The following is a 57671-nucleotide window of genomic DNA, read 5'->3' as shown; positions in this document are numbered from 1 at the left end:
TGGAATCAGGCGTTTTCTTGCAATAACTTCATGATGCAGATTGAACTTCATGATGCAGATTGTGCCAGAGTAATATATGATATTGGTTATCATTATCACTTGGGTGGGCGACATTATGACTACAGCCAGATTTGCAGTTTACCGTTCATGGGGGATAAGCGGTTTATTGAGTCGTGGGATGTCCAGTGGCTGGGGGATGTTACTGCCTTTTGCTTTGTTACCGGTGCTGGGGTGGGCGGATATCACAGTGGATCAGTTGCGGGTTTTGATTATAGTCGCCATGCTGGCGACGGTGAGCATGTTGTATCACGCACGGTTACGGCATTTTCTATTATTGCCATCTTGTCTGGCGCTTTTGGCGGGTATGGTCGCAGTATTGATGCACAATTAATTTTACGTGGCGGTGTTAGCACGTATTGACAAAATATTGCTATAGGAAAAGGGGAAGTTAAGCGGTGCTGAGATTAGAAATCATCGTGGTGCGAAGGGAGGGACTTGAACCCTCACGTCCGTAAGAACACTAACACCTGAAGCTAGCGCGTCTACCAATTCCGCCACCATCGCATGTGCTGTGCAATATAAATCTGTACTACGGAGGCGAATTCTAGAGATTTTCGCGTTCAGGTCAATACTTATTTCCCCTCATTGGGGTGTTTGCTGTAAAAAGCATCATATGTTGAGCAATTGATTTGATTACTGAAGTCTTTCTTATTTACGTTTTGTTCCCAAAGTCATCTGATTTGGGCGGATAATGGGTGAATAGTTCAATTAGCCAGTCAATTAGCACCCTAACTCTGGGTGCTAAAAAACGGCCCGGAGGGTACATGATAAACAGCGGCATGACCGGCGGGGGTAAATGGGAAAGTACTTCAATCAATGCGCCTTGTGCTAATTGATGCTGAATTCCCGCCGTTGGCGCTTGAATCAACCCCAAACCTGCAACTCCCGCCGCAATATAAGCATCTGCGCCACTGACACTTAAAATACTGGGCAAAACACGGTTTTCAACTTTCCCCTGATAAACAAACTCCAGCGGGTAATCGCGGTTATTTAACGGCGAGAAATAGCCCACGGCTTGATGACCCGTTAAGTCATCCAGTGACATTGGAATACCGTATTTTTCTAAATAAGCCGGGGACGCACAGGTAATTTGTGGTTGCTGACCAATATTACGTGCAGCTAATTGTTCATCGCGGGGCAACCAGGCCCGCAATACACAATCTACTCCTTCGCGCAGCAGGTCGATGGTGCTGTCATTTGCACCAAGAATCAGTGTGATATGAGGATAGCGCTGATAAAAATCACTCAAAGCCGGGATGACCACATTGCGCGCCAGTGAGTGTGGCATATCAATGCGAACTTTCCCCTCCGGTTGCAACCGCTGGTGGCTGAACAGCGAGTTTGCCTCTTCAAATGCCGACAATAATTGCAGACAACGGTGATAATACAGTGTGCCCTCGGCGGTGATATTCACTTGCCGGGTGGTGCGCACCAGTAAGCGAACCCCTAACCGCTGCTCTAATCGCTTTAAGGTGTGGCTGACCGTGGCTCGCGGCAATTGCAGTTTTTCTGCTGCGCGACTGAAATTGCCCAACTCAACAATTCGCACAAAAATCTGCATGGCTTGTATTTGGTCCATAACTGCGCTCGCCTATTGTTGGTGTTTTTTGAACAGTGATGAGTGATCTGCATTATTTATCTTTCCTCACGAAACAACCACACTTTCTTCCGACATCACCAATGGGGAGTATCGCAATGCAACAACGTCAATTAGGTTCAAATGGCCCGCTGGTTTCTGCTTTGGGCCTTGGCTGCATGGGAATGAGTGATTATTACTCTACTAATCAGGATGTTAATGAGTCCATTGCGACTCTGCACCGGTCACTGGAGTTGGGCGTCACTCTGCTGGACACCGCTGACATATATGGCCCCTTTACTAATGAAGAGCTGGTGGGGCGGGCGATTAAGGGCAAGCGGGATCAGGTCTTTTTAGCCACCAAGTTTGGCATTGTGCGCGACCCAGCAAATCCGGCTGCCCGTAGCGTCAGTGGCCGTCCAGATTATATCCGCCAATCTGTTGACGGCAGCCTCAAGCGCTTAGGCGTTGATGTTATTGATCTATATTATCAGCATCGGGGCGATCCGACGGTTCCTGTCGAAGAGGTCGTTGGGACTTTGGCTGATTTGGTCACCGCCGGTAAAATTCGCTACATCGGCCTGAGTGAAGTCTCGGCAGCAACATTAGAAAAAGCCCATCAGGTACACCCGATTACTGCGGTGCAGAGTGAATACTCACTGTGGACACGGGATGTGGAAACTTCCGTCTTGGCGACCTGCGAAAGATTAGGGGTAGGATTTGTGGCTTATAGCCCATTAGGCCGTGGTTTTTTGACCGGTGCAATACGCAGCCCGAATGATTTAGCCGCTGATGATTTTCGCCGTAATAACCCACGTTTTCAAGGCGATAACTTTTTTCTGAATCTGGCATTGGCCGATACAGTAACAAAAATGGCGCAAGATAAGGGAGTTAAGCCGTCACAATTAGCATTAGCCTGGGTGCTGGCGCAGGGGAAATACATCGTGCCAATCCCTGGAACCAAGCGGCGCACTTATCTGGAGGAGAATTTGGGCGCATTGGATGTGGTGCTCAGTGAGCAAGAGTTGGCGGCTTTGGATGCCGTATTCCCCTTCCAAGCCGCAGCAGGGGAACGCTACGGCGCGGAAGGGATGGTTTATCTTAATGCTTAATATTACTTATTGATAATATTAACGTTTTTTCTTAGGATCGCGTGGCGGCCGCCCGACAGTTGCCTGATAGACCTTAAAACGGCCATTCTGCGCCAGCACTTCATGGCTGCCAAATGCGGCATCCAGTAGAGCAGGGTACGGCAAGAAGGAGTTCGCCACGATACGCAATTTACCGCCTACATGCAGGTGCGCGGTTGCCCCGCGAATTAGCAACTCAGCCGCAGTCAGGCTAGTTTGAATCCCATCATGGAAAGGCGGGTTTGAAATAATCATCTCGAAGCGGCCTTTAATGTCAGAATAGACATTGCTGGCAATCACTTGCGCGTCGATATTATTGGCCGCCAATGTTGCCCGGCTGGATTCAATCGCAGCTGCGGATACATCACTCAAAGTCCATTTGATTTTTGGCATTTTTGGGGCCAGCACCGAGGCCAACACGCCGGCACCACAACCCACATCCAGTATGTTGCCTTTAAACGACTCACTGAATGTAGATAGCAGCAAATGACTGCCAGAATCCAGCGAATCACGGCTGAAGACCCCAGGTAAGGTTTTTACGATGACATCGCCAATCTGATAGCTTTCCCACCAGGCATCGGCATCAAATTCTGGCTGTTTATCCAAACGACCATGGTAGAGGCCACAACGGCGGGCGCTATCAATTTTGGTCAATTGTGCGAAATCTGACAGCATTTCTTCTGCACTGCGCACGCCGCTGCGGTTCTCACCCACCACAAAAATATCGGTGCCGACGGGCAGTAAAGACAGTAAATTCGCCAGTTGGAACTGGGCTTCCTGTTTGCTTTTTGGCCAGTAATACACCAGCGTATCGCAGGTTGCTACTGTTTCAGGGGTCGCCACAAGACCGAATTGAACATTCTCTTCCAGCGTATTGCTCAGTAATTGCCAGTGGTGATATTGATTGGTGTGAACCCGTATCCCGGCTGCATCAAATTGCGCTGGCAGCGCATCTTGTAAATCACCGGCAAACAACACGTGGCGGGCTATAAATTCATCACTATGGCGCAGTATCACTTCACTGGCTGGGGTTAATGCAGACATCAGTCTTTGGCTCCTTAAGAATATAATCGGCGATTATAGAGGTTTGTTGGCTCAACCTCTATTTTTGTATTTTTTGAACAGAAGTAGAGATGCATATCAGTGCGACAATTTGTTGCATTTGGCGCTCTTATGCCACATTATGATGCTGTGTGTAATCTGTACGTGAAAGGGTGCGTTTTACACAACGAAAGTGCAGCTACGCACGTTAAAAATTGCGCAAAGAGGAGTAAAACAATGGCAATCAGTATTCGTTTGGATGAGGATTTTGTCACTGACGTTAAAATTCACGCAGAAGCATCAAGCCGCAGCGTGCCAAAGCAGATCGAACACTGGGCAAAAATTGGTCGTATCGCTGAGGATAATCCTGATCTGCCTTACAACTTTATTTTGGAAACCTTACTGGCAAAAAGCGAAATAGAGCATAAGAAGGTGTCACGTTATGTCAGAAGAACCAAGCGAGCTGAAGATTGATATTTATGAAAGTAGCCGTTTCTCTAAAGCATTAGGTAGGCTTTCTGAACAACAACTTATGGTTGTCGAAGATCAAATCGAGTTAATCATGACTAACCCAGAAATGGGTGAATTAAAGAAAGGTGACCTAAGTTATCTTCGGGTACATAAGTTTCAACTCAATAATCAACTGGCGCTGTTGGGTTACAGTTGGGTCGAACAGAAAATTGAATTATATCTTTTGAGTCTTAGCGCCCATGAGAATTTTTATCAGGGGCAAAAGCGCTTACGCAAAGCGGATTTGAAACTGATTAGCTAAATATATTTAGCACGAACATACCTAACGCGCGTTTGATAAGCAGAGGTTTGTTGGCGCATGTTCGATGGGTTTGTTAGCATAGCGCTGAAATTCGGGTCGCTTTGACAGGAAAGGGCATGGCATCAAGACGAGACTTGCTGTTACAACAGCTTGGAATTACGCAGTGGACATTGCGCCGCCCGGCCGTTTTACAGGGCGAAATCGCCATACGTTTGCCCGACGATACCCGCCTGTTGATTGTAGCAGACCCGCTTCCTGATCAGGATGATCCGTTGTTGTGCGATGTGCTGCGCAGCCTCGGGCTTACTTCCCGTCAAGTTTATGCGCTGACGCCGGAAAGGGTGGCGATGCTACCCGAAGAGACACAATGCAACAGTTGGCGATTGGGCATCAGTGAACCGCTTGCGGTCGCGGGTGCGCAGTTACACAGCCCGGCATTGACCGGGCTTTATCAAGACGCGAGCGCTAAGCGCACACTTTGGCAGCAGATTTGTCATCATGAAGCAGATTTCTATCCTGACGCCAGCCGATCTGGCCACCGCGTACCAAATTGAGCAAGCCAGCCATGCTTTCCCGTGGACGGCAAAAACCTTAGCCAGCAATCAAGGCGAGCGCTACCTCAATTTCAAGCTGAGTATTGGCGAGCAAATGGCGGGTTTTGCTATCACCCAAATTGTATTGGATGAAGCAACTTTATTTAACATTGCTATTGATCCGCAGTATCAGCGCCAAGGCTGTGGCCGTTTGCTGCTTGAGCATGTCATTGCACAGTTGGAAACGCGTAATATTGTCACGCTTTGGCTCGAAGTCCGGGCTTCAAATACACGTGCAATAGCTTTGTATGAAAGCCTCGGATTTAACGAGGTTTCCGTGCGCCGCAACTATTATCCCAGTGCGGATGGCCGTGAAGACGCCATTATGATGGCCTTACCGATGGGGTAGTGCCTTTTTGCCGATTTTCTGTCTTGAATAATGACTGTTTGTCTTGAAAAAATTGTCTATCCCACATAAATCAGGGAAAATACCGCGCTATAACCACTTATACCCAAAAGTGATAGGAATCGCTGCTTATAACGCGGTTTTTCACGTAAAGGGGTATAGCGCCATAATCAATGCCTTGCTTTGCTTGGGCCGCGTATCAATAAGATGTGTGGCCTGGAGCAGGGCGGCCTAAAAGTAGAATTTCAAACTATGTCTCCAAGTGAATACGCACTGGAAGTTGCGAAAAGACGTACTTTCGCCATCATTTCCCACCCCGATGCCGGTAAAACCACCATTACTGAAAAAGTGTTGTTGTTCGGGAATGCCATTCAGACCGCCGGTACAGTAAAAGGCCGTGGCTCAAGCCATCATGCTAAATCTGACTGGATGGAAATGGAAAAGCAACGCGGTATCTCCATCACCACTTCTGTGATGCAGTTTCCTTATGGCGGTTGCCTGGTTAACTTGCTTGATACCCCTGGGCATGAAGACTTCTCCGAAGACACTTACCGTACTCTGACCGCCGTTGACTGCTGTTTGATGGTGATTGATGCGGCTAAAGGGGTCGAAGACCGCACCCGCAAGCTAATGGAAGTTACCCGCTTGCGCGATACGCCGATCCTGACCTTTATGAACAAACTGGACCGCGATATTCGCGACCCGATGGAAGTGCTGGATGAAGTGGAACGCGAGCTGAAAATTGCTTGTTCACCCATCACTTGGCCGATTGGTTGCGGTAAGTTGTTTAAAGGGGTTTACCACCTTTATAAAGACGAAACTTATCTGTACCAGACCGGTAAAGGCCACACCATTCAGGAAGTACGCATTGTTAAAGGGCTGAATAACCCGGATCTGGATGTTGCCGTAGGTGAAGACTTGGCTAAACAGTTCCGCCAAGAGCTGGAGCTGGTTCAGGGGGCATCTCATGAGTTTGATCATGAAGCTTTCCTCTCGGGCGATTTAACCCCGGTATTCTTTGGTACAGCATTAGGTAACTTTGGCGTCGACCATATGTTGGATGGCCTGGTTGAGTGGGCACCGGCGCCCATGCCACGTAAAACTGACACCCGCGAAGTGGTGGCTGCTGAAGAGAAATTCACCGGTTTTGTCTTTAAAATTCAAGCCAATATGGATCCTAAACATCGCGACCGAGTGGCTTTCCTGCGGGTGGTTTCTGGCCGCTTTAACAAAGGCATGAAACTGCGCCAGGTGCGCACCAAGAAAGATGTGGTGATTTCAGATGCATTGACCTTTATGGCCGGTGACCGTTCCCACCTTGAAGAAGCCTATGCAGGAGATATTATCGGCCTGCATAACCACGGTACCATTCAGATTGGTGATACTTTCACTCAAGGTGAAGAGATGAAGTTCACCGGTATTCCGAACTTTGCCCCTGAATTGTTCCGCCGTATTCGTCTGCGTGACCCATTGAAGCAGAAGCAGTTGCTCAAAGGATTGGTTCAGTTGTCAGAAGAGGGCGCGGTGCAAGTGTTCCGTCCTCTGACCAACAATGATCTGATTGTTGGTGCTGTTGGTGTTCTACAGTTTGAAGTGGTTTCTTCACGGCTGAAAAGTGAATACAACGTGGAAGCGGTGTATGAATCCGTTAACGTATCAACCGCGCGTTGGGTTGAATGTGACGATGTGAAGAAATTCGAAGAGTTTAAACGTAAGAATGAGGTTAACCTGGCATTGGATGGTGGTGATAATTTGAGCTATATCGCGCCAACCATGGTTAATCTTAATATTACGCAAGAGCGCTATCCGGAAATTCGTTTCCGTAAAACGCGCGAGCATTAATCAAGCCGCAAGCTGCATTCTATCGGGGTACTTCGTGCCCCGATTCATAAATTTTCCTCATTAATATCCCTCTAAGATAACTCCTACTTAATAGCAATATTCTGATTTTAGGGCGATTCCGACAGTAATTCTCTTGGGATGCTCTATCTTTATAGGTACCGGCAGGACAGGCTTGCATTAAATTCGGGTCAGTTAACCTGCAATAATCGTAAAGTATTCATCAAATGCCCACCCATATAAGGTGGCGTAAGAATCCAAAAGCTGGGGAGTTATGCTGGTTTTGGATTCCAAACAAAAAAGGAAGAAATCGATGACAAACACAAAATTTGCTCGTTCAATGATGGCTGTTGTTTTAGGTACCGCACTGATAAGTGGTAGCGTGTTCGCTGAAGAAACGATGCTTAATAAGACTGACAACGTTGTGGACAGCGCCGGTGCGAAACTCGATAGCTCGATGAAGAAAGTCGATAATTACATGGGTGACAGCGCCGCAACGGCTAAAGTAAAAAGCGCATTGCTGGAAGAGAAAACCCTTAAAAGCACTGATATTTCAGTTGAAACCAACCATGGTGTGGTGACGCTGACTGGTTTTGTCACTTCTCAAGCTGAAGCTGAAACCGCCGTTGATATCGCCAAAAATGTTGAAGGCGTTAAATCTGTCAGTGACAAGTTACATGTGAAAGATCAGAAAACCCAATCAGTTAGCGAATATGCCGGTGATGCGGCAACCACCAGTTCAATTAAAGCCAAATTACTGGCAGATGACATCGTACCGTCGCGTAAAATTAAAGTAGAAACGACTGATGGCGTGGTGCAATTGTCCGGTACTGTTGAGAATAAAGCCCAGGCCGAACGTGCCGAAAGTATTGCTAAAGCCGTTGATGGCGTAAAAAGCGTTAAAAACGACCTCAGCATCAAGCCTTAATTATTACCTGGCTGATGGGTATTTCGTGGGGCAACAATATAGCCCGCGAAATACCCGTTAATAAGTCAGGCAGCCAAATAACTTATCCAAGAAATCCAAATAATACGACTTCTGTCAAATACGCTACTGTTAAATAGACAGAAGAGTTAAAGAGTGATTTTTCAAACGGGAAGGAGAGGCTTATGTTTCGCTGGGGCATTATATTTCTGGTTATTGCGTTAATCGCAGCGGCATTAGGTTTTGGTGGGCTAGCCGGTACGGCAGCTTGGGCCGCAAAACTTGTTTTCGTCGTCGGTATTATTCTATTCCTTATCAGTCTGTTTACAGGACGTAAGCGTCTTTAGACCGGCGCGAGGGTTACAGCACAGGTAAGAAGAGGTATTCTCAACATCTGTTGTAACGGAATTAAGGATGGATGGTGGGATACAGAATACCTATCACGCTCGGCAATATAGAGCCACTCGCCTATAAACCATACCAACCCGGTAAAATGGCGTTGGTTTGCGAGGGTGGCGGGCAGCGGGGAATTTTTACAGCCGGTGTGCTGGATGAATTCCAGCGCGCCCGCTTTAACCCTTTTGATCTCATGATTGGCACCTCCGCTGGCGCACAAAATCTTTCTGCTTTTATCTGCGGTCAACCCGGCTACGCGCGCCGCGTGATTACCCGTTACACCACTACCGCTAACTTCTTCAATCCACTGCGTTTTGTTCGTGGTGGGCACCTCATTGATCTCGATTGGCTGGTGGATATCACCTCCCAACAATTACCGCTGGCGATGGATCAAGCCGAACAGCATCTACGTGAGGGCCGTGAGTTTCTTATGTGCGCTTGCCGCAGTGATGATTTCGAACCCACCTATATATCCCCCACCCGAGAAAGTTGGTTACCGGCAATTAAAGCCTCCAGTGCTATTCCGGGTTTATATCGTCAAGGGGTTGATTTAGATGGCGTTAGTTATCAGGATGGCGGTATTAGTGATGCTATCCCGGTTGAAGAAGCTTATCGCCGTGGGGCCGATACCATTGTGGTCATCCGCACTGTACCTTCGCAGGCTTATTATACGCCGCAATGGATGAAGCGGATGGAACATTGGCTGAGTGAAAGTAGCTTGCAGCAATTGGTGCGCATTATGCAACAGCATGAGCAAAGTTATCATCGTATTCAGCAATTCATTGAAAAACCGCCGGGTGACTTGCGCATTTTCGAGATTTTCCCGCCTAAACCACTGGCCAGCAGTGCCCTGGGCAGCCGGATTGCGGCTCTGAATCGTGATTATCATTTAGGGCGTCGTTGCGGCCGTTATTTTCTGGCCACTGTCGGGCACTGGTTGCTGCCTCGGGATCAGTTGGCTCAGTCTGAGGCCAAGGGTGAGAAAACCTCGATTTCTCTTTCTCGCCGGATGATCCAGCCACAAGATATTAACCAACCAGATGATATGACCGACTTGATTGATAATGATGATTCTTCATTTGATGTCATTCAATCGCCGGATATCATCGCGTCAGCCGATGCTGCAAAAATCTCACACTATTCCCTTCCGCCGCAGATGACAGTGGCAGACAGTGGGCTGATTATTCCGGCAGCGACACGGAGCAAAAATAAGTCACTGCAAGCGGAAGTTATTTTGCCGCTGGACGATGTGGCGAGAACCAAAGGTGATAGTGCGTAATGGCATGGATTCGCGGGCAAGTGTCTAATGTGATTGATACACATTATGTCATCGATACACATTATTTTATTGATACACATTGTCACTTTGATTTTCCGCCCTTCAGCGGCGCGGAAACAGCCAGCTTAATCAGTGCCGCGCAAGCCAATGTCAGGCAAATTATTGTGCCCGCCGTCAGTGCGAATTATTTCCCGCGTATTCTCAATTTGGCGGCTGACTATCCGCCATTATTTGCCGCACTGGGTCTGCATCCATTATATATTGCGCAGCATCAGGAAGCTGATTTGGTCACTTTGGCCACAGCGTTGGCGGATAAAACAGAAAAACTGGTGGCGGTGGGGGAGATTGGTCTGGATCTCTATATGGATGAGCCGCAGTTGCCCCGCCAATTGGCATTCTTAAACGCCCAGTTGAAGCTCGCCAGGCAGTATGATCTCCCGGTTATTTTGCATTCGCGCCGTTCGCATGATCAACTGGCCTCAGCATTGCGTAAAGCTGCTGTGCCACGCACGGGGGTGATACACGGTTTTGCGGGCAGTTTAGCGCAGGCGCAGGCATTTATTCGCTTGGGTTATTACATTGGTGTGGGCGGCACCATCACTTATGAGCGGGCGCAGAAAACGCGAAATGTCATGGCTGAATTACCGCTGTCTACATTATTACTGGAAACGGACGCGCCGGATATGCCCCTCGCCGGTTTTCAGGGCCAACCTAATCGGCCAGAGCGAGCGGCTAATGTGTTCGCTGCATTGTGCGAGTTACGCCAGGAAGCGCCAGAAGAGATTGCTGCTCACCTTTTGCACAACAGTCAGCGCTTATTTCAATTGCCGCCAGCCGATAAATCCGCACGCTAAATTTTGATTTCACTGAATAAATTGCACTAATAGTTAGCTAGCTATGCTTTGTTTGTTACTTTAACGTGATTTCCATCACGTTAATTACCTTACTGTTACTTTTAGTTGTGTTTATTTGTGACAGAGATTGTTTGAACGCCAGAACATGCCGGTATAATCCACCCCACATTATTTCAATACAAATCATTAATAGGATTATCGGCATGCTCATGAGTTTAGTCGGAATGGCAGTACTGATATTAATAGCCGTGCTTCTTTCAAGTAATTTTAGGGCGATTAATATCCGCACTGTAGTTGGGGCATTTATTCTTCAGGTGGGTATTGGTGCGCTGATCTTATATGTACCAGTAGGCCGTCGTATCCTGGGCGGCATGTCTGAAGGTGTGGCGAATGTTATTGCTTATGGCAATGATGGGATTTCATTTATGTTTGGCGGTTTGGTTTCCGACAAAATGTTTGAAGTCTTCGGCGGCGGTGGTTTTGTATTTGCCCTGCGAGTATTACCCGTCATTGTATTCTTCTCCTCATTAATTGCCGTTTTATATTATATCGGCGTAATGCAGTTGGTGATTAAGGTATTAGGCGGCGGATTACAAAAGCTGTTGGGGACTTCGCGTACTGAATCTCTCTCCGCGACCGCCAATATCTTTGTGGGACAAACTGAAGCTCCATTAGTGGTGCGCCCCTATATCGCCACCATGACCCAATCCGAATTGTTCGCCGTAATGTGTGGTGGTTTGGCTTCGGTTGCCGGTTCGGTGTTAGCCGGTTATGCACAGATGGGCGTGCCGCTGGAATATCTGATTGCCGCCTCCTTTATGGCCGCACCCGGCGGGCTACTTTTTGCCAAACTGATGGTGCCGGAGACTGAGAAAACCCACGATAATGTGGATGCAGCCACTTTGATTGCTGAAGATGACCGCCCGGCTAACATCATTGATGCTGCGGCGTCTGGCGCGGCTTCCGGTCTGCAACTGGCACTGAATGTTGGGGCGATGTTACTGGCCTTTATTGCCTTGATTGCATTGCTAAATGGCATTCTCGGCGGGATTGGCGGCTGGTTCGATTATCCGCAACTCTCTCTGGAACTGATTCTGGGCTGGGTCTTCTCGCCGATTGCGTATCTGATCGGGGTTCCGTGGAGTGAAGCTATGGTCGCTGGCTCCTTTATCGGCCAAAAGATTATCGTGAACGAATTCGTGGCATTTATGAATTTCGGTCAGTATCTACAGGCGGAAGAGCTGGTGCGCGCGGCCGGTTTGCAGGTGCTTTCTGACCATACTAAAGCCATTATCTCCTTTGCATTGTGTGGTTTTGCCAACTTGTCTTCTGTCGCCATTTTGTTGGGGGGATTAGGCAGCATGGCACCTAACCGCCGCCATGATATCGCGCGTTTTGGCTTGAAAGCGGTGGCCGCAGGGACTCTGTCGAATTTGATGAGTGCCACCATTGCCGGCTTCTTCCTGGCCCTGTAATTAGGCTAGCTTGATTTGCCACTTTGAGATTGGGCAGCGCTCATTACCGTCACATACTTCCTGTATGCTCCGGTTCTTGTGCGCTGTCCGTACTCAAACGGCCTGCGCCGCTGACGGCTAATCGGTCTGTCTTTCAGGCGTATTTCTGCCCATAAGCTATCCTTGATGCAAGTGGGCATTGACTATCAGAAGGCCATAAAACAGGTTATTTTGTGATTTTAATCACATATAATCCCAGCTCGTTACAAGTTACTATTGATTAATGTGAATATGAACACATCTCATGTGCTGAGAACGTGTTCAAATAGCGTAATAAGTTAGTGCGGTGAGATGGATCTCAATTGCTTCCCGAATAGGGGCTATCTTCAAGGAACCAAGTCCGCTCGCCAACGTATTGAGCTTAGAACCATGTGGCTCATAAATAAATGCTCAGTTCTGGGCTGAAATAGTGTTGGAGAGTTTTATGACCGATTTAACCGCCTGCGCGAATCTCAACGGCTATGCCAAACGCGCACTGAGTTTGATGGATTTAACCACCCTGAATGACGACGATACCGACGATAAGGTTATTGCTCTGTGTCATCAGGCTAAAAGTCCTGCCGGTAATACCGCGGCAATCTGTATTTATCCTCGCTTTATTCCTATTGCGCGTAAAACATTACGCGAACAGGGAACACCTGAAATTCGCATTGCCACGGTCACCAATTTCCCTCACGGTAATGATGATATTGCCATCGCGCTGGCTGAAACCCAGGCGGCGATTGCCTATGGTGCTGATGAAGTGGATGTGGTTTTCCCTTATCGCGCCTTAATGGCGGGTAATGATAAAGTCGGCTTCGAACTGGTGAAACAGTGCAAAGAAGCTTGTGCAGCGGCCAATGTGCTGCTGAAAGTTATCATTGAAACCGGTGAGTTAAAGCAAGAACATCTGATTCGCCAGGCCTCCGAGATTGCTATCAAAGCCGGGGCAGATTTCATTAAAACCTCCACCGGTAAAGTGCCAGTTAATGCCACGCTGGAAAGTGCCAGCATCATGATGCGCACCATCCGTGACTTGGGAGTGGCGAAAACCGTGGGCTTTAAACCGGCGGGTGGGGTGCGTACTGCGCAAGACGCGGCAGAATTCCTACAGCTGTCTGATCAATTAATGGGTGAAGGTTGGGCTGATGCTCGCCACTTCCGTTTTGGTGCCTCCAGTCTGTTGGGGAGCTTGTTGACGACATTGGGTCATCAGAGCAACAGCAAAACCACCGGCTACTAATCATTATCTCAGTCATTGAACTGAGCAGATGCACTGCGGGCTATTTTGTCCGCTGTGCCGCTTTTATTTCATAAGCAGGGGGATACCTTGTTTCTCGCACAAGAAATTATTCGTAAAAAACGCGACGGTCAGGCACTGAGCGAAGAAGAAATTCGTTTCTTTATCAATGGTATTCGCGATAACGTGGTTTCCGAAGGGCAAATTGCCGCTCTGGCGATGACTATTTATTTCCATGATATGAGCATGCCCGAACGTGTGGCGCTCACCATGGCAATGCGCGATTCGGGCACAGTTCTGAACTGGAAAAGTTTAAATCTTAACGGCCCGATTGTGGACAAACACTCCACCGGCGGCGTGGGTGATGTGACTTCCTTGATGCTCGGCCCCATGGTGGCGGCTTGCGGCGGCTATGTGCCAATGATTTCGGGCCGTGGTTTGGGTCACACCGGCGGGACTTTGGACAAACTGGAAGCTATCCCCGGTTTTGATATTTTCCCCGATGACAGCGCATTCCGCAAAATTATTCAGGATGTCGGCGTCGCCATCATCGGTCAAACCAGTTCACTGGCACCGGCGGATAAACGTTTTTATGCGACGCGCGATATCACCGCCACGGTGGATTCCATCCCGCTGATTACCGCCTCTATTCTGGCTAAAAAACTGGCTGAAGGGTTGGATGCGCTGGTCATGGATGTCAAAGTGGGGTCGGGCGCATTTATGCCGACTTATCAGCTATCTGAGGACTTAGCCAAGGCCATTGTCGGTGTCGCCAATGGGGCGGGGTGTAAAACTACCGCGCTGCTGACCGACATGAATCAAGTTTTGGCTTCCAGCGCCGGTAATGCGGTTGAAGTGCGCGAAGCGGTGCGCTTCCTGACGGGCGAGTATCGCAACCCGCGTCTGCTGGAAGTGACCATGGCGCTGTGTGTCGAGATGTTGCTGTCCGGCGGTTTAGCGCAAGATGATGCCGATGCTCGTGCTAAGCTGCAAACAGTATTGGATAACGGCAAAGCGGCGGAAATCTTTGGGCGCATGGTCGCGGCGCAAAAAGGCCCGAGCGATTTTGTCGAGCGCTATGACAGTTACTTACCCGCTGCTCTGTTGAGCAAGCCAGTATTTGCTGAACGGTCTGGAATCATCACTGCCATGGATACCCGAGCATTAGGTATGGCCGTGGTTTCTCTCGGCGGTGGTCGCCGCCGGGCAACTGACCCGATTGATTACAGTGTGGGCCTTACCGATATGGCCCGTTTGGGCGCGACGGTTGATGATCAGCAGCCATTAGCCGTGATTCATGCCAATAATGAAGATGACTGGCAGCAGGCGGCTGATGCGGTGCGGGCAGCAATCACTCTGGGCGACAAAGCGCCAGAAGAAACCCCGGTGGTTTATCGCCGTATCACTGAATAAATACTCTATTTTAAAGGTGTCGCACAGCGTGCGAACCTATGCAGGAGAAAATAATGAAACGTACATTTATTATGGTATTAGACTCATTTGGTATTGGCGCAAGTGCTGATGCTAAGAAATTTGGCGACGAAGGAGCCGATACACTGGGCCACATCGCCGAGGCCTGCGCCCGCGGTGAAGCTGATGTTGGCCGTAGCGGCCCATTGAAGCTGCCGAACCTGAGCCGCTTAGGGTTAGGTAAAGCCGCCGAAGAATCTACCGGTAAATTCCCGCCAGGGCTGGATAAAAATGCAGATATCATTGGCGCTTATGGCTATGCCAGTGAGTTATCCTCCGGTAAAGATACTCCATCGGGCCACTGGGAAATTGCCGGTGTCCCAGTCTTGTTCGATTGGGGCTATTTCAGTGATGTGGAGAATAGCTTCCCACCAGAATTACTGGAAAAACTGGTCAAACGCGCCAATTTGCCGGGTTATTTGGGTAACTGCCACTCCTCTGGCACGGTGATCCTTGACCAACTAGGCGAAGAGCACATGAAAACCGGGAAGCCGATTTTCTATACCTCCGCAGACTCAGTATTCCAGATTGCTTGTCACGAAGAGACTTTTGGCCTGGATCGTCTGTATGAATTGTGCGAAATCGCCCGCGAAGAGCTGACTGACGGCGGCTACAATATTGGCCGTGTGATTGCGCGCCCATTCCTCGGTGATAAGCCCGGTAACTTCCAGCGCACTGGCAACCGCCATGATCTGGCTGTTGAACCGCCAGCGCCAACGGTGTTGAAAAAACTGGTAGAAGAAAAGAGCGGCGAAGTGGTGTCTATCGGTAAAATTGCCGATATCTACGCCCACGTTGGGATCACGCAGAAAGTGAAAGCTACCGGTCTGGATGCGCTGTTTGATGCCACCATTGAAGAGATGAAAAAAGCCGGTGACAACACCATAGTTTTCACTAACTTTGTTGATTTTGACTCTTCTTATGGTCACCGCCGCGATGTGGCGGGTTATGCCGCCGCGCTGGAATTGTTTGACCGCCGCCTGCCCGAGCTGATGGCGCTGGTGAAAGAAGATGACATTTTGATCCTGACCGCTGACCATGGTTGTGACCCAACCTGGCCGGGCACCGACCATACCCGTGAGCATATTCCGGTCTTGGTTTACGGCCCGAAAGTGAAACCTGGCTCATTGGGGCATCGTGAGACTTTTGCTGATATTGGGCAGACAGTCGCCAAGTATTTTGACCTTTCCCCAATGGATTATGGGAAGAATATGCTGTAAGGCTAAGCTGAGCGTGTCATTTTGGGATTGGGCAGTGCTAAAAATCCTCACGTACTTAGGTTTTATAAGACCAGGTGTAGGCTCCGGGGGGGCGCTGGCCGCACCCAAACTGCCTGTGCTCATCTACGCCTTCTGATTGATAGAATTCTACTGAATTGGGAGTGTATGAAAACACTAACAGTTCAGTAATATAAATTTTAATTCTCTGATTTTTAAGGAAAGTGATTATGGCAACGCCACATATTAATGCTGAAATGGGTGATTTTGCTGACGTTGTACTGATGCCAGGGGACCCGCTGCGTGCGAAGTTTATCGCCGAAACCTTCTTGCAAGATGTGCGCGAAGTGAACAATGTGCGCGGCATGTTGGGTTTCACCGGCACCTATAAAGGGCGCAAAATTTCAGTCATGGGCCACGGCATGGGTATCCCATCTTGCTCCATTTACGCGAAAGAATTGATCACTGATTTCGGCGTGAAGAAAATCATTCGTGTGGGTTCCTGCGGTGCGGTTCGTGCTGACGTTAAACTGCGCGATGTGGTTATCGGCATGGGCGCGTGTACTGATTCCAAAGTGAACCGCATGCGCTTTAAAGACCACGATTATGCGGCGATTGCTGACTTCGAGATGACCCGCAATGCTGTTGATGCGGCCAAAGCGAAAGGTCTGAATGTCCGTGTGGGTAACATTTTCTCCGCTGATTTGTTCTACACGCCAGATCCGCAAATGTTTGATGTAATGGAGAAATACGGCATTCTGGGCGTGGAGATGGAAGCGGCGGGTATCTATGGTGTTGCTGCTGAATTCGGCGCGAAAGCTCTGACTATCTGCACCGTGTCTGACCATATCCGCACCGGTGAGCAAACCACCGCCGCCGAGCGCCAGACCACTTTCAATGACATGATTGAGATTGCATTAGAATCTGTCTTGCTGGGTGATGCAGCGGCATAAAGTCGCCTTACGGAGCCGTACCATTGTGTTACGGCTTCGTTCTCTATTATCTTATTTATTTCTGCGAATCTATTCATAATCCACGTAGTTTGTTTTTACTGCCTTTACATATCATGCTATTAGCGATATAAATCTATTTACGCTTCTATTCATTTTTTTATTCATATTTCTATTCACGGATCGACTCTAATGCTCACTCTGGAAATGTTATTGCGACAAGGCCCGACAACGGCAAGCTCCTTGGCACAAGCTTTAGCAATCAGCCAGCCAACAATTTCCCGTCAATTAACGGCATTTAAAGACCGGGTACTTAAGATAGGGAAGGGGAAATCCACCCGTTATGCTTTACTGCGCTCGGTTGCCGGCGTGAGTGAGTTTCCGCTCTACAGAATTGATCGTGAAGGAAATGCCAGCCATTTTGCTAATTTATATCCGATCTATCCGGCTGAAATGTGTTGCGTACACCAACTGGATGACGATTCATGGCAACAATTCCACAGCCTCCCATGGTATCTGGCTGATATGCGCCCACAGGGGTTTCTTGGGCGGATTTGGGGGAAGTCCGTTGCTGAGCCATTGCAGCTTGATAAAGATATTCGCGGGTGGAATGAAGATCATATCCTTATCGCGCTGTCCCGTTTGGCAGATGATGTAAATGGTAATATTCTGCTCGGGCAGGAAAGCTATCAACACTGGCTGGCCAAACCTGATGCTGTTCCTATTCAACCATCGGATAAGTTGCAACGATATAACGAGCTATCTCTCATGGCGCTGGCGGGTGAGATGGTGGGCTCATCGGCAGGTGGTGAACAGCCGAAATTTACCTGTTATGCCGGATATGAGGGAAAGTCTCCGTCATATGTCATTGTTAAATTTACCGCGGCACAAGATAATCCTAACGCACAACGTTGGGCAGATTTACTGATTGCCGAGTCTCTGGCGTTAAACACGTTAAAGGATGCGGGTTTTTCAGTCGCGGCCAGTCATATACTGCAAAATCCGGATCGGCAAACTTTTCTGGAAGTGGAGCGCTTTGACCGACAGGGGCCGCGTGGCCGCATTGGTATGGTTTCTCTGGAAGCCGTAAATGCTGAGTTTGTTGGTATGCCGGTTGCCAGTTGGCCAAAAGTTTGTCGTGAGCTGGCACTAAAAGGTTTACTGGGCCAGGCAGAACTTGAGCAAGTCCGTTTTATTTGGGCTTTTGGCATATTGATTGCGAATACTGATATGCATCATGGGAATCTATCATTCTTGCATCCCGCCAATCGGCCTTTATCTCTTGCCCCTATTTACGACATGCTGCCGATGGCGTTTGCTCCATCAGGCACGGGGAATATGCGGAAAACGGTGCCTGATATTACATTATCGGCGGATGTAGGCCGTGAACATTGGCAGCAGGCACAGCAACTGGCAAATATATTCTGGCAGCGGGTGGGCGTTCATTCGAATATCAGTGAAGAATTCAAAGTTATTGCCGGGCAGATGCAGGAAAAACTGCTTTTACTTACCCCTCTGATTGGGCGCATGGCCTAATTCCCCGCGCCCTTGCCGCCGCAGCTTTGTTGGCAGCTCTCGCTTACCCGAATCACTGACCTGAGTCAGCTCATCGGGCCTCACTCATTTGCCGCCTTGCTGCAACAATGGCTTTGGGTATTCCCTGCGCCCTTGCTGCCGCAGCTTTGTTGGCAGCTCTGGCTTACCCGAATCACTGATCTGAGTCAGCTCATCGGGCCTCACTCATTATTACTTATCATCCGGTTTTTGGTCTGACTCTGCCGTCTCATCCTCATTTTCATCTTCTTTCACTGGTGTATTGGCGGTCAGCAGATAGGGTGATTGCTGCCAGCGGCTACGGCGACCTTGCAGCAAGGTGCGAGCCAGAATAATGCCGACAGCCAGCGCCACCAGTATCATCAGCCGCAATAAATTGGTGGTATTATCCACTTGCTTGGATTCTGTGGCGAGCACGTGGGTGTCGAGCGTCATGCGCAGAAACCCGGTTGGCCCACTTTTCCCAGGAATCAATTCCACAATCTGGTGATTGAAATAACTGCCGGGGCGCTTACCATCCAAAGCCAGTCTGTCGCGAACTTTGACATTCTCTCCCGCGCTGGCAACCAAGGTACCGTCAATCTGATATACACTGGCATCCAAGATGCGGCTTGACTGAGTCAATTGTTGCAGAATTTCATCGACTTTCTGGCTATCAATATCATCATCACTGGTATCCATCAGCGGTGACAGGCTGAAAGTGACTTGTTTTGCCAGCGTTTTTGCCAGTTCTTCAACCTGCTCCGAGCGGGCGAGTTGATGACTGAGGCTGAAATAGGATGCACCTTGCATAAGCAAAACCAATAATGCCAGGCAAATCAACACAATGGCGGTGCGGTGCAATCGGAATTTTAATTTAGCCTTAGCCATGCAGGTTCCTTACCAGAATCGGTGACTTTATGTTGCCAGAAGCAAGGGCGATAGGATAGCTTGATGCGTCCTTTTGTCTTGCCTTTACCCCGTTTTTTACAGGAGCCATTCATGTCTAATAGTCTGACCTATTGTGATCTTCCCGCAGAGATCTATCAATGGCCGGGTCTGCCACTTTCACTCAGTGGCGATGAAGTTATGCCGCTGGATTATCGTGCTGGTCATACAGGTTGGCTGTTGTATGGCAGAAAACTGGATAAAAAGCGCATTACTGATTTCCAACGCCAACTGGGCGCGGCAATGGTGATTGTCTCTGCCTGGTGTGTGGAAGATTATCAAGTTATCCGCCTGGCGGGCAGTTTGACCCCGCGCATTAAAACGCTGGCCGATGAAAGCGGGCTGGATGTAGCGCCATTGGGCGCGATTCCGCATTTGCGCACGCCGGGCCTGTTAGTGATGGACATGGATTCCACCGCCATCCAAATTGAATGTATTGATGAGATTGCCAAGTTGGCCGGTGTCGGTGAAGAAGTGGCGGCGGTCACGGAGCGCGCGATGCAAGGCGAGCTGGATTTCTCCGCCAGTTTACGCCAGCGCGTCGCGGCTCTGAAAGGGGCGGATGCCAATATTCTCAAACAGGTGCGTGACGAATTGCCCTTGATGCCGGGGCTGACCAGCTTAGTGCGCAAGCTTCAGGCGCTAGATTGGCATGTGGCGATTGCTTCCGGCGGTTTTACCTATTATGCCGAATATCTGCGCGATAAACTGCGGCTGGTCGAAGTGGCCGCCAATGAGCTTGAAATCAAAGACGGCAAACTGACGGGTAAAGTGCTGGGGCCGATTGTCGACGCGCAATACAAAGCCGATATCCTGCTCAAGCTGGCTGAAAAATTGAATATCCCGCTGGCGCAAACCGTGGCAATCGGCGATGGTGCCAATGACTTGAAAATGATGAAAGCAGCCGGTCTGGGTCTGGCTTTTCATGCTAAACCCAAGGTTTATGCCAAAGCAAAAGTGGCTATCCGCCACGGCGATTTGCTGAGTGTGCTGTGTATCCTCAGCGGTAGTTTAAAACACGAAGAGAGGTGAAATGTGGCTAAAGCACCAAAACGGGCATTCGTCTGTAATGAATGCGGGGCTGATTACCCGCGCTGGCAGGGGCAATGCAGCGCCTGTAATGCCTGGAATACCATTACCGAGATTCGGCTGGCGGCGGCAACATCCTCGACCCGCAATGAACGTTTTGGCGGCTATGCCGGTGATGCCGGAGTCAGTCGGGTTCAGAAATTATCCGACATCAGTCTGGACGAATTGCCGCGCTTCTCAACCGGTTTCCTTGAGTTTGATCGGGTGCTGGGCGGCGGCGTGGTGCCCGGCAGCGCCATTCTGATTGGCGGTAACCCCGGTGCGGGGAAAAGTACTCTGCTGCTGCAAACACTGTGTAAATTGTCCGAAACCATGAAAACCCTGTATGTCACTGGCGAAGAGTCACTGCAACAGGTGGCGATGCGCGCGCACCGTCTGGGATTACCCACTGCTGGCCTGAATATGCTGTCTGAAACCAGCATTGAGCAGATTTGCCTGATTGCCGAACAAGAACAACCCCGGCTGATGGTGATCGACTCTATCCAGGTGATGCATATGGCGGATATCCAATCATCGCCGGGCAGTGTGGCGCAAGTGCGTGAAACCGCCGCTTATCTCACCCGTTTTGCCAAAACCCGCGGGGTCGCCATCGTGATGGTGGGCCACGTAACCAAAGACGGTTCGCTGGCGGGGCCGAAAGTTTTGGAGCACTGCATTGACTGCTCGGTGATGCTCGATGGCGATGGCGACTCACGTTTTCGCACCTTGCGTAGCCACAAAAATCGCTTTGGCGCGGTCAATGAATTGGGCGTATTCGCCATGACCGAGCAAGGTCTGCGCGAGGTCAGTAACCCGTCGGCGATTTTCCTGAGTCGGGGGGATGAGGTGACGGCGGGCAGCTCAGTGATGGTGGTGTGGGAAGGGACGCGCCCATTATTGGTTGAGATTCAGGCGCTGGTGGATCACTCGATGATGTCGAACCCGCGCCGGGTGGCGGTCGGGCTGGAACAGAATCGGCTGGCAATTTTACTGGCCGTGTTACACCGCCATGGCGGTTTGCAGATGTCGGATCAAGACGTATTCGTCAATGTGGTCGGCGGGGTGAAAGTGACGGAAACCAGTGCCGATCTGGCCTTGTTGATGTCGCTGGTCTCCAGTTTGCGTGACCGCCCACTGCCACAGGATTTAGTGGTATTTGGCGAAGTCGGGCTGGCTGGCGAAATTCGCCCAGTGCCCAGTGGTCAGGAGCGTATTTCTGAGGCCGCCAAGCACGGTTTTAAACGCGCTATCGTGCCTTATGCCAATATGCCGAAGAAACCGCTGCCTAATATGCAGGTTTTTGGGGTCAAAAAACTGGCCGATGCACTGGCGGTGTTGGAAGATTTATAGCGCTCATTAATTATATACATCAATGAGGTTTATTTTTATGGATGAAAATTTGGGTAAGCGGTACAAAATCACTTTTGCCATTCTTTGTTTATTTTTGTTATCTTCGTGTGCAACAAAAAAAGAACAGCAATTATTAGTATACAAAATCAATGATGAATATTTTTCTCTAGATAAAGAATGTGTTGAACGCGTATACCTGCGCGAAAATAGGCCTGTATTTTATTTAAATGATAATGTAATTATAGAACTGGATAACAAAAAAGAGTGTGTGCAACAATTCGCTGATTTTTTCAGTTTGAATATTGGTGAACAAGTACATACTTCATTTAATGGATACGACATAGCGCCTGCTGCTAGAATAATGACTGCAATGCCCTTTGACAGTGGGATCCTTTCTCAGGGAGTTACTAAAAGGGAGATAGCATTAGAGATAGTCAAGGGATATGCTCAATAAAAATCCCGTGGTGTTTATATAAATGAATTTCATTCTTTATAAACATAAATAAGCCACGGGATTTTATTTTAGTTAAAAGTTAACTCTAATGACCTGACCGACAGAATGGCTTTTAAAGCGTATTCTGTCTGTCCCGGCACCACTCGCTTTAATTTGATAATTACCAGGCCCCATAGTAAAGACCTGCTCAAGACGTGATTCTGTCGCGTATTCTATTTCCACATCAAAAGATGAGGGCGTATCTGACTCCGTGTCAAAACTCACTGTGTAAACAGTGCTGCTACTAGAATGGCCTTCTAAATTGACCCACGGCCCCCAAAGTAATGGTGCGGCCCATGCTTGTACTGTTGACATATAAAACTCCTTTTAAATTATTATCGCCATACATGGCTGATATAATTGATTGAAACTACATGGATATAAAAATAACTTATTCAGCGGATATGTAATTAATATATTTCCTCTTTGATATATAGAATGGAATTCTTATCTAATATTTACCGTTCTAGAATGGCGAAAGCAATAATTGCACATTACTCCTCGGTTTCGCATAATCATTTTTAATGGTTAACACTTACAGGGTTGATATATAAAGACCGCGTCAATATTCAATTATTAAATGCAAAGAAGATGAATTAATGTGAATTATATTCAAAATTCATATCTTTTATATAAACCAGAGATAATCATGAGAAACAGTTCAGTATTGCAGTATCCGTGTTTAATTTGTAATGGATGAATAACGCGAGTCTTTGGAATTAATAAACCTCATCCTTGAGGCTCACCCTACGGGCTAGCATAAATGCTGTTCAAATCGATTCTCGACCGATTTGTATCTCTCTTGCCGCCATCTTGCAACTCGAGTTTTTTTGGTTATAGTCGTGTTCATCGCGCAGCATACTGTGTTATTTTTGTTTAGTGCGCTAAACAAGGAGGCGGTATGCTGCAATTCGACTATCTCAAAACAGCCATTAAGCAAAAAGGCTGTACTTTACAGCAGGTGGCTGATGCCAGCGGCATGACCAAAGGTTATTTAAGCCAGTTACTCAATGACAAAATCAAAAGTCCCAGTGCACAAAAGCTAGAAGCTTTGCACCGCTACCTTGAGCTGGAATTTCCGCGCCGCGAGAAAAAAGTCGGCGTGGTGTTTGGTAAATTTTACCCACTGCACACCGGCCATATCTATCTTATTCAGCGCGCCTGTAGCCAGGTTGATGAGCTGCATATCATTCTTTGCTTCGATGAACCCCGTGATCGCGAGTTGTTCGAGAACAGTTCTATGTCGCAGCAGCCGACAGTCAGCGACCGCCTGCGCTGGTTATTACAAACTTTTAAGTATCAGAAAAATATCCATATTCATTCATTTGATGAACATGGCATTGAGCCTTATCCCCATGGCTGGGATGTCTGGAGCCACGGCGTCAAAAAGTTCATGAATGAGAAGGGCATAGTGCCGAACTTCATTTACTCCAGCGAAAGCCAGGATGCGCCGCATTATAATGAGCAGTTTGGCATTGAAACTATTCTGATTGATCCGCAGCGCTCCTTTATGAATATCAGTGGCCGCCAGATCCGCCGTGATCCTTTCCGCTACTGGGATTATATCCCGACTGAAGTGAAGCCCTTTTTCGTGCGTACCGTGGCGATATTGGGCGGTGAATCCAGTGGGAAATCCACTTTGGTCAATAAGTTAGCCAATATCTTCAATACCACCAGTGCGTGGGAATATGGCCGTGACTATGTTTTCTCTCATTTGGGTGGTGATGAGATGGCGCTGCAATATTCCGATTATGACAAAATTGCATTGGGGCAGGCGCAATATGTTGATTTTGCGGTAAAATATGCCAATAAAGTGGCCTTTATCGATACCGACTTTGTCACCACGCAGGCATTTTGTAAGAAATATGAAGGGCGGGAGCACCCATTTGTTCAGGCGCTGATTGATGAATATCGCTTTGATCTGGTGATTTTGCTGGAAAACAACACGCCGTGGGTGGCCGATGGTTTGCGCAGCTTGGGCAGTGACCGCGACCGCAAATCTTTCCAGACTTTACTCGAGCAGATGCTGCGCAGCAATAATATAGAATATGTCCATGTTGAATCGGCGGACTATGATGCGCGCTTCCTGCGCTGTGTCGAACTGGTGCAACAGTTATTGGCCGCCGACCCGCAAAGACTTGCCCGCCCTTCAGTCTTGGCTGAAGCGCGGGAAGGGCAGGAAGTTAGTAAGTAATAACTATCTTGCCCTGCATATGCCCATCGGCCACTCGGCTATGGGCTGCTTTCAAATTCTCAACCGTCAGGCCATGCAGTGTTTCACTCAGAGTACCTTGCAGTTTGCCCTCATCCACTAACTGACTGACTTGCTTTAAGATTTCTCCTTGCTGGGCAATATCCGGCGTCGAGAACATACTGCGGGTGAACATAAATTCCCAATGCAGGGCGGCGCTTTTCAGCTTCAATTGATTCTGATCCAGCGGTTTTTCGTTTTCCACAATGGTGCAGATTTGCCCCAGCGGCGCGATCAATTCACTGATAGCGGGCCAGTGCCCGTCGGTATCATTCAGACAAAGAATATAATCAACTTTATCGATGCCCTCTTTTGCTAACTGCGCTTTCAGGTCGCGGTAATCCACTGTCAGGTCGGCACCACGTTCAAGACACCAGGCGGCTGACTCTGGGCGTGATGCAGTCGCAATCACTTTGACTGAGCTGCGCAAGGCCGCCAGAGGAATTGCCAGGGAGCCAACGCCACCGGCTCCACCGATAATTAGCAGGCTTTTATCCGCGCCAGCCTGTTGAATTTTCAGGTGTTCGAACAGCGCTTCCCACGCGGTGATGGCGGTGAGTGGCAGGGCGGCGGCCTGTGCCCAATTCAATGAGCGCGGCTTATGGGCGGTAATGCGGGCGTCGACCAACTGCTGAGTGGCGTTGCTGCCGGGGCGGGTGATATCACCGGCATACCAAACTTCGTCACCGACACGGAAACCGGTGACTTTCTCACCCACACTGACAACCACACCGGCGGCATCCCAACCCAGAATGCGCGGCTGTGGCAGACCCTTTTTCTTCAGGCCGCCATGCACCTTGGTATCTACCGGATTGATGGATGCGGCTTTGACCTCAACCAGCAAATCAAATGCGCCGGGCGTGAGAGAATCTAAAGTGATTTCAATAAAATCAGCGGGTTGTTGCGGATTTACCGCAATAGCTTTAATTGACATGGTGATTTTCCTGCTCCTGTTTAGCCTATCCATTGAGTCTAGACCTTTCTTTGCAGAGTGATAAGATGGACAATAACTAACGCAGTGTTCGTCTGAGGTAAACAATCATGTTTAAGCAACTCGATCATGTTTAAGCCATTCAATTATGTTTAAACAACTACAGGATATGGCGCTGTTCGCCAAGGTCGCGGAATGCGGCAGTTTCACCCGCGCGGCTGAGATGGTCGGTCTGCCTAAATCTAGCGTCAGCCAGCGGGTGAGCCAGCTTGAGCAGAGTTTGGGGATCCGCTTATTGAACAGAACCACCCGCCAGTTGAACCTGACTTTCGCTGGTGAGCGCTATCTGGTGCATTGTCAGGAGATGCTGCAAGCCGCCGAGCGTGCGGACTTGGCGCTGCAACGGCTGAAGGACAACCCCAGTGGTCGTTTGCGTATTTCGACCCCCGCAGGACTGGGGGCAACTTTGTTGGCGCAGTTGGCGACGGATTTTCAGCAGCAATATCCCGATGTTCTGCTGGAAGTTTTGGTGTCAGATACTATGGTGGATTTGGTCGAGGACGGCTTTGATGTGGCGCTGCGCACCGGGAAACCGCAGGATTCGTCACTGATTGGTCGGCGGTTAGGATACGCGCCGCGCTATCTTTTGGCTTCCCCCACTTATCTGGCTCAACACCCGCCATTGCTTCATCCACGTCAGCTCGATACCCACCGCTGCATTGCCCATCGTGCCTGGCAGGCGCTGATTTTACGCCATGAAGATGAGTTTTATCGCTGGCAGGTTCCTGCGCTGCATGTGACTGATAATTTATTATATGCCCGCGAGTGTGCGCTGAATGGCGGAGGAATTACGCTATTGCCCGCATTTTTAAGCCGCGAAGTGGTCGCCAGTCGGCAGTTGATTGAAGTTTTGCCACAGTGGCAAGCTGAGGGAAATGAGCTGTATTTGGTCTACCCGAGCCGCAAGCTGAACTCTCCAGCACTCAGTTGCTTTATAGGTGTGGTGATTGGGCACCCGGTATTTGAGGATTATGTGCAAGGGCTGGCTATTTTATAATGAGCCGAATACACTATTTATTCGGCTCACTAGATGAGCTGAATAAGAGTGTTAATCGGCTCATCCTCAGTGCTGGAGATCAAAATACGGGAAAACCTCTGGGTGTGGCAACAACAGGAGTGGCCTAATTTCTATTGGAATGATGCTCTAATTCAGCCCCAGCTACGCAATACTCGATTTAAGCTCGGGCAGCTCCTGGGTGAAAGCAGGGGAAATACTTCCGACGAAAATACCTCAAAAATGCTGGATACATTGCTGGCGAATATCATTGCCTCATCAAAAATAGAAAATGAACAGCTTAATGTCAGGTCAGTGCGATCATCGCTGGCTAAACGGCTTGGGGTGACCCTGGCGGAGAGTTACCCGACGACCCATCGTTCAGAGGGTTTGGCCGCCATGATGTTAGATGCGATCAATGGATGTGATACTGCCTTAACCCTTGAGAGATTATATCAATGGCATGAATGGCTTTTCCCTAATGATTTATAGACATTGAATCCCATTAATGTCGGTCAATTGCGGGGGAATGAGCCGATGCAAGTTATCTCTGGACGAATGGGTAAGGAAACTGTTCATTTTGAAGCCCCCCCTCGAGAGGTTTTATCTGCGGAACTGGCGCAGTTTATTAATTGGTTCAATGTATCTCGAACAAATTCTTTGATTGACCCTCTTTTGCGTGCTGCTATTGTGCATTTTTGGTTTGTCACGCTCCATCCTTTTGAAGACGGCAAGGGTCGAATGACTCGAGCGCTGACGGATATGGCGCTATCACAGGCTGATAGTCAAAGCATTCATCTTTATGCTATGTCAGTTGCGATTCTTGAAAACCGTGATGCGTATCACGCTATTTTGGAAGAAAGCCAACGCGGAAGTATGGATATAACTCCATGGTTATTATGGTTTATCGCCACCTTGGAACAGAGTTTGAATCAAGCTTCTGAAGATGCTCGTTCGGTACTGGCGAAGTCTCGCTTCTGGCTAAAATACAATCAGGTTGGATTGAGAGCCGAGCAGATAAAAGTATTGAACCGGTTGTTAGAGGGGGATGAAAATAGCTTTGCCCTCGGAATCAGTGCCTCTCAATATCAGAAAGTGGCAAAGGTCAGTAAAGCGACGGCGACCCGCCATCTTGGTGAGTTATTAGCCTATGGATGTATTGAAAAGCTGCCGGGGGAAGGGCGCAGCACTCGATATCAGATAAAGTATCCAGATTAAAAAGGCCTGCAATTGCAGGCCATGATACCCGTCATACTTCAAGCTGCATGTGCGTTGACTACACTCAATAACCCGAATCACTTACTCATGTAAGCTCATCGGGATGAATGAGCCTCATCCTTGAGGCTCACCCTACGGGCTAGCATAAATGCTGTTCAAATCGATTCCCGACCGATTTGTATTTCGCTTGCCGCCTTCCTGCAACTCGAATTATTTAGGGTATTAGATAATAATCAAAAACTATTTGGTCATTTTCTTATACTTGATACGGTGTGGTTCCAGTGCTTCGGCACCCAGAGTGCGTTTTTTCCACTCTTCGTATTCAGTAAAGTTACCTTCGAAGAATTCCACTTTACCTTCATCTTGATAATCAATAATGTGAGTGGCAATTCGGTCAAGGAACCAGCGGTCATGGGAAATAACCATGGCGCAACCTGGGAATTCCAGTAAGGCGTTTTCCAGTGCGCGTAAGGTTTCGATGTCCAGATCGTTGGTCGGTTCATCGAGCAGCAACATGTTGCCGCCCACCTGGAGCAATTTGGCCAAATGGATACGGCCGCGCTCACCACCGGACAGTTCGCCCACCCGTTTGCCCTGATCAATACCTTTAAAGTTAAAGCGGCCAACGTAGGCGCGGCTTGGAATTTCAAAGTTACCGATCTTCATGATGTCCTGACCGCCGGAAACTTCTTCCCACACGGTTTTACTGCCATCCATGTTGTCACGGAACTGATCGACCGAGGCCAACTGCACGGTATCACCCAGTGAAATGGTGCCGGAATCCGGTTGCTCTTGGCCCGATAACATGCGGAACAGGGTTGATTTACCCGCGCCGTTCGGCCCGATTATCCCGACAATCGCGCCTTTTGGCAGCGCAAAGGTCAAATCGTCAATCAGCACACGGTCGCCGTAAGACTTGCTCAGATGCTCAACTTCCAGCACTTTATCACCTAAACGTGGGCCAGGCGGAATAAATAACTCGCTGGTTTCATTACGTTTTTGGTATTCAACACTGTTAAGTTCTTCAAAGCGAGCCAGACGTGCTTTACCCTTCGCCTGACGGCCTTTAGGATTCTGACGAACCCATTCCAGCTCTTTCTCAATAGATTTACGACGCGCAGCTTCAGAAGAGGCTTCCAACGCCAGACGGGCGTCTTTTTGCTCCAGCCATGAGGAATAGTTGCCTTCCCATGGGATACCTTCACCACGGTCCAGCTCCAGAATCCAACCCGCGACGTTATCGAGGAAGTAACGGTCATGGGTGATGGCGACCACAGTGCCTTCATAATCATGCAGGAAGCGCTCCAGCCATGCCACGGATTCAGCATCCAAGTGGTTGGTCGGTTCATCCAGCAGCAGCATGTCTGGTTTTTCCAGCAGCAGGCGGCAGATGGCAACACGGCGACGCTCACCACCAGACAAATTGGCAATTTTTGCCTCCCAAGGCGGCAGACGCAGAGCATCAGCGGCACGTTCTAACTGGTTATCCAGATTATGGCCGTCGTGGGATTGAATAATGGCTTCCAGCTCACCTTGCTCTTTCGCTAACTTATCGAAATCAGCATCGGGATCAGCATAGAGCGCATAAACTTCATCTAAACGGGTCAGGGCGCGCTTAACTTCGCCGACGGCTTCTTCAACCGACTCGCGCACTGTTTGTTCAAGATTCAGTTTGGGTTCCTGTGGCAGGTAACCGATTTTGATGCCGGGTTGTGGGCGAGCTTCACCTTCAATGTCGGTATCAATGCCCGCCATAATGCGCAGCAGGGTGGATTTACCGGAGCCGTTAAGACCCAGCACACCAATTTTTGCCCCAGGGAAGAAACTCAGGGAGATGTTTTTCAGAATATGCCGTTTCGGTGGAACTACTTTACCGACACGATGCATAGAATAGACGTATTGAGCCACGTTGCCTCAGCCTCTCTAGATCAGTTTTTATTAGGATATCTGGTGCGGAGTGTAGCCCGTTTTACTATACCCGTCATCTTTCAAGTCGCAGGTGTGTTGGCCACTCTCGCTATTTAGCCCGTCCATGGGCTTTATCTTTTTGAGGTCGCTGCTAGCGGTGGCTTAAGGCGCGGTGACTATCATTGCTACGCGGCGATTTTCTGCCCGGCCTTTGGCAGTGCGGTTGTCAGCTACTGGCTCTAGCTTGCCACGGCCACGAACGTCAATATTGGCGCGTGGAATGCCAATGGCGGCCAAACTGTCTGCCACTGCTGAAGCCCGCTCATAAGAGAGTTTCTGGTTATAGCCATCTTCACCCATTGCATCGGTATGCCCATCAACCCGCATATGATTAATCCCGACATTGTGTAAAGCGCGGCCAATGTTTTGGACAGTTTGCACGCCCGATGCGTTTAATTTCCTGACGTCACTGTCGAATAACACTTTATTGGCTAGCCCAAACTCCCAGCCATTATCGGTTAATTTAAACCCTTGCTCTTGTAACGCCGCAATTTGTTCTGGGGTCAGCCCTTGGTGTGGCTTGGCCTGACAGCCCACTAATACCAACAAACAAAGTGCAAAAAAACTAAACCAAAGAGGATTTCTCTGACGATTTTTGTTTAAAACCAGCATGTCACCTACCCTAAACTTTCTGAATTAATAAATTCCGACTGATAAACAATACCCCGTTCATGCAACCGGAAACCTTTCTTTGCCTGATACATCGCCTCATCAGCCCGTTGTAATAACTCATCCGGCGTTTGCGCGTGGTCAGGATAAATAGCAATACCAATACTGAGTGAGGTGGTTATTTCTTGCCCATCACTCAGGACTATGGGTTGCGCCATACTTTTTATAATATTGTTAGCAATGGTGAGCACATCATCAGTGTTATGAATGGGGGCCAACAATATGGCGAACTCATCGCCGCCCAGACGAGCGACTAAATCGCTTTCACGTAATAATGCGCGCAGGCGGTCAGCAATGCTTGTCAGCACCACATCACCGGCAGCGTGACCATAGTTATCATTGATTTCTTTGAAGTGATCGCCATCGAGGAATAAAACCGCAGCATGTTGGTTAGTTTTGCAATCATTGAGTGTTCGGCTTAAACGGCCTTCAAAAAAGGCGCGGTTTGCCAGCCCGGTCAAGCTATCGTGGGCTGCGCGGTGGGCGAGGGAGTCATTTTCCCTGGTGAGGTGCTCTTGCCAAACTTCCAGCTCTTCCAGTAACCCATTGAAATCCTGACTCAACTCATTCAGTTCTGCAATTTGAGCCGATGGAACGCGTTGGCCAAAACTGCGGTTACGGCTGACATTATGGGCAACTTCAGTAATCCGATTTAATGAGCCGATAATGCGAAGGAGCATCCGGCGCGACAGAAATAGCGCCACCGCGGTGCTCAGGATCAAGCACACTAACAGGCCGGTTAACCCTTGCAGCAAAAAGCGCAGCAGACTGCCGCCGTGGCCGACAATCACCACCGTGCCGATTTCGTTACCAGAGTGAGCTATGGGTAAAACCACCGGTTCAGGTAATGCCCAGCGGGCAACACTTTGCTCCATCTGATGCATTGGGCCGTCATTGGGCAGTGTCCATTGCGCGATGACTCGGCCATTCACATCCATGATTTTCGCTTGTGCGACTTCCTCATTCGCGGCAATCATTGCCAGCGCTTCACTCGCCGCATCGGTATCACCAAAAACAACAGCGGCTTCAGTGGTATAGCTGATTGAACGGGCGATCAAGTGCAGGTTATGGTCAGCATAAACCCGTAATGCAAACAGGGCGGCTAATGTCAGGAAAATACCGGCTGTCGCCACGGATACCAGTGCCACAATTAAATGTACTCTGCCCAATACACGGCCAAGTGTCGGGAGTTTCGGAGCATTAGTCTGATTTTTTATCTGGCCAGCAGATTTATTTTTTATTGAACTCATAATGCGTCAGCCTTTTTACGGGCAAGTTGCAACACGTTGGGGTGAACTCGTACCCCCGCGCGTGCTAATGCATCCATATTGACTTTGAAAGAGGCTTGTTTATCGTCCAGTAGCAGACAGAACGCACTGCCCAGAGTGCATTCAGCATAATCTTCGCTGATGGTCAGAATCGGATACCCCGAAAGTTGGGTTGTCAGTTCCTGGCGCTGTTGCTCCCCCATGCTGCCCAGATAAGCCACATCACAGTTGCTTGCCAGCGCGGCATTGGGTAGTGAATAACGCTGTGTTTTAATCGGATGTGCGGTTTGCATTAGTGCCGGATTAAACAGTTCTTCTGCATAGTTTGTTGGGGCAATGACACACAAACGAATCACTGGCGGAGGGGTTGGCCAGCGCGAATAACTGATAATTCCCAGCACCATTTTTGTCGCAGCATCACTACGCTCATGAATAAGTTCTGCGCTTAAGTTATTTACAGCGCCTAAGTTATTTACGGTGCTTAAGTTATTGGCAGCTATTGAGGGCAATGATGCGAATAAAGTTAAGATAAATAATAATGTGAGGGCATAACTCCGCCGCCAGATATGTCGTGGTGTAATTAGCTTGAGTAGATAATGATGTTTTCCATCGTTGATGCCGCTAATTGCGCAAGGTGCAGTATTCATTTTTTGCGCTTCCCGTTGGCGGCATGGCTCACATGTTAATCGCGGCATCGAGTAATTAATCGCCGCTAATCTATTATAAGAATTAATTGGCATATTAATAGCCATGGCATCCGCAATGTGAGATTTATCTTAAATTCTCTTTGCGAAGCACAAAAAAAGCCCGGCTGAGTCGCCGGGCTTGAGGGGAACTGATGGATATCAGACAGGATTCGAGCCGCGTTTGAAGCGCCCGATGACCCATTTTTCGACTTCTACAATTAAGAAGATGGCGATAGAGACCAGCAGTGTGATGCCCCAGTAATAAGCCGGTAATGGCTCGGTACCGAAAGCGGTGTTCATAAATGGCAGATAGATGATGGCTAACTGCAACAGAATCAGCACACCAGAAACTAACCACAATCCTTTGTTAACAAACACTTCTTTGTTCAGTGGGAATCTGTCCATCACGCGGCAGTTAAACATATAAATCCACTGCGCAGTCACCAGAGTTTGCATTATCACGGTACGGATAAATTCTGTGCTGTAACCGCGCGGCTCCATATAGGCTTCCAGAGCAAATGCACTGCACGCAATCAAGGTACCGACAAACGCGATACGCCAGATGGCATGGCCGTCTAACACGTGTTTTGATGGGTCACGTGGGTTGCGGCGCATAATGCCTCTTTCTGCCGGCTCAAAGGCCAAACCGAATGAAAGCGTGGTGGATGTTGCCATGTTTATCCAGAGGATTTGCAGTGGTGTCAGGGGAATCACGGCACCGACCAGGATAGCAAAGATGATTAACAACCCTTGCGCCAGGTTGGTCGGCAACACAAACAGAATAGTTTTCTTCAGGTTATCGTAGACCCGACGGCCTTCTTCAACCGCGTGGGCGATGGTGGCGAAGTTATCATCTGACAGCACCATATCGGCAGCTTCTTTTGTCACCTCGGTGCCTTTGATGCCCATGGCGATGCCCACATCGGCTTGTTTCAGCGCTGGTGCATCGTTCACGCCATCGCCGGTCATCCCGACGATTTCGCCTTTATCTTGCAAGGCTTTGACCAGACGCAGTTTGTGCTCAGGGCTGGTACGGGCAAAAATATCATAACGAACGGCTGCTTCAGCCAGTTCTTTATCATCCATATGCTCCAACTGGCCGCCGGTAATGGAGTCTTTCCCATTGCCTATGCCCAGCATGGCACCAATCGCCATCGCGGTTTCCTGATGGTCGCCGGTGATCATCTTCACGCGAATCCCCGCCTGTTGGCAGGTCGCAATGGCGTCGATAGCTTCAGGGCGTGGTGGGTCCATCATGCCGGCGATGCCGACAAACACCATGCCTTGCTGGATATCACTGTGTTCCAACTCGCTGACAGTTTGTTCTGTTGGGCGGTAAGCCGCCGCCAACATGCGCAGGCCCTGCTGGGTATAGCGCGTCATCTCGGCATCCCAGTAATCACGGCGGAAAGGAATGACACCCTTATCCGTCAGTTCTTGCTGGCAGAAAGTAAACAGCACATCGGGCGCGCCGGTCAGGAAAATACAGCTTTCGGACTCAACCTGATGGCTGGTTGCCATGTATTTATAGGCAGAATCGAAAGGAATTTTACCGTGCTGAGTCACCTGGCCCAGCTCAATACCTGATTTGGCCGCCAAGACTTTCAGTGCGCCTTCAGTAGGGCCACCCACAATAATCCAATGGCCTTGGTCATTCTTTTGAATCTGGCTGTCATTACATAAATTCACCGCAGTGATAAATGTTTTTAACGGCCCGGCAAGAACGGCTTGCTGCTCACTGCCTTCCGGATAAATGTTACCCACTGGCTCATAGCTTTCACCGGTGACCCGGTAGCAATTGTCGGCCAGAATCACCGCTTTGACGGTCATTTCATTCATCGTCAGGGTGCCGGTTTTATCGGAACAGACGACGGTCATGGCACCCAAGGTTTCTACCGTTGGCAGCTTGCGAATAATCGCGCGGTTGCGCGCCATTGCTTGCACACCCAAAGACAGAATAATCGAAATAATGGCCGGTAAACCTTCAGGAACCGAGGCAACAGCCAGACTTATCAGCGCCAGCAGCAACTCATTCACTGGCAGGTCGCGCAGGATAAAGGCGAAGACAAACAAGAATGCCATCATCACCAATATCAGGATGAAAATCGCTTTGCCCAGGCGGTCCATCTGTTGCAGCAGTGGGGTGCGGGTGGCTTCAACCGCCGACATCATTTGGTTGATATGACCCAGTTCGGTATCACCGCCACTGGCAATGACGACACCTTTCGCTGTACCGGCACTGATGGTGGTGCCCGAGAACAACAGGTTTTTGCGGTCGCCAATCACTGATTCATTTTCAATCACCCCAATTTGCTTCTCAACCACGGTTGATTCACCGGTCAGGATAGCTTCTTCAATCTGGAGGTTGTGGGCTTCGAGTAACCGTAAATCAGCCGGGATTTTATCCCCCGGTTTCAATGTGACGATATCACCCGGCACCAAATCCTGTGCATCAATGGTTTTTGCATTGCCATCACGGATGACCACAGCTTTACTGGAGAGCATATTTTGAATGCTTTTCAGTGACTTCTCGGCTTTATTTTCCTGAACATAACCAATTAATGCGTTAATGACGGCGACGCAAAGAATGATAATGGTATCGACCGAGTGGCCCATTAGACCTTTGACTAACGCAGCAGCCAAGAGAATGTAAATCAGGACATCATTAAAATGAGCGAGAAATTGTAGCAGTGGGTGCTTACTTTTTTTGGCGGGTAGTGCATTGGGGCCGTATTGTTTAAGGCGTTCTTCTGCTTCTTGTTGGCTTAACCCTTCTTCGCGGCTATTTAGCTGCTGCAAAGATTCTTCCACAGTCAGTTGATACCAAGCCTGGCCTTCTGGCGGCGCGGCGGGTTTGGGGTTTGATGAATTTTGCATTGAAAGAACCTTCTTAAAAATTAAAAATCTGAAATCTATCTGTTTTTCATCTCATTACCGTCGAGGCAACGGCACAGGGCAGCAAATGCTCTTCCGTGAAAAATCCTGCTCCTCAATTATTTGATTTTTATTAAAAGACAAAAAAATGATTCTGAATGATATGTTTACAACAATTATGTTTACAACGACATAGTTATATTAAGCAAGGATAGTAGATTTTTATCAAAATAGCGTCTTGATTTGAGATAATAAAATCGAAATTTTTGGTCGTGATTATTAGCTAGCCTATTGAATAATAATATATTATCCAGTTAATTATTTTACTGATTTTCTTCCCCAGCCCATTGAAGTTCATCCATCATTTCAAACATCACTCAGAAAGATTAATTACCCTTGTCTATTTGTAGGTGTAATCGCTGGCTATCAGGTGAAACTCTTAGTTAGTATGTCCAGCTGCCGGAACTAATTATGACTATGCTAATCAGAAGTTGCGGTAAGTGAAATGCAGTAGCCAACAACCAGTGAGGAAACAGTGAGTATGGACAAGTGGCGATATCTGGCGATTGGCGTGTGTCTGGTGACGACTTCAGGAGTGGCATTCGCCGACTCCATTGATGCCCAACGGCAACGCTATCAGCAAGTTAAACTGGCTTGGGACAGCAATCAGATGGATACCGTGGCGCAACTGATGCCCACACTGCGTGATTATCCGCTGTATCCGTATCTGGAATACCGCCAGTTAACACAAGATTTAAGCCAATTGAGTGCGGCGCAAGTGACCGATTTTCTAACTCGGAACCCCACATTGCCGCCAGCAAATTCGCTATCATCCCGTTTTGTTAACGAGTTGGCGCGTCGCGAAGATTGGCGCGGGTTATTGGCGTTCAGCCCACAAGCTCCCAAACCGGTGGCAGCTCGCTGTAATTATTACTATGCAAAATGGGCCACTGGCGAGCAGCAAGTCGCCTGGGATGGCGCCCGCGAGATTTGGCTCAACGGCCAGGCGCTACCGGGTAGCTGCGATAAATTATTCAGTGTCTGGCAACAAGCCGGGCACCAAACCCCATTGGCAACACTGGCGCGTATGAAGCTGGCGCTGAAAGAGGGCAATGCCAGTTTGGTAAGTTACTTACTCAAGCAACTGCCAGCGGATTATCAGACTATGGGCACGGCACTGGCAAAATTGCAAAGTGACCCGGCCAGTGTCGCAAGTTTTGCTCGAACTGTCGGGCCGACAGATTTTACCCGCTCAGCCACTATCATTGCTTTTACCCGGCTGGCGCGGCAGGACGTGGAAAATGCGCGTGCGATGATCCCAACGCTGGCGCGGCTGCAAAAAATGAGTGACAGCGAGAAGCTGGAACTGGAAGAAACCGTGGCCTGGCGTCTGATGGGTAATGATGCGAATTACGATCAAGCCAAATGGCGTGATCAAGTCACTTTGCGTAGCCATTCCACCCCGCTGCTGGAGCGCCGTATCCGCATGTCACTGGGGACTGGCGACCGCCAAGGATTAGCCGCTTGGATAGCCCGCTTACCGGCAGATGCACAAAATAAAGATGAGTGGCGCTACTGGCGTGCTACATTGTTGCTGGAGCAGGGTAAGAAAGCCGAGGGCGAAGCCATTTTGCGCAGCCTGATGCAGGAGCGCGGTTTCTATCCGATGGTCGCCGCGCAAAAACTGGGCGTGCCTTACCCGATTAATGTTGAAGTGGCCACCAAACCTGATGCTTCACTGGCACAGCGGCCTGAAATTGCCCGGGTGCGCGAGTTAATGTATTGGAATATGGACAATCTGGCCCGCAATGAGTGGAGCTATTTGGTCGCCAGCCGCAGCAAACCGGAGCAGGAAGCACTGGCGCGCTATGCATTTGACCAAAAATGGGCCGACTTGAGTGTTCAGGCGACCATTGTTGCCAAGTTATGGGACCATCTGGAAGAGCGCTTCCCACTGGCCTGGCCAAAAGAATTCCGTCAGGCGACGGAGGGCAAGGGGATAACTCCAAGTTATGCGATGGCCATTGCTCGTCAGGAAAGTGCCTGGAACCCGAAAGCACAATCGCCCGTCGGGGCGGCAGGTCTGATGCAGGTAATGCCGCGGACTGCGGAGCACACGGTCAAACTGAATAACATCCCCGGTTATGTGAACAGCAGCCAGTTGCTCGACCCTGTCACTAACATTGAGATTGGCACCAGCTATCTGGAAGAGGTTTATCAGCAATTCGGGCGCAATCGGATTTTATCCAGTGCGGCCTATAACGCCGGCCCATCGCGGGTAAATACCTGGTTGGGAAACAGCAGTGGGCAAGTGGATGCGGTGGCATTTATCGAAAGCATTCCGTTCTCAGAAACGCGTGGCTATGTGAAAAACGTATTGGCGTATGATGCTTTTTATCGTCACTTTATGAATCGGCCAGCTAAGGTGCTGAGTGATGCCGAGTGGCAGCGGCGCTACTAATTCCTCTTCGTCCTTAACGCTGCGGCGGTGTTAGCGGCGCTTGCTCACCCGAATCACTTACTTGTGTAAGCTCATCGGGATTTGCTCGCTTGCTGCCTTGCCGCAACGCCAATGACTTTGAGGAAATTTAACGCTGCGGCGGTGTTAACGGCGCTTGCTCACCCGAATCACTGACTGCCCGTTGACCTTAAAATAAATAAGCTCATCGGGATGCGTTTGCTTGCTGCCTACCTGCGACGCCAATGACTTCGGGGATTCTTTCGTCTTTGCCGCAACGCCAAGTTCTTTGGCTATATCTGAGGTTATGATAAGCTGTTGTACTAGTTAAATAGTATGGCGGCTTTCCCTATCATGACAAAACTACGATTGACCGATCCGAATCTGTCGACTGAAGATAATCAGCACTGGCTGACTTTTGTTGCGCTGCTACAAGACGCCATTGCGCAAGACCTCCATTTACCGCTACTGCAATTGATGCTAACACCGGATGAGCGCACCGCTCTAGGGACGCGAGTGCGTATTATTGAAGAATTAATGCGGGGGGAATTAAGTCAGCGGGAACTCAAGAATCAGTTGGGCGCAGGGATTGCGACTATCACGCGCGGCTCCAATAGCCTGAAAGCCGCTCCTCCAGAGTTAAAGAGCTGGCTTGAAGCCCAGTTATTAACCAATGAATCGTTAACAAATAAGCCGTAGACCAATACTTAATCCTACAGTGCCGGGCGCTGGTAAATCTCCTTATGAAAGGGAACCAGCGCCAGCAGCAGCGCCTGATGGTAAACACGGGTACGGGTCAATTTGCCGTCGGTAAAAATGCCAATGGCACCACCCTGGTGTTTTACATTCGATATTCCGGTTAAATCTGCCATTTCGTCGCCCAGCTCACGGCCTTGGCGAATCCCTTGCAATATAATATCGGGCAGCATCAAGCTGGCAGAACGGGATTCTCCCCGCAGTTGCAAGTGTTCAATTACCATCCAGGCAAAGGTCATATTATCTTCAATACCAGCTTCAACCCCGACCCAAAAATCAGCATCAGGACGCGCCTGACGGGCATTGTGCACGCGCTGTCTGGCGCCGGTACGTGTCTCTGGGCTGCCTATGGGTTGCAGGGGAACACCGCTATCGACATTGACACCCTCAATGTGATACTGACCGGGGCCATAAACGTCATCGAAAGCGAGGCTGATAGCTTTAATCTTTGCAGGGTTGGTAGTTGCGGCAACAACATGGTACATAATGAGTTAAGAATCCATGTAATAGATTTGTGTTTATTTCACGCAGTATAACGGAAAAATGACATGTTACAGGTATATCTCGTGCGCCACGGCGAAACTATATGGAACGCGGCGCGCCGCATTCAGGGCCAATCGGACAGTCCGCTGACCGGCACTGGAGTTCGTCAGGCAGAGCGGGTAGCGCAACGGGTTCGCAGTCAAGGGATCACCCATATTATTACCAGCGACCTTGGGCGCACAAAGCAGACGGCCCAAATCATTGCCGATGCTTGTGGGCTCAGGATAGTCGAAGATCCGCGCCTGCGTGAACTGAACATGGGCGTGCTGGAAACGCGCCCGATAGAGAGCTTAACGCCGGAGGAAGAGCTGTGGCGCAAGCAAATGGTCAATGGCACAGAAGGTGCTCGCATTCCTGAAGGTGAGTCGATGGCCGAATTAGGGCGGCGGATGCATGCGGCCCTGAATAGTTGCCGAGAATTACCTGAGGGGAGCAAGCCGTTGCTAGTCAGCCACGGTATGGCGTTAGGGTGCTTATTGAGTACTTTGCTGGGGTTGCCCGCACATGCTGAACGGCGGCTGCGTTTGCGCAACTGTTCGCTATCACGGGTTGATTATCAGGAAAGCCCATGGCTGGCTTCGGGTTGGGTCATTGAAAGTGCTGGCGATACCGCCCACTTGGATATGCCAGCACTGGATGAGCTACAGCGTTAACGCTTGATAGGAATGAGATATTCACACTTGAGCGAGGCCGGAGGCCCATCTTTCGGCTTCCCTTGAGGGAAGAATCGCTCGATATCGTATCCACGCCGACGGGTTAATTCTAGTTGTGGTAAACAGGTGCCATACAGTGTCAGGATGAAGTTCTGTAACCCGTCTAATGGCCCGTCATAGCTAAACTGCACATATTCGCCGCCTTGCAAGATAACCGGTTGGCCTTCCTGCACATTACCCGGCACATGTTGCGGCTCAATGGCGGTAGTGTAGAAAATCTCTTGCTCATCATCTTTCTCCTGATTTGGCCGGGAGTGATGTAAGCCATAAAGCACGGGTGGTAAATGGTCTGCGTCACCAAGATACTGTTGCCAGAAATGCGTTCGCAATTGAGTTCGATGAGTCGATATTTGCTCAAGAGTACAGGAGTAACTCTGTGTTAGCCCCACCAAATGCTGCTCAGGTAAGGTAATGAATTCTGGTTGAGGTAGCGTATATTCCCCTAGCCGAATCGGTGGACATATTCCGGCTGAATGCCAATCTTCAGCCCGGCGGTACAACGCAGGTGTTTGCGCAAACTGTTTCTTAAAAGCACGAGTGAAAGTTTGCTGCGAGTCAAAACGATATTGCAGGGCAATATCCAGAATAGGGCGGCTGGTTAATCGCAATGCGACAGCGGCTTTAGATAGCCTTCTGGCACGGATATACGCACCGATAGCATTCCCGGTGACATCTTTGAACATTCGCTGTAAATGCCATTTTGAATAACCTGCTTTGGCGGCGACATTGTCCAATGCTAAAGGCTGGTCTAAATGACTTTCTAGCCAGCTAAGCAAATCACGAATGATACTGGCTTGATCCATAGATCTTCCTCGTAAAGCGGCCTAAATTTAGGGTATTAGTCATATGAAAAGAATAGCTCTGGCGCATAGTAGCAACTTTTTATGTTCCCGACTGCTTAAGAATTTACTGCCATTGTGTGTTAAAAATGCATCTAAGATTTATAAAGTGACTTTTTAACCCGTGTTTTATTATTAGCGAAATTTTTTAACATTGGATAACGTTATTCAGTAGTTTGGAGTAAGTGTATGAAAAAAAATTGGATATTCCTTGGCTGTATACTTTCTTTGGGAGCAATAACGGCCCATGCAGAGGAAATTGGCTCGGTTGACACGGTATTTAAATTACTGGGGCCTGACCATAAGATTGTGGTTGAGGCCTTTGATGACCCCGATGTTAAAAATGTAACTTGTTATATCAGCCGGGCAAAAACCGGTGGTATCAAAGGGGGATTAGGGTTAGCTGAAGATACTTCTGATGCGGCAATCTCTTGCCAGCAAGTGGGGCCGATTGAGTTAAGTGACAAAATTAAGAACAAGAAATCTGACGGCACAGTAGTTTTCCAAAAGCGAACTTCATTGGTCTTTAAAAAACTACAGGTCGTCCGTTTCTATGATCCGAAACGTAATGCCCTAATTTACCTGACTTACTCCGATAGAATTGTTGACGGTTCACCGAAAAACGCTATAAGCGCGGTGCCTATTATGCCGTGGCGTGAATAGCGCTGTGAAGACAATTAGTTGTGTCAGTATCATAAAAAAGCCAGCATGTGAGTGCTGGCTCTTTATTGTAGACATGTCAGAGAGTTACTCTTCCAGGTCACCACAGAAACGATAACCTTCGCCGTGGATAGTCGCGATGATCTCTGGGGTGTCCGGCGTAGATTCAAAATGCTTACGAATACGACGGATGGTCACGTCAACAGTACGGTCATGCGGTTTCAACTCGCGACCGGTCATTTTCTTCAGCAATTCGCCGCGGGATTGGATCTTGCCCGGATTTTCGCAGAAGTGCAGCATGGCGCGGAACTCACTACGTGGCAGTTTATACTGCTCGCCAGTAGGGCTTATCAGTGAACGGCTATTGATATCCAGTTCCCAGCCATTAAATTTATAGCTTTCAACCAAGCGGCGCTCTTCGCCAACATTACCCAAATTCATGGTACGTGACAGCAAGTTGCGTGCCCGAATGGTTAATTCGCGCGGGTTGAAAGGTTTGGTGATGTAATCATCAGCACCAATTTCCAAGCCAAGGATCTTATCTACTTCGTTATCACGACCGGTCAGGAACATTAGGGCAACACTTGCTTGTTCACGAAGTTCCCGTGCCAGCAACAGGCCATTTTTGCCCGGCAGATTGATGTCCATGATAACTAAGTTGATATCATTCTCAGACAGAATGTGGTGCATTTCTGCACCGTCATTAGCCTCATGAACAACATAGCCTTCCGCCTCGAAAATGCTCTTCAGGGTGTTACGAGTAACTATCTCGTCTTCTACGATCAGAATGTGCGGGGTCTGCATGTTTGCTACCTAAAATTGCCAACAAAATAGAAATAGGAAGTACAAAAGTCTTTGTTATATTAGGATTTTTATTGACTAGTTACTCGTCATCCCGTTCATCACATGACTAAAGTACGTAAACGCGTTCTTGATGCACTTTCCATCAACGTCAACAACATCACTAGCTTGGTCGGGGTGTTACTCCCTACAGCCCCAAAGGTGACAAAAGCGGCGCATATCCTAACCCTATTAACAGCAATATAACAGTGTGAGCCGAATGTACCACCCAACAAAACTACGCTTTGTTGACATATATCAAATTCAATTGTAGCACGTTAACACTTTTGTGAAAAAGACTTACAAGAATACCAGCTTAAGCCAAAGTGGGTTAAATTATGTGGTCGATTCAGTGTTATTAATATTAAAAATTGCAGGCCAGACGTAACAAAAAAATGAATTTTCTAATTTGTTGATTTTTATTGTTAAAAATCAATATTCTTTCGTCATGGTGCCAATGAACCTACTTTTCTTATCAATGGTCTATTTCGGCCAAATGCATTAGAAGAATTATCATCAATGTTAGATAAATGTAAAGCGGGTGGCGAGGTTTTCATTTTTGCTGCTTTTTGAATCATTTTGGCTAAAACGGTTTTATCGGTAACAGTTTCGTTTTAAAGATTATACCTGTCACCTTATTCCCGCTTATTTAAGTGGGAAAAATCATAAAATACATTATGTGGATTAATTTTTGTTTTATGGTTTTATTCTCTGGTTTTTCTGTTTTTACCCTGTTTATTGTCTGGTAATTTTCGCCTGATGAGATAATGAACTCCCCAGGAATGATTGATTTATTGGGGTGGGCGACTGAAAAAATTTGACTTGAAGGGCAGATTGCTTTAACCAATAGAGGTAGAGACATATTATTAATGAGACAGACAGACGAAATGCGATACATCAGCCTGAATACAACAATTATTACCACCACCGAAACCACAGGTTACGGGGCGGGCTGACGCGTACAGGAAACAACAGAAAAAAGCCCGCACCTAGACAGTGCGGGCTTTTTTTTTCAATCAAATCTTTGCAAAAAAAGTTTGCGATAAAAAAGCGCGAAAGCGGGAGAGAATCAGAAATGCGAGTGCTGAAATTTGGCGGGACATCAGTAGCAAATGCAGAACGCTTTATGCGGGTTGCCGATATCATCGAAAGTAATGCGCGGCAGGGACAAGTGGCGACGGTATTATCCGCTCCCGCTAAAATTACCAACCATTTGGTCGCGATGATCGACAAAATGGTGGCCGGGCAAGATATCTCGCCGAACATCAGCGATGCTGAGCGAATTTTTTCCGAGTTGCTGCGGGGATTGTCTGATGCTCAACCGGGCTTTGACTATGAGCGCTTAAAAGCGCTGGTGGCCCATGAGTTTGCGCAACTCAAACACGTCCTGCACGGTATCTCGTTGCTTGGTCAATGCCCTGATAGCATCAATGCCGCCATTATCTGCCGTGGCGAAAAACTGTCTATTGCTATCATGGAAGCATTATTCCAAGCCAAAGGTTATCAGGTTAGCGTGATTAATCCGGTCGAGAAATTGCTGGCGCAGGGCCATTATCTCGAATCTACGGTTGATATCACCGAATCTACCCGCCGCATCGGTTCTAGCAAGATCCCGGCTGACCATATCATCCTGATGGCCGGTTTCACTGCCGGTAATGACAAAGGGGAGCTGGTGGTGCTGGGGCGCAATGGTTCCGACTATTCTGCTGCTGTGTTGGCCGCTTGTTTACGCGCTGATTGTTGTGAAATCTGGACTGATGTTGACGGGGTTTATACTTGCGACCCACGGGTGGTACCTGATGCCCGATTATTAAAATCGATGTCATATCAGGAGGCGATGGAGTTGTCCTATTTTGGCGCTTCGGTTCTCCATCCCCGCACTATCGCCCCTATTGCTCAATTCCAAATTCCTTGCCTGATTAAAAATACCTCTAACCCGCAAGCCCCCGGCACCCTGATTGGCGGTGAAAGCAGTGATGACGGTTTCCCGGTTAAAGGCATCACCAACCTGAATAACATGGCGATGATTAACGTGTCTGGCCCTGGAATGAAAGGTATGGTCGGTATGGCGGCCCGCGTCTTTGCAGTGATGTCACGCAGCGGTATTTCAGTGGTGCTTATCACCCAGTCGTCTTCTGAGTACAGCATCAGTTTTTGCGTGCCGCAAAGTGAATTAATCCGCGCCCGCAACGCATTGGAAGAAGAGTTTTATCTGGAATTGAAAGACGGCCTATTAGAGCCATTGGATGTCATGGAGCATCTGGCGGTTATCTCGGTGGTCGGTGATGGCATGCGCACCCTGCGCGGTATTTCAGCTCGCTTCTTCTCGGCATTGGCTCGCGCGAATATTAATATCATCGCGATTGCACAAGGCTCGTCAGAGCGCTCTATCTCTGTGGTGGTCAGCAATGATTCCGCCACTACCGGGGTGCGTGTTTGCCACCAAATGTTGTTCAATACCGATCAGGTTATTGAAGTGTTTGTCATTGGTGTCGGCGGGGTCGGCGGGGCATTAATCGAACAAATCTATCGCCAGCAGCCATGGCTGAAACAGCGCCATATTGATTTGCGCGTGTGCGGCATTGCCAACTCCAAAGCCATGTTGACCAATGTGCACGGTATCGCGTTGGATAACTGGCGTTATGAACTGGCCGAAGTGAAAGAACCGTTTAATCTCAGCCGCTTGATTCGCTTGGTTAAAGAGTATCACTTGCTCAATCCGGTGATTGTCGATTGTACCTCTAGCCAGGCGGTGGCGGATCAATATGCAGATTTCCTGGCGGACGGTTTCCATGTCGTCACGCCAAACAAAAAAGCCAATACCTCATCAATGAATTACTACCGCCAGATGCGCGCTGCGGCGGCGAAGTCATGCCGTAAATTCCTGTATGACACTAACGTCGGCGCGGGTCTGCCTGTTATCGAAAATTTACAGAATTTGCTTAATGCCGGTGACGAATTGATGCGTTTCTCTGGCATTCTGTCAGGGTCACTGTCCTTTATCTTCGGCAAGTTGGATGAGGGGATGACATTATCCGAGGCCACATTGCAGGCCAAAGCTCTGGGTTATACCGAGCCAGACCCGCGCGATGACCTTTCTGGGATGGATGTCGCCCGTAAATTGTTGATTTTGGCCCGTGAAGCAGGGTACAAACTGGAGTTGGCTGATATTGACGTTGAGTCAGTTCTGCCAGCCAACTTTGATGCCAGCGGCGATGTAGACAGCTTCCTCGCTCGCTTGCCGTCACTGGATGCCGAGTTTAGTCGCCTGGTGGCAAATGCTGCCGAACAGGGCAAAGTGCTGCGCTATGTCGGGGTGATTGAAGAGGGGCGCTGTATCGTCCGGATGGATGCTGTAGATGGTAACGATCCGCTGTATAAAGTTAAAAATGGCGAGAATGCGTTGGCTTTCTATACCCACTATTATCAGCCAATTCCGTTGGTGCTGCGCGGGTATGGCGCGGGGAATGACGTGACAGCGGCCGGGGTATTTGCCGATCTTTTACGCACATTATCATGGAAGTTGGGAGTTTAAATATGGTTAAGATCTATGCTCCGGCATCGATTGGCAATGTCAGCGTTGGGTTTGATGTGCTGGGTGCGGCAGTCTCTCCGGTCGACGGCACTCTGCTGGGCGATTGTGTCAGCGTGACTGCGGCGGATAGCTTCAGTTTGCGCAACGAGGGCCGCTTTGTCAGCAAATTGCCCGATGACCCAAAAGAAAATATCGTTTATCAGTGCTGGGAGCGTTTTTGTCAGGAAATGGGCAAAGAGATCCCGGTGGCGATGGTGTTGGAAAAAAACATGCCGATTGGCTCAGGGCTGGGTTCCAGCGCCTGTTCAGTCGTGGCCGGTTTGATGGCGATGAATGAGTTTTGTGGCCAGCCGCTGGATAAAGTGACACTGTTGGGCATGATGGGCGAGCTGGAAGGGCGGGTGTCCGGAAGTGTGCATTTTGATAATGTCGCGCCGTGTTATTTGGGCGGGATGCAACTGATTCTCGAGCAACCCGGCTATATCAGTCAGAATGTGCCCGGATTTGACGACTGGCTGTGGGTGATGGCTTATCCGGGCATTAAAGTCTCTACCGCCGAGGCCCGCGCTATTTTACCAGCACAATATCGCCGTCAGGATTGCATCGCGCATGGGCGTAATTTGGCTGGATTCATTCACGCCTGCCACACTCAGCAGCCAAGTCTGGCTGCTAAAATGATGAAAGATGTGATTGCCGAGCCTTACCGCACTCAATTGTTGCCGGGCTTTGCTGCGGCACGGCAAGCCGCACAGGATATTGGCGCGCTGGCCTGTGGTATTTCCGGTTCTGGCCCAACACTGTTTGCCGTCTGCAATGATGCCGAGACCGCACAGCGCATGGCGAGCTGGCTACAAAATCATTACCTGCAAAACGATGAAGGTTTTGTTCATATTTGCCGTCTGGATACCGCAGGCGCACGACTACTGGGATAACGCATGAAACTGTATAACCTTAAAGATCACAACGAGCAGGTCAGCTTCGCGCAAGCGATCAAGCAAGGCCTGGGCAAGCAGCAAGGGCTGTTTTTCCCGTTGGAGTTGCCAGAGTTTGAGTTGACAGAAATTGATAAACTGTTGGATCTGGATTTTGTCACGCGCAGCAGCCGTATTTTATCTGCATTTATCGGCAATGAAATTGCGCCGGAAGTCCTAACCAAGCGCGTCCAGGCAGCTTTTGAGTTTCCAGCTCCGGTTGCTCAGGTTGAGAATGATATCGCGGTACTGGAGCTGTTTCACGGCCCAACATTAGCCTTTAAAGACTTCGGTGCCCGTTTTATGGCGCAGATGTTGGCTGAAGTAGCAGGCGATCAGCCGGTGACTATTTTAACCGCAACCTCCGGTGATACCGGGGCGGCGGTGGCCCATGCATTTTATGGTCTGAAAAATGTCCGTGTGGTTATTCTCTATCCACGCGGCAAAATCAGTCCGCTGCAAGAAAAACTGTTCTGTACGCTGGGTGGCAATATTCACACTGTAGCCATTGAGGGTGATTTTGATGCTTGTCAGGCGCTGGTCAAACAAGCCTTTGATGACGAAGAACTGAAACAAGAACTGAGCCTTAACTCTGCTAACTCGATTAATATCAGCCGCTTGCTGGCTCAGATTTGCTATTACTTTGAAGCTGTAGCCCAGTTACCGCAAGAGGCGCGTAACCAATTGGTTATCTCTGTGCCGAGTGGCAACTTTGGTGATTTGACCGCCGGTTTGCTGGCGAAATCCTTAGGTTTGCCGGTAAAACGCTTTATCGCCGCCACCAATGCCAATGACACTGTGCCGCGCTTCCTGGTTAATGGGCAGTGGCAGCCGAAACAGACGGTAGCGACCTTATCGAATGCCATGGATGTCAGTCAGCCGAATAACTGGCCGCGCGTTGAAGAGCTTTATCGTCGCAAAATTTGGCAATTAAAAGAATTGGGCCACGGCGCAGTCAGTGATGATGTCACCAAAGAGACCATGCGCGAGCTGGCGGAGTTGGGCTATATCTCAGAACCTCATGCTGCCATTGCTTATCGTGTATTGCGCGATCAGCTACAAGACGGGGAATTTGGGTTATTCATCGGGACGGCACATCCGGCGAAATTCAAAGAAAGTGTTGAAGAGATTTTGGGTCAAGAATTACCGCTGCCAAAACCACTGGCAGTGCGGGCACAATTGCCATTGTTATCCCATGATTTACCAGCAGATTTTGCACAATTACGCACTTTCTTGATGGCGTTACCTAAGTAATTTTTCTCATTGAGAGATAAAAACTAAAGGGCCATATCGGCCCTTTGAGATTAGCTATTTATAACTCAGTGAGTGAAAGGTTGACCGCGCCTAGGGGCACTTCGGCGACTGCGTCGCTACGACCCCAACAGCACGTTTCCCCTTCATTTGACATTGTCAGCCGTCTGATAGGGCCATATTGGCCCTTTTTACATTTTAGTGCTGTTCAGCCCGCTTAAATACCAGTTCATTTTTCGCCGATAGCCCAGCATCAAACTCATAACATTCCAGATTAAAATCAACCAGTTGCTCTGGTTTGGTTAGCTTGTTCTGAATAATAAATCGGCTCATCAGACCACGGGCTTTTTTGGCGTAGAAACTGATAATTTTATATTTGCCGTTTTTCTCATCTAAAAAGACCGGTTTAATCAGTGAGCCGGCCAGCTTGGCGGGCTTCACGGCCTTAAAGTATTCATCAGAGGCGAGGTTAATCAGCACGTTATCGCCTTGCTGCTCCAGTGCTTGATTCAGTTTCTCGGTTATCTGGTCGCCCCAGAATGAATAGAGATCTTTGCCGTGCGGGTTAGCCAGCTTGATCCCCATTTCCAGACGATACGGCTGCATTAAGTCTAGCGGGCGCAATACGCCATAGAGGCCAGAAAGCATGCGCAAATGTTGTTGGGCAAAATCAAAATCAGCAGCGCTGAAATCCTGCGCTTGCATACCGGTATAGACATCGCCTTTAAAGGCCAAAATGGCCTGACGCGCATTGTCTGGTGTGAAATTGGGTTGCCATTCGCTGAAACGGGCGGCATTCAAACCGGCCAGTTTGTCGCTAATTCCCATTAGGCTGCTAATCTGCATTGGTGTCAGTTCACGGCAGATCTCAATAAGCTGTTGTGATTTATCCAACATTTCTGGCTGAGTAAATTTCTTGGTCGCTAACGGACTTTGATAATCAAGGGTTTTAGCCGGGGAAATTACAATGAGCATAACGACATCCTAATGAGCCAAATAAGACACTGTAGCAAAAAGCGCCAGCCAGCGAAAAGAAGATTGGACGATTGCAGAGATAGATATCCCCATCGTACTTGAAGTTGTAGGGTTGTTAGCGGCGCACACTCACCCGAATCACTTACTTGTGTAAGCTCATCGGGATTCAGTTGCTTGCTGCCTTCCTACAACACCAATTACTTTGGGTATAGAATGGTGAGTTGTCAGAGATGCTATAGTTTAGCTAAATCGTCTCAGCACGATAGGAATGGATAAAGTTGCTATTAACCTACCGGTTTCTCGCTGTTTTAAAAGGCGAAAACGGTTGCGAACCGAATACTGCGCTTTTGCGGTTTTTTTAATCAGTTTAACTGCCTTGCACCAAGGCTTACGCATGTTATTATCAAGACAAGGCAGGTGTCGAAATCGCTAATATTGCGAAACGGCTAACATTCCGAATGAGATAAAGCGCCATTTCGACAGGATACGCCATTTCGACAAGATAAAAGTTGCGACATGCCAAAAGTTCATGCACAAACGATGAGAAACGACAACATGACCGATAAACTTACTTCCCTACGTCAAATCACCACTGTAGTAGCAGATACTGGGGATATCGCGGCAATGAAGCTGTATCAGCCGCAAGATGCAACTACCAACCCATCATTGATTCTGAATGCTGCCCAAATTCCTGAATACCGCAAGCTGATTGATGACGCCATTGCTTGGGCGCGCGAACAAAGCAGCGATCATGCGCAGCAGATTGTTGATGCGACTGACAAGCTGGCCGTCAATATTGGTTTGGAGATCCTGAAACTGATTCCTGGCCGTATTTCTACTGAAGTAGATGCCCGCCTGTCTTACGACACCACTGCTAGCGTGGCAAAAGCTAAGCGCCTGATCAAACTGTATAACGAAGCCGGCATCAGCAATGATCGCATTCTGATCAAATTGGCCTCTACCTGGCAGGGTATCCGTGCTGCGGAACAGCTGGAAAAAGAAGGCATTAACTGTAACCTGACTCTGTTGTTCTCCTTCGCTCAAGCGCGTGCTTGTGCTGAAGCGGGTGTGTTCCTGATTTCACCGTTTGTTGGCCGTATTCTTGACTGGTACAAAGCCAATGGCGACAAAAAAGAGTTCGCGCCACACGAAGATCCAGGCGTTGTTTCTGTGACCGAGATTTACCAGTATTACAAACAACACGGTTATAAGACTGTGGTTATGGGCGCAAGCTTCCGTAATCTGGGTGAAATCATCGAATTGGCTGGTTGTGACCGCCTGACTATCGCGCCATCGCTGCTGAAAGAGTTAGCAGAAAGCGAAGGCCCGGTAGAGCGTAAATTGTCTTATACCGGTGAAGTTCAGGCTAAACCTACGCCACTGACTGAAGCTGAGTTCTACTGGCAGCACAACCAGGACCCAATGGCGATTGATAAGCTGGCTGATGGCATTCGCAAGTTTGCTGTTGATCAGGGCAAGCTTGAGAAAATGATCTCAGACCTGCTGTAATTTGACTGGCGGTGATTGATTCTCCGCAGTTATTTGACGAAAAGGTGGCGTAAGCCGCCTTTTTTATTGCCTATACCCTAAATAATTCGAGTGGCGGGAAAGCGGCAATTGAGTGAACCCAATCAGTTTAGATAACTCAATGATTTGGGTCAGCAAGGGCAGCGAACACACACGCAATTTGAAGGATGACGGGTATATAACCTGAGCCTAACAGCAGTTCCAGTCACATTGGATATGCTATTATTCGCCACAGATAAAGGGTTTCCGTCGAGGTAGTTATATGAATACATTGCGTATAGGTTTAGTTTCCGTCTCTGATCGCGCATCAAGTGGGGTATATCAGGATAAAGGCATTCCAGCACTGGAAGAGTGGTTGGCAAGTGCGTTAACTACTCCTTTTGATATAGAAACCCGCCTTATCCCCGATGAGCAAACTCTGATTGAACAAACCCTGTGTGAATTAGTCGATGAAATGGGTTGTCACTTGGTATTGACCACTGGCGGTACAGGCCCGGCAAGGCGTGATGTTACTCCTGATGCCACCTTGGCTATCGCCGATCGGCAAATGCCGGGTTTTGGTGAACAAATGCGCCAAATCAGCCTTCATTTCGTCCCTACCGCTATATTATCCCGGCAGGTTGGGGTTATCCGTAAGCAGGCATTGATTATCAACTTACCGGGGCAGCCTAAATCCATCAAAGAGACCCTTGAAGGGGTGAAAGATACCCAGTCGAAGGTAGTAGTTGCGGGTATTTTTGCCAGTGTGCCTTATTGCATTCAACTACTGGATGGGCCTTATATAGAGACCAATGCTAAAGTGGTAGCGGCTTTTCGTCCGAAAAATGCCATTATCGATATAAAAAGCTAAATTAAATTTTTTTACAACATAAGATACCATTCTGTGAGTGTGGGGAATTTTGTACGGTATAGTCATATTTACTTTACAAAAAGCTGAAAATATTTTTCTTCCCCTACTCTGGTTTATTACGGTGTCATATGCCCCAAGAACACAATTTATCTCAAGTCGACTTATCGCAACCTCATGTTGCTCAACAAGATAATCATAATCGTCGGCTGAATAAGCAAGATTATAAAACACTCACCCTGGCTGCATTAGGTGGGGCGCTTGAGTTTTACGATTTCATTATATTCGTCTTCTTTGCTGCGGTTATCGGCGATCTTTTCTTCCCAGTAGATATGCCTGAGTGGCTGCGTCAAGTACAGACATTCGGTATTTTTGCAGCGGGTTACCTGGCACGTCCGCTGGGCGGCATTATCATGGCGCACTTTGGTGACTTGGTTGGCCGTAAGAAGATGTTTACTCTCAGTATTTTGTTAATGGCATTGCCAACACTCGCGATTGGTATGCTGCCGACGTATGCTTCTATCGGCATTGCGGCTCCGCTGCTTTTGTTGTTAATGCGTGTGTTGCAAGGTGCGGCAATCGGTGGTGAAGTTCCCGGGGCATGGGTATTTGTGGCGGAACACGTACCGCGTCGGCGCATTGGTATTGCTTGCGGTACCTTAACGGCGGGTCTGACCGCTGGGATCTTGCTGGGGTCACTGGTGGCCACGGCAATGAACACCACCTTAAGTCCTCAGGCTATTTTAGATGGCGGCTGGCGTGTACCGTTCTTCCTCGGTGGGATTTTCGGCTTGTTCGCCATGTACTTACGCCGCTGGTTGCAAGAAACCCCAATTTTTAAAGAAATGCAGGCACGGAAAACCTTGGCTGAGGAGCTGCCGCTGAAATCTGTGGTGGTCAATCATAAGAAAGAAATCGTGGTTTCGATGCTGCTGACTTGGTTGCTGTCTGCCGGTATCGTGGTGGTTATCCTGATGACCCCGACTTATTTACAGAAGCAATTCGGCGTACTGCCCGCACTGGCATTGCAGGCGAATAGCCTGGCGATTGTCGCGCTGGTATTTGGTTGTGTGATTGCGGGTCTTGCTATTGATCGCTTTGGTGCCAGTAAAACCTTTATTGTTGGTAGCCTGATGTTGGCGGTGTCGACATGGTCGTTTTATCACACTAATCTGACTGACCCTGGTCAGTTATTTACGCATTATATGCTGGCTGGGTTCTGTGTCGGTATCGTCGGCGCAGTGCCATATGTTATGGTGCGCGCATTCCCGGCTGAGATTCGTTTTACCGGAATTTCTTTCTCCTACAATGTGGCGTATGCCATTTTTGGTGGGTTGACACCTATTGTGGTGACTTTATTGATGAAAGTTACTCCTATGGCACCCGCGTATTACATGCTGCTGTTATCGCTGGTGGGATTCTTGTTGGGAATCTATCTACGCAATGATATTAATAGTGATGTGAAAGTACATCTGCCACAGAAGACTGTCACTGAGTAAGAAAGCTATTAAATAAATCTTATCTACAAAAATAGCCCATAAAATAATGGGCTATTGGCTAAGATAATCTATAATTCATCCTTAAAGTTAAAGCCGACTTTCTGTTTGACGCGAGCTGACGGCTGAGAAATGACTTCCGAAAATAATGTTCTGGCGCCTTGTTGTTGTAAGTATCGGGCCAGTTCTCTGACTGCCGCGGTACCTGCTCCTCTTACGGTTCCTTCACGATCGGGAGATAAGACATAGTCTGGCAGCGTTGCGGAGGCGACCAGCTCAACTTCATCCTGGCTATTAAAACGATCGGCAAGAACAATCGCGATAATTCTTCCTTGTAGTTTAACAACCACATAAATTTCACCTGGGCGGTGAAGGATTAACCTTCGATTAATAATTCCTGTAACAATATGTCCGGCATGGAGGAGTTTACTGAGCATCATATCTTTTTTATTTGGGCTGCTATCTGCGCTGGCACCTTGTCCAACATGAGAGCCTTGATACTGTTGCCCCCAGTGGGTAATGGTTTCACTGAGTTTTTTGCGCATGGCTTGCGTATTTTTAACTTCAGCGTCTGAAAGTTTTGCTTCTTCTTCTGGCGTCGGTGTGGGGAGTATTTCTATTTCGAATTCTAAGTCAGTTTGCTCAACCAATTCACTTTGTGAAATGATTGTCGGAAGGGTCCGTTTATAGATAAAAGTCTCTAGTAGTAATTCGTAAATACCTAAGGGCAAAGGCTCGATCTGAGATGGTGCTTCATCCGATGAATAATAAAGACTATAGGTGAAATAACTTAACTGGGCATAATCAAATGCAGTCTTAATCTCACGAAGAGCATTGTTAGTCGTTTTATCTATTACTTTTTCTTTTATAGATTTGGTTAGTCTATTTTCCACTTCTGTATTTTCTACGGTAACACCGGTACTTCCTGTTCTGACTATAGAGTCTACCACTCGGCCAAAAAATTCTGCATTCCAGGTATCTAAACTATTGCCAAATAATAAAGTAAAATCAGTCATGACATCCAATGTCCACTCAATACAATTAGGCCTGATTTGACGTGTTGGACGAGAGCGAATTAAAGAATAGATCGAAGTCATACATGTTTTTGCTACAGCCGGAAGACTTAAAGACTGATTTCTATTATTGTTTTCTATGTAAGCCAATGTCATGTAATTATCAATGCCTTTTTGGGTGAGTAGATCTTCCTCTGTTACAATCTTGGGTTTAAGTGGCGTGCTTTTCCCAGCAATATGTAATGTCTTCCCTTTGGTGCTACTGCTGAAGTATCTATCTGCACTGAATACAATATCATCCAGCTGTTGGCATTTTCCTTGTATAATATAATTATAAAGATTTAAAAAAGGAGTGAAAGCACATATGATTTTACTCATTTGTGTTAAATCTCTCTTTCTCCAATATTTATCGCCGGTATCTGCAGTAAGTATAGTTTTTGCGAGGACTAAAGGGTTACCTATATTGTAATTGGTTATGGTTATATCTGGTGACACAGTAATGTCATTAATCCAATCAAAAGAAATAATAGGAGACATATCTACGAATTTATTATCTAATGATTTAATAAATTGTGTTTGTACTTTTTTATTTTTTATTTGTATAATGAAAGACAAATTGTCGGATTTATGATAGCGGTCAAAGTAAAATTTATTAATCATATTGTGATCAGAAAAAGCAATGGCTCTTTGATTTATAGTAATGTTAGGGCCATTAAATAGATTAATATCGTAATTATCGTGCTCGCCTAGATCTATAGTATTAAAAACAAGTAATACCTGCTTATTTTGCAAGCGAGTGTCATTCCAGTATTCACCAAACGCATCAGCGAGTTCTATGTTATGGTTATCTATAATGGCGCATTGTTGATCGCAGCTAAGACCTTTTTTCTCTGATACTTTGATGCTGGTTATTGCATTGCTCATTTTAATTGCTTTTAAATCATCATTTATCATGTCTTCTGTTAACTCGAAAAAAGGCATGTTGAAGTTATCATTCTTATATATAGTTGCGATCATTCCATCTGGAACTGTTATTGATCTAATGTTGTCATTGTGAATTGGGAATACTTCCCGGCCAGATTCAATGATGATTTCGCTATCATGATGTAAATCTATTTGTTGATTTGCTGCTAAACAACTGCTGTCCCCCTCAAACTTATCTTCGGTATAAAAACAAATGGCTGGTGCTATTTCGTATGAATTTATTGTGTTATATAATCCCGATGATATTAATTCTTGCAGATTAATATCATTTTTTAATGTTGTTTTTTTTCCAGAAAAATTCATGCCATCATAAAGGTCCACTACCATACCTGGCGGGACAGATATTGATTCTATTTTATTATCAAAATGATCATTGTAAATTGAGTCTGATTCACTTTCTGCAGAGCAAAATGATTCTCCAACAAAATCTTTAAATTCATAAAAACAAACTTTAGCTTTTTGTGAATAGGCAGGTTGCGATATTATTAATACAATCATTGTTAATAATCTTGTGACTATTGTCATAGGCAAACCTTTAATTTAAATATGCTACGTTATCGATAGGTTTTCGATGTTATATGATGTATTTCCCCTTCACATTATTTATTTTTATTGTTCTGTTTTATTATTTTATCGTGTTATTTTTAATAAGGTGACTTATTTTTTAGGCGTAATATATAGGCATATAAACACCCTGAATATTCAGGGTGTCATTAAATATAAACTTCTTCAGTAAACTGTAATTAAGCTACAGATTGCACGTGCAACGTCTGGTTTGGTTCACCAATGGGTAGAACCGTACGACCATATTGTTCGTTCAAGACTTCGGCCATTGCCAGGTAAATGGCGCTGGCACCGCAGATAATGCCTTCGAAGCCGGCGAAAACCAGCAGCGAATGGTTGCCGGTGAAGTTACCGACCGCCAACAGAGCAAACAATAGCGTCAGGCTACCGAAAACAAACTGTAAAGCGCGATTAGCTGGCAAGGTACCGAAGAACATAAACAGTGTGAATATACCCCATAAGCCTAAATAAACGCCGAGGAACTGTGCGTCAGTGGCTTCTGCCAGACCCATTTTGGGTAGCATCAGCAAACCGACCAGGCTCAGCCAAAATGCACCATATGAGGTAAATGCGGTTGCAGCAAAAGTATTGCCTTTCTTATACTCCAGCATGCCTGCCAGAATTTGTGCCAAACCGCCATAAAAAATCCCCATACTCAAAATAACAGAGGTTAGGGGGAAGAAGCCTGCGTTGTGCAGGTTAAGCAAGACGGTAGTCATCCCAAAACCCATCAGGCCTAATGGGCCAGGATTCGCCAACTTGGTGGTGTTCATAAGTCCTCTGCAAGTAACAGAATGCTAAAAAAATGGATAATTATCCGAATAAGTATAAATCGCCTGAATGACCAAAAAGTCGTCGATATCCCTCAGTGCGCGCGGCATCATAATGATCCGCGCGGTTGGAAACAATGATCTTGAGGGTAATAAAAAGTAATTTTTTTTCATCTCCCCCCTTGATGCTACGTTTCGTGACCCCATCTTATTTCCAACCGCAGGGACTAATTACTATATCAATGGAGACATACATCAGCAGAATGCTGGGTATGAAAGCATTGATTATGAAAATACGGGCAGTTGAAAATAAACAATTCGCCCACATATAGATTAGTAACTTGACCGAATATGACTTTTTAGTGGAGGCGTTTTAGATGGGTAAAATTATTGGTATCGACTTGGGTACTACCAACTCTTGTGTAGCAATTATGGATGGTACTAAAGCTCGTGTGCTGGAGAACAGCGAAGGCGACCGCACCACGCCTTCTATTATTGCTTATACCCAAGATGGTGAGATTCTGGTTGGTCAACCGGCTAAACGTCAGGCTATTACTAACCCGCAAAATACACTGTTTGCGATCAAACGTTTGATTGGCCGTCGTTTCCAGGACGAAGAAGCACAGCGTGATAAAGACATCATGCCGTACAAAATCGTGGCAGCTGACAATGGTGATGCGTGGGTTGAAGTAAAAGGCCAGAGAGTTGCACCGCCGCAGATTTCTGCTGAAGTGCTGAAGAAAATGAAGAAAACAGCTGAAGATTTTCTGGGTGAACCAGTTACTGAAGCGGTTATCACTGTACCTGCATACTTTAACGACGCTCAGCGTCAGGCAACTAAAGATGCTGGCCGTATCGCAGGTCTGGAAGTAAAACGTATCATCAACGAACCAACCGCTGCTGCATTGGCTTATGGTTTGGACAAAGAAGTCGGTAACCGTACTATCGCGGTTTATGACCTCGGTGGTGGTACTTTCGATATCTCAATTATCGAAATCGATGAAGTCGACGGCGAAAAAACCTTTGAAGTTCTGGCAACCAACGGTGATACCCACCTGGGGGGTGAAGACTTCGATAGCCGCCTGATCAACTATCTGGTTGATGAATTCAAGAAAGACCAGGGTATGGATCTGCGTACCGATCCTCTGGCAATGCAGCGCCTGAAAGAAGCTGCTGAAAAAGCAAAAATCGAGCTGTCTTCAGCTCAACAGACCGACGTTAACCTGCCGTACATTACGGCTGATGGCAGCGGTCCAAAACACATGAACATCAAAGTGACCCGCGCTAAATTGGAGTCACTGGTAGAAGATTTGGTAAACCGTTCTATTGAACCACTGAAAGTGGCTCTGCAGGATGCTGGCTTGTCTGTTTCCGATATCCAGGATGTTATCTTGGTCGGTGGTCAGACTCGTATGCCAATGGTTCAGAAAAAAGTGG

At 48.0% G+C, this 57671-nt stretch carries 51 protein-coding genes, 1 tRNA gene, 1 pseudogene and 1 other annotated feature (1 of these 54 only partly in view); of the genes and pseudogenes, 36 read left to right on the top strand and 17 right to left on the bottom strand.

Annotated features, from left to right (window positions below):
* Positions 1-115 precede the first annotated feature (115 nt).
* Positions 116-391 (top strand): DUF1435 domain-containing protein, encoded by a 276-nt coding sequence (locus FTA91_RS10415; RefSeq protein WP_050113737.1) that lies wholly within the window; start codon positions 116-118, stop codon positions 389-391.
* An 86-nt stretch (positions 392-477) separates the two neighbouring features.
* On the opposite strand, the gene FTA91_RS10410 is transcribed toward FTA91_RS10415, so the two are convergent.
* Both FTA91_RS10410 and FTA91_RS10405 read right to left on the bottom strand, forming a co-directional pair.
* Positions 478-564, bottom strand: a tRNA-Leu gene (locus FTA91_RS10410).
* 148 nt (positions 565-712) lie between these two features.
* Complete coding sequence (locus FTA91_RS10405; RefSeq protein ID WP_145583279.1) at positions 713-1639, bottom strand: LysR family transcriptional regulator; 927 nt, start codon at positions 1637-1639, stop codon at positions 713-715.
* A gap of 116 nt (positions 1640-1755) precedes the next feature.
* On the opposite strand from FTA91_RS10405, the gene FTA91_RS10400 reads away from it, so the two are divergent.
* Positions 1756-2748 (top strand): aldo/keto reductase, encoded by a 993-nt coding sequence (locus FTA91_RS10400; RefSeq protein ID WP_050113622.1) that lies wholly within the window; start codon positions 1756-1758, stop codon positions 2746-2748.
* Between the two features lie 18 nt (positions 2749-2766).
* Here the strand turns inward: FTA91_RS10400 and rsmC are convergent, their stop codons facing one another.
* On the bottom strand, positions 2767-3810 hold the full coding sequence (rsmC, locus tag FTA91_RS10395) for a 16S rRNA (guanine(1207)-N(2))-methyltransferase RsmC (RefSeq protein ID WP_050113623.1): 1044 nt from the start codon (positions 3808-3810) through the stop codon (positions 2767-2769).
* 234 nt (positions 3811-4044) lie between these two features.
* Between rsmC and FTA91_RS10390 the strand changes: the two genes are divergently transcribed.
* From FTA91_RS10390 to yjjJ, 15 genes are all read left to right on the top strand, one after another.
* A complete protein-coding gene (locus tag FTA91_RS10390) occupies positions 4045-4281 on the top strand; it encodes a TA system antitoxin ParD family protein (RefSeq protein ID WP_050113624.1) in 237 nt (78 codons plus the stop codon).
* Positions 4250-4579: a type II toxin-antitoxin system RelE/ParE family toxin gene (locus tag FTA91_RS10385; RefSeq protein ID WP_050113625.1), complete on the top strand. Its 330-nt coding sequence runs from the start codon at positions 4250-4252 to the stop codon at positions 4577-4579. Before FTA91_RS10390 ends, FTA91_RS10385 begins: the two co-directional genes overlap by 32 nt.
* Before the next feature lie 116 nt (positions 4580-4695).
* On the top strand, positions 4696-5133 hold the full coding sequence (locus FTA91_RS10380) for a DNA polymerase III subunit psi (RefSeq protein WP_145583277.1): 438 nt from the start codon (positions 4696-4698) through the stop codon (positions 5131-5133).
* A complete protein-coding gene (gene rimI / locus FTA91_RS10375; RefSeq protein WP_050113627.1) occupies positions 5078-5521 on the top strand; it encodes a ribosomal protein S18-alanine N-acetyltransferase in 444 nt (147 codons plus the stop codon). Before FTA91_RS10380 ends, rimI begins: the two co-directional genes overlap by 56 nt.
* A 249-nt stretch (positions 5522-5770) precedes the next feature.
* On the top strand, positions 5771-7360 hold the full coding sequence (prfC, locus tag FTA91_RS10370) for a peptide chain release factor 3 (protein WP_050113739.1): 1590 nt from the start codon (positions 5771-5773) through the stop codon (positions 7358-7360).
* A 310-nt stretch (positions 7361-7670) separates the two neighbouring features.
* A complete protein-coding gene (gene osmY, locus FTA91_RS10365; RefSeq protein ID WP_050113628.1) occupies positions 7671-8285 on the top strand; it encodes a molecular chaperone OsmY in 615 nt (204 codons plus the stop codon).
* Positions 8286-8467: 182 nt separating this feature from the next.
* Positions 8468-8629 (top strand): DUF1328 domain-containing protein, encoded by a 162-nt coding sequence (locus FTA91_RS10360; RefSeq protein WP_072082547.1) that lies wholly within the window; start codon positions 8468-8470, stop codon positions 8627-8629.
* A gap of 71 nt (positions 8630-8700) precedes the next feature.
* Positions 8701-9957 (top strand): patatin-like phospholipase family protein, encoded by a 1257-nt coding sequence (locus tag FTA91_RS10355; RefSeq protein WP_050113629.1) that lies wholly within the window; start codon positions 8701-8703, stop codon positions 9955-9957.
* Positions 9957-10811, top strand: coding sequence for a TatD family hydrolase (locus tag FTA91_RS10350; RefSeq protein ID WP_227507653.1), 855 nt, complete (start codon positions 9957-9959; stop codon positions 10809-10811). The genes FTA91_RS10355 and FTA91_RS10350 overlap by 1 nt, the downstream gene beginning before the upstream one ends.
* A gap of 203 nt (positions 10812-11014) precedes the next feature.
* A complete protein-coding gene (locus FTA91_RS10345; protein ID WP_145534246.1) occupies positions 11015-12286 on the top strand; it encodes a NupC/NupG family nucleoside CNT transporter in 1272 nt (423 codons plus the stop codon).
* Between the two features lie 463 nt (positions 12287-12749).
* Positions 12750-13547 carry a deoxyribose-phosphate aldolase gene (gene deoC / locus FTA91_RS10340; RefSeq protein ID WP_145583275.1) on the top strand — a complete coding sequence of 266 codons (798 nt, stop codon included), beginning with the start codon at positions 12750-12752 and terminating at the stop codon, positions 13545-13547.
* Positions 13548-13634: 87 nt separating this feature from the next.
* A complete protein-coding gene (gene deoA, locus FTA91_RS10335; RefSeq protein ID WP_145534250.1) occupies positions 13635-14957 on the top strand; it encodes a thymidine phosphorylase in 1323 nt (440 codons plus the stop codon).
* A 53-nt stretch (positions 14958-15010) separates the two neighbouring features.
* Complete coding sequence (deoB, locus tag FTA91_RS10330; RefSeq protein WP_145534253.1) at positions 15011-16234, top strand: phosphopentomutase; 1224 nt, start codon at positions 15011-15013, stop codon at positions 16232-16234.
* Positions 16235-16461: 227 nt separating this feature from the next.
* Positions 16462-17184 (top strand): purine-nucleoside phosphorylase, encoded by a 723-nt coding sequence (deoD, locus tag FTA91_RS10325; RefSeq protein WP_050113633.1) that lies wholly within the window; start codon positions 16462-16464, stop codon positions 17182-17184.
* A 189-nt stretch (positions 17185-17373) separates the two neighbouring features.
* On the top strand, positions 17374-18717 hold the full coding sequence (gene yjjJ / locus FTA91_RS10320; RefSeq protein WP_145534255.1) for a type II toxin-antitoxin system HipA family toxin YjjJ: 1344 nt from the start codon (positions 17374-17376) through the stop codon (positions 18715-18717).
* Positions 18718-18927: 210 nt separating this feature from the next.
* On the opposite strand, the gene FTA91_RS10315 is transcribed toward yjjJ, so the two are convergent.
* Entirely contained in the window at positions 18928-19605 is a 678-nt protein-coding gene (locus tag FTA91_RS10315) for a YtjB family periplasmic protein (protein WP_050113635.1), read from the bottom strand.
* A 111-nt stretch (positions 19606-19716) separates the two neighbouring features.
* Here FTA91_RS10315 and serB point away from each other — a divergent pair, with 111 nt between their 5' ends.
* The 3 genes from serB to FTA91_RS10300 are packed head-to-tail and all read left to right on the top strand — an operon-like array spanning position 19717 to position 22534.
* Positions 19717-20694, top strand: coding sequence for a phosphoserine phosphatase (serB, locus tag FTA91_RS10310; protein ID WP_050113636.1), 978 nt, complete (start codon positions 19717-19719; stop codon positions 20692-20694).
* A 3-nt stretch (positions 20695-20697) separates the two neighbouring features.
* A complete protein-coding gene (radA, locus tag FTA91_RS10305; protein ID WP_038636492.1) occupies positions 20698-22080 on the top strand; it encodes a DNA repair protein RadA in 1383 nt (460 codons plus the stop codon).
* 37 nt (positions 22081-22117) lie between these two features.
* Entirely contained in the window at positions 22118-22534 is a 417-nt protein-coding gene (locus tag FTA91_RS10300; protein WP_145534258.1) for a hypothetical protein, read from the top strand.
* 72 nt (positions 22535-22606) lie between these two features.
* Here the strand turns inward: FTA91_RS10300 and FTA91_RS10295 are convergent, their stop codons facing one another.
* Positions 22607-22888: a colicin Z C-terminal domain-related protein gene (locus FTA91_RS10295; RefSeq protein ID WP_050113639.1), complete on the bottom strand. Its 282-nt coding sequence runs from the start codon at positions 22886-22888 to the stop codon at positions 22607-22609.
* Positions 22889-23474: 586 nt separating this feature from the next.
* On the opposite strand from FTA91_RS10295, the gene nadR reads away from it, so the two are divergent.
* A complete protein-coding gene (gene nadR, locus FTA91_RS10290; protein WP_050113640.1) occupies positions 23475-24767 on the top strand; it encodes a multifunctional transcriptional regulator/nicotinamide-nucleotide adenylyltransferase/ribosylnicotinamide kinase NadR in 1293 nt (430 codons plus the stop codon).
* Here the strand turns inward: nadR and FTA91_RS10285 are convergent.
* Positions 24757-25758, bottom strand: coding sequence for a zinc-binding alcohol dehydrogenase family protein (locus tag FTA91_RS10285; protein ID WP_145583273.1), 1002 nt, complete (start codon positions 25756-25758; stop codon positions 24757-24759). The genes nadR and FTA91_RS10285 overlap by 11 nt on opposite strands.
* 145 nt (positions 25759-25903) lie before the next feature.
* Between FTA91_RS10285 and FTA91_RS10280 the strand changes: the two genes are divergently transcribed.
* Together FTA91_RS10280 and FTA91_RS10275 are read left to right on the top strand one after the other, a co-directional pair.
* A complete protein-coding gene (locus FTA91_RS10280) occupies positions 25904-26812 on the top strand; it encodes a LysR family transcriptional regulator (protein WP_145583271.1) in 909 nt (302 codons plus the stop codon).
* An 84-nt stretch (positions 26813-26896) separates the two neighbouring features.
* A pseudogene (locus tag FTA91_RS10275) lies at positions 26897-28027 on the top strand (DUF4172 domain-containing protein).
* Positions 28028-28267: 240 nt separating this feature from the next.
* Here the strand turns inward: FTA91_RS10275 and ettA are convergent.
* The 5 genes from ettA to FTA91_RS10250 all read right to left on the bottom strand — a co-directional run bounded on the left by ettA (position 28268) and on the right by FTA91_RS10250 (position 35495).
* The gene (ettA, locus tag FTA91_RS10270) at positions 28268-29935 is read right to left on the bottom strand and encodes an energy-dependent translational throttle protein EttA (RefSeq protein ID WP_032819367.1); all 1668 of its coding nucleotides are present in this window, start codon (positions 29933-29935) and stop codon (positions 28268-28270) included.
* 162 nt (positions 29936-30097) lie between these two features.
* A complete protein-coding gene (locus tag FTA91_RS10265) occupies positions 30098-30607 on the bottom strand; it encodes an OmpA family protein (protein WP_145534266.1) in 510 nt (169 codons plus the stop codon).
* Positions 30608-30612: 5 nt separating this feature from the next.
* Positions 30613-31914, bottom strand: coding sequence for a diguanylate cyclase domain-containing protein (locus tag FTA91_RS10260; protein WP_186366569.1), 1302 nt, complete (start codon positions 31912-31914; stop codon positions 30613-30615).
* The gene (locus FTA91_RS10255) at positions 31911-32579 is read right to left on the bottom strand and encodes a YfiR family protein (RefSeq protein ID WP_050113748.1); all 669 of its coding nucleotides are present in this window, start codon (positions 32577-32579) and stop codon (positions 31911-31913) included. The genes FTA91_RS10260 and FTA91_RS10255 overlap by 4 nt, the downstream gene beginning before the upstream one ends.
* A 198-nt stretch (positions 32580-32777) precedes the next feature.
* The gene (locus tag FTA91_RS10250; RefSeq protein WP_050113645.1) at positions 32778-35495 is read right to left on the bottom strand and encodes a cation-transporting P-type ATPase; all 2718 of its coding nucleotides are present in this window, start codon (positions 35493-35495) and stop codon (positions 32778-32780) included.
* A 538-nt stretch (positions 35496-36033) separates the two neighbouring features.
* Between FTA91_RS10250 and sltY the strand changes: the two genes are divergently transcribed.
* Positions 36034-37953 carry a murein transglycosylase gene (gene sltY / locus FTA91_RS10245; RefSeq protein ID WP_050113646.1) on the top strand — a complete coding sequence of 640 codons (1920 nt, stop codon included), beginning with the start codon at positions 36034-36036 and terminating at the stop codon, positions 37951-37953.
* A 351-nt stretch (positions 37954-38304) separates the two neighbouring features.
* On the top strand, positions 38305-38649 hold the full coding sequence (gene trpR, locus FTA91_RS10240) for a trp operon repressor (protein WP_072082549.1): 345 nt from the start codon (positions 38305-38307) through the stop codon (positions 38647-38649).
* 14 nt (positions 38650-38663) lie between these two features.
* Here the strand turns inward: trpR and yjjX are convergent, their stop codons facing one another.
* Complete coding sequence (yjjX, locus tag FTA91_RS10235; protein WP_050113648.1) at positions 38664-39191, bottom strand: inosine/xanthosine triphosphatase; 528 nt, start codon at positions 39189-39191, stop codon at positions 38664-38666.
* A gap of 63 nt (positions 39192-39254) precedes the next feature.
* On the opposite strand from yjjX, the gene gpmB reads away from it, so the two are divergent.
* The gene (gene gpmB / locus FTA91_RS10230; protein ID WP_050113649.1) at positions 39255-39902 is read left to right on the top strand and encodes a 2,3-diphosphoglycerate-dependent phosphoglycerate mutase GpmB; all 648 of its coding nucleotides are present in this window, start codon (positions 39255-39257) and stop codon (positions 39900-39902) included.
* Here gpmB and robA read toward each other — a convergent pair.
* The gene (robA, locus tag FTA91_RS10225; RefSeq protein WP_050113650.1) at positions 39899-40765 is read right to left on the bottom strand and encodes an MDR efflux pump AcrAB transcriptional activator RobA; all 867 of its coding nucleotides are present in this window, start codon (positions 40763-40765) and stop codon (positions 39899-39901) included. The two genes, gpmB and robA, sit on opposite strands and share 4 nt — an antisense overlap.
* 225 nt (positions 40766-40990) lie before the next feature.
* On the opposite strand from robA, the gene creA reads away from it, so the two are divergent.
* Positions 40991-41464 carry a protein CreA gene (gene creA / locus FTA91_RS10220; RefSeq protein WP_050113651.1) on the top strand — a complete coding sequence of 158 codons (474 nt, stop codon included), beginning with the start codon at positions 40991-40993 and terminating at the stop codon, positions 41462-41464.
* An 84-nt stretch (positions 41465-41548) separates the two neighbouring features.
* On the opposite strand, the gene arcA is transcribed toward creA, so the two are convergent.
* Positions 41549-42265 carry a two-component system response regulator ArcA gene (gene arcA / locus FTA91_RS10215; protein ID WP_004389406.1) on the bottom strand — a complete coding sequence of 239 codons (717 nt, stop codon included), beginning with the start codon at positions 42263-42265 and terminating at the stop codon, positions 41549-41551.
* Positions 42266-42367: 102 nt separating this feature from the next.
* Here arcA and yjjY point away from each other — a divergent pair, with 102 nt between their 5' ends.
* From yjjY to thrC, 5 genes are all read left to right on the top strand, one after another.
* Positions 42368-42508, top strand: a complete 141-nt coding sequence (yjjY, locus tag FTA91_RS20310) for a YjjY family protein (RefSeq protein ID WP_004706054.1) — start codon at positions 42368-42370, stop codon at positions 42506-42508.
* Positions 42509-43170: 662 nt separating this feature from the next.
* On the top strand, positions 43171-43257 hold the full coding sequence (thrL, locus tag FTA91_RS10210; protein ID WP_071817899.1) for a thr operon leader peptide: 87 nt from the start codon (positions 43171-43173) through the stop codon (positions 43255-43257).
* Positions 43196-43314, top strand: a sequence feature (Thr leader region). (Overlaps the previous gene by 62 nt.)
* Positions 43315-43376: 62 nt before the next feature.
* Positions 43377-45836 (top strand): bifunctional aspartate kinase/homoserine dehydrogenase I, encoded by a 2460-nt coding sequence (thrA, locus tag FTA91_RS10205; protein ID WP_145583269.1) that lies wholly within the window; start codon positions 43377-43379, stop codon positions 45834-45836.
* Between the two features lie 2 nt (positions 45837-45838).
* Positions 45839-46768, top strand: coding sequence for a homoserine kinase (thrB, locus tag FTA91_RS10200; RefSeq protein ID WP_050113749.1), 930 nt, complete (start codon positions 45839-45841; stop codon positions 46766-46768).
* A 3-nt stretch (positions 46769-46771) separates the two neighbouring features.
* On the top strand, positions 46772-48061 hold the full coding sequence (gene thrC / locus FTA91_RS10195; protein ID WP_050113653.1) for a threonine synthase: 1290 nt from the start codon (positions 46772-46774) through the stop codon (positions 48059-48061).
* Positions 48062-48256: 195 nt separating this feature from the next.
* Here thrC and yaaA read toward each other — a convergent pair whose 3' ends face one another.
* Positions 48257-49033: a peroxide stress protein YaaA gene (gene yaaA / locus FTA91_RS10190; protein ID WP_050113654.1), complete on the bottom strand. Its 777-nt coding sequence runs from the start codon at positions 49031-49033 to the stop codon at positions 48257-48259.
* A 555-nt stretch (positions 49034-49588) separates the two neighbouring features.
* Between yaaA and tal the strand changes: the two genes are divergently transcribed.
* The 3 genes from tal (at position 49589) to FTA91_RS10170 (ending at position 52906) form a co-directional block, all read left to right on the top strand.
* The gene (tal, locus tag FTA91_RS10180) at positions 49589-50542 is read left to right on the top strand and encodes a transaldolase (RefSeq protein WP_038636445.1); all 954 of its coding nucleotides are present in this window, start codon (positions 49589-49591) and stop codon (positions 50540-50542) included.
* A 280-nt stretch (positions 50543-50822) separates the two neighbouring features.
* Positions 50823-51410, top strand: a complete 588-nt coding sequence (gene mog, locus FTA91_RS10175; protein WP_050113655.1) for a molybdopterin adenylyltransferase — start codon at positions 50823-50825, stop codon at positions 51408-51410.
* Positions 51411-51538: 128 nt separating this feature from the next.
* The gene (locus FTA91_RS10170) at positions 51539-52906 is read left to right on the top strand and encodes an MFS transporter (protein ID WP_145583268.1); all 1368 of its coding nucleotides are present in this window, start codon (positions 51539-51541) and stop codon (positions 52904-52906) included.
* Positions 52907-52974: 68 nt separating this feature from the next.
* On the opposite strand, the gene FTA91_RS10165 is transcribed toward FTA91_RS10170, so the two are convergent.
* Together FTA91_RS10165 and satP are read right to left on the bottom strand one after the other, a co-directional pair.
* Entirely contained in the window at positions 52975-55425 is a 2451-nt protein-coding gene (locus FTA91_RS10165) for a peptidase inhibitor family I36 protein (protein WP_145583266.1), read from the bottom strand.
* 218 nt (positions 55426-55643) lie between these two features.
* A complete protein-coding gene (gene satP / locus FTA91_RS10160; protein ID WP_038636432.1) occupies positions 55644-56237 on the bottom strand; it encodes an acetate uptake transporter in 594 nt (197 codons plus the stop codon).
* Positions 56238-56611: 374 nt separating this feature from the next.
* On the opposite strand from satP, the gene dnaK reads away from it, so the two are divergent.
* Positions 56612-57671: the 5' portion of a molecular chaperone DnaK gene (gene dnaK / locus FTA91_RS10155; protein WP_050113658.1), read on the top strand. Its footprint extends 851 nt past the window's final position; 1060 of the gene's 1911 nt are visible here — the first part of the coding sequence; the start codon lies at positions 56612-56614; its stop codon lies beyond the right edge, outside the window.

The organism is Yersinia thracica, assembly GCF_902170565.1.
GTDB lineage: Bacteria > Pseudomonadota > Gammaproteobacteria > Enterobacterales > Enterobacteriaceae > Yersinia > Yersinia thracica.
This window is presented reverse-complemented; position numbering and strand designations above follow the sequence as displayed.

Excerpts from the sequence above, each read along its gene's own strand:
- FTA91_RS10415 (WP_050113737.1), top strand. The coding sequence starts at position 116 with ATGACTACAGCCAGATTTGCAGTTTACCGTTCATGGGGGATAAGCGGT.
- FTA91_RS10405 (WP_145583279.1), bottom strand. The coding sequence starts at position 1,639 with ATGGACCAAATACAAGCCATGCAGATTTTTGTGCGAATTGTTGAGTTG.
- FTA91_RS10400 (WP_050113622.1), top strand. The coding sequence starts at position 1,756 with ATGCAACAACGTCAATTAGGTTCAAATGGCCCGCTGGTTTCTGCTTTG.
- rsmC (WP_050113623.1), bottom strand. The coding sequence starts at position 3,810 with ATGTCTGCATTAACCCCAGCCAGTGAAGTGATACTGCGCCATAGTGAT.
- FTA91_RS10390 (WP_050113624.1), top strand. The coding sequence starts at position 4,045 with ATGGCAATCAGTATTCGTTTGGATGAGGATTTTGTCACTGACGTTAAA.
- FTA91_RS10385 (WP_050113625.1), top strand. The coding sequence starts at position 4,250 with ATGTCAGAAGAACCAAGCGAGCTGAAGATTGATATTTATGAAAGTAGC.
- FTA91_RS10380 (WP_145583277.1), top strand. The coding sequence starts at position 4,696 with ATGGCATCAAGACGAGACTTGCTGTTACAACAGCTTGGAATTACGCAG.
- rimI (WP_050113627.1), top strand. The coding sequence starts at position 5,078 with ATGAAGCAGATTTCTATCCTGACGCCAGCCGATCTGGCCACCGCGTAC.
- prfC (WP_050113739.1), top strand. The coding sequence starts at position 5,771 with ATGTCTCCAAGTGAATACGCACTGGAAGTTGCGAAAAGACGTACTTTC.
- osmY (WP_050113628.1), top strand. The coding sequence starts at position 7,671 with ATGACAAACACAAAATTTGCTCGTTCAATGATGGCTGTTGTTTTAGGT.
- FTA91_RS10360 (WP_072082547.1), top strand. The coding sequence starts at position 8,468 with ATGTTTCGCTGGGGCATTATATTTCTGGTTATTGCGTTAATCGCAGCG.
- FTA91_RS10355 (WP_050113629.1), top strand. The coding sequence starts at position 8,701 with ATGGTGGGATACAGAATACCTATCACGCTCGGCAATATAGAGCCACTC.
- FTA91_RS10350 (WP_227507653.1), top strand. The coding sequence starts at position 9,957 with ATGGCATGGATTCGCGGGCAAGTGTCTAATGTGATTGATACACATTAT.
- FTA91_RS10345 (WP_145534246.1), top strand. The coding sequence starts at position 11,015 with ATGCTCATGAGTTTAGTCGGAATGGCAGTACTGATATTAATAGCCGTG.
- deoC (WP_145583275.1), top strand. The coding sequence starts at position 12,750 with ATGACCGATTTAACCGCCTGCGCGAATCTCAACGGCTATGCCAAACGC.
- deoB (WP_145534253.1), top strand. The coding sequence starts at position 15,011 with ATGAAACGTACATTTATTATGGTATTAGACTCATTTGGTATTGGCGCA.
- deoD (WP_050113633.1), top strand. The coding sequence starts at position 16,462 with ATGGCAACGCCACATATTAATGCTGAAATGGGTGATTTTGCTGACGTT.
- yjjJ (WP_145534255.1), top strand. The coding sequence starts at position 17,374 with ATGCTCACTCTGGAAATGTTATTGCGACAAGGCCCGACAACGGCAAGC.
- FTA91_RS10315 (WP_050113635.1), bottom strand. The coding sequence starts at position 19,605 with ATGGCTAAGGCTAAATTAAAATTCCGATTGCACCGCACCGCCATTGTG.
- serB (WP_050113636.1), top strand. The coding sequence starts at position 19,717 with ATGTCTAATAGTCTGACCTATTGTGATCTTCCCGCAGAGATCTATCAA.
- FTA91_RS10300 (WP_145534258.1), top strand. The coding sequence starts at position 22,118 with ATGGATGAAAATTTGGGTAAGCGGTACAAAATCACTTTTGCCATTCTT.
- FTA91_RS10295 (WP_050113639.1), bottom strand. The coding sequence starts at position 22,888 with ATGTCAACAGTACAAGCATGGGCCGCACCATTACTTTGGGGGCCGTGG.
- nadR (WP_050113640.1), top strand. The coding sequence starts at position 23,475 with ATGCTGCAATTCGACTATCTCAAAACAGCCATTAAGCAAAAAGGCTGT.
- FTA91_RS10285 (WP_145583273.1), bottom strand. The coding sequence starts at position 25,758 with ATGTCAATTAAAGCTATTGCGGTAAATCCGCAACAACCCGCTGATTTT.
- FTA91_RS10280 (WP_145583271.1), top strand. The coding sequence starts at position 25,904 with ATGTTTAAACAACTACAGGATATGGCGCTGTTCGCCAAGGTCGCGGAA.
- FTA91_RS10265 (WP_145534266.1), bottom strand. The coding sequence starts at position 30,607 with ATGCTGGTTTTAAACAAAAATCGTCAGAGAAATCCTCTTTGGTTTAGT.
- FTA91_RS10260 (WP_186366569.1), bottom strand. The coding sequence starts at position 31,914 with ATGAGTTCAATAAAAAATAAATCTGCTGGCCAGATAAAAAATCAGACT.
- FTA91_RS10255 (WP_050113748.1), bottom strand. The coding sequence starts at position 32,579 with ATGAATACTGCACCTTGCGCAATTAGCGGCATCAACGATGGAAAACAT.
- FTA91_RS10250 (WP_050113645.1), bottom strand. The coding sequence starts at position 35,495 with ATGCAAAATTCATCAAACCCCAAACCCGCCGCGCCGCCAGAAGGCCAG.
- sltY (WP_050113646.1), top strand. The coding sequence starts at position 36,034 with ATGGACAAGTGGCGATATCTGGCGATTGGCGTGTGTCTGGTGACGACT.
- trpR (WP_072082549.1), top strand. The coding sequence starts at position 38,305 with ATGACAAAACTACGATTGACCGATCCGAATCTGTCGACTGAAGATAAT.
- yjjX (WP_050113648.1), bottom strand. The coding sequence starts at position 39,191 with ATGTACCATGTTGTTGCCGCAACTACCAACCCTGCAAAGATTAAAGCT.
- gpmB (WP_050113649.1), top strand. The coding sequence starts at position 39,255 with ATGTTACAGGTATATCTCGTGCGCCACGGCGAAACTATATGGAACGCG.
- robA (WP_050113650.1), bottom strand. The coding sequence starts at position 40,765 with ATGGATCAAGCCAGTATCATTCGTGATTTGCTTAGCTGGCTAGAAAGT.
- creA (WP_050113651.1), top strand. The coding sequence starts at position 40,991 with ATGAAAAAAAATTGGATATTCCTTGGCTGTATACTTTCTTTGGGAGCA.
- arcA (WP_004389406.1), bottom strand. The coding sequence starts at position 42,265 with ATGCAGACCCCGCACATTCTGATCGTAGAAGACGAGATAGTTACTCGT.
- yjjY (WP_004706054.1), top strand. The coding sequence starts at position 42,368 with ATGACTAAAGTACGTAAACGCGTTCTTGATGCACTTTCCATCAACGTC.
- thrL (WP_071817899.1), top strand. The coding sequence starts at position 43,171 with ATGAGACAGACAGACGAAATGCGATACATCAGCCTGAATACAACAATT.
- thrA (WP_145583269.1), top strand. The coding sequence starts at position 43,377 with ATGCGAGTGCTGAAATTTGGCGGGACATCAGTAGCAAATGCAGAACGC.
- thrB (WP_050113749.1), top strand. The coding sequence starts at position 45,839 with ATGGTTAAGATCTATGCTCCGGCATCGATTGGCAATGTCAGCGTTGGG.
- thrC (WP_050113653.1), top strand. The coding sequence starts at position 46,772 with ATGAAACTGTATAACCTTAAAGATCACAACGAGCAGGTCAGCTTCGCG.
- yaaA (WP_050113654.1), bottom strand. The coding sequence starts at position 49,033 with ATGCTCATTGTAATTTCCCCGGCTAAAACCCTTGATTATCAAAGTCCG.
- tal (WP_038636445.1), top strand. The coding sequence starts at position 49,589 with ATGACCGATAAACTTACTTCCCTACGTCAAATCACCACTGTAGTAGCA.
- mog (WP_050113655.1), top strand. The coding sequence starts at position 50,823 with ATGAATACATTGCGTATAGGTTTAGTTTCCGTCTCTGATCGCGCATCA.
- FTA91_RS10170 (WP_145583268.1), top strand. The coding sequence starts at position 51,539 with ATGCCCCAAGAACACAATTTATCTCAAGTCGACTTATCGCAACCTCAT.
- FTA91_RS10165 (WP_145583266.1), bottom strand. The coding sequence starts at position 55,425 with ATGACAATAGTCACAAGATTATTAACAATGATTGTATTAATAATATCG.
- satP (WP_038636432.1), bottom strand. The coding sequence starts at position 56,237 with ATGAACACCACCAAGTTGGCGAATCCTGGCCCATTAGGCCTGATGGGT.